Source organism: Kribbella sp. NPDC003557, from assembly GCF_040610805.1.
In the GTDB taxonomy this organism is placed as follows: domain Bacteria; phylum Actinomycetota; class Actinomycetes; order Propionibacteriales; family Kribbellaceae; genus Kribbella.
This window is the reverse complement of record NZ_JBEXMY010000006.1, coordinates 351,994-407,578: the sequence shown is the minus strand read 5'-3', so window position 1 is coordinate 407,578 and position 55,585 is coordinate 351,994. Positions and strand designations below refer to the sequence as shown.

Here is a 55,585-nt window from a genome sequence, read left to right as displayed (position 1 = left end):
GCTGGTGCTGCCGGATCCACGGCTGCAGCCGATCTCGGTCGCCCTGCCACGGGTGGCCAAGACCACAGAGATCTCCCTGCAGATGAGCGCCCTGTTCCTCGCGGTGCTGATACCTGTGGTGCTGTTCTTGTTGTTCCAGAAACAGTTCCTGCGTGGGGTGGGAATGGCCGGAGGTATCAAGGAGTGAGTGAACTGAACGGCCGGCGCGTGCTGGTCACGGGGGCCGCCGGGCGGATCGGGATGACGACGGTCGAGCACCTGAACGCGTTGGGTGCGAAGGTGACCGCGTTGAGCAACGTCGAGCACCCGGACCTGAAGGCGGACCGGGTGCTGATCGGCGACACCCGGTCCGAGACCGACGTCGCGCACGCGCTGGAGGGCGCGGAGTACGTCGTCCACCTGGCGGCGCTCCCGCACCCGTCGGCCGGTACGCCGTACGAGGTGTACACGATCAACGTGGTGTCGACGTTCAACGTGCTGGCCCAGGCCGGTGCCCTCGGCATCGACCGGGCCGTGATCGCGAGCAGCATCAACGCGACCGGCGTACCGTTCAATCCGCACGAGATCCGGCCGCCGTACTTCCCGTGGGACGAGCAGGCGGCCAGTGACGTCGGCGACGCGTACTCGCTGTCGAAGCAGAACGACGAGAACACCGCGCGGATGGCGTGGCGGCGGTGGGGGATCGACGTGGTCGCGTTCCGGTTCCCGCACGTGAACTCGCCGGACGTGCTGCAGGAGATGTCCGGCCACGCCCGCAAGCATCCCGCCGCCGGATTGCGGGAGGCGTGGAGCTACCTGGACACCCGGGACGCGGCGTACGCCGTCGAGCTCGGGCTGACCGCGCCGCTGTCGGGCGCGCACACCTTCTTCGTGACCGCGAGCACCACGGTCGCGCCGTACCTGACCGAGGACCTGCTGGACGCGTACGCGCCGGACGTGCCGAGGTCGCGCTCGTTCGCCGGGCGCGAGGTGCCGATCGACCTGACCGCCGTACGGACCGTGCTGGGCTTCGAGGCCCGGCACGAACTGGACCTGCCAACCCTGACTCTGGAGCCCTGAATGCCCTCGAACTTCGACCAGCCGTGGATTCCGCGGGACGACATCCGGATCCGTGAGGTGAAGGCGATCGTCACCGCCCCGCAAGGGATCCCGCTGGTGGTCGTGAAGATCGACACCACCGAGCCGGGCCTGTACGGGCTCGGCTGCGCGACGTTCACGCAGCGCTGGAAGGCGGTGCAGACGTTCGTCGACGAGCACCTGGCGCGGCTGCTCGTCGGCCGCTACCCGGGTGACATCGGCGACCTCACGCGGCTCGCGTCGTACTCGGGCTACTGGCGCGGCGGACCGGTCACGAACAACGCGGTCTCCGGTATCGACCAGGCGCTCTGGGACATCGCCGGCAAGCGGGCCGGGATGCCGGTGTACGAGCTGCTCGGCGGCAAGGTCCGCGCCGCGGCCGACACCTACATCCACGCCAGCGGCAAGACCATCGAGGACACGATCGACCACGCGCAGAAGCTGATCGCGCAGGGCTGGCGGCACATCCGGCTGCAGGTCTCCACGCCGGGCGGCGGCGGGTACGGCGCTCCGCAGGTGCCGACGCTCTACCCGGACGCGCCGTACCGCAACGGCTGGTCCGCGCGCGACTACCTCCGGACGACGCCGGAGCTGTTCGCCGAAGCCCGGCAGGCGCTGCCGGACAACATCGAGCTGCTCCACGACGTGCACTCGCGGCTGACGCCCAAGGAAGCCGTCATGCTGGCGCGGGCGCTCGAGCCGTACGGGCTGTTCTTCCTCGAGGACGTGCTGCCCCCGGAGCACTGGGACCGGCTGCCCGAGGTGCGGGCGGCGTCGCCGGTGCCGCTGGCGGTCGGCGAACTGACCACGTCGATGACGGATGCCGTCCGGCTGATCCGCGACCACGGCGTCGACTTCATCCGGTCGCACGTGTCCGACATCGGCGGCCTCACCCCGGCACGGAAGCTGGCCGACCTCGCCGAGCTGTCCGGCGTCCGGACGGCCTGGCACGGGCCGGGCGACACGTCGCCGATCGGTGCGGCGGCGAACGTGGCGCTGGACGTCACTTCTGTTGCCTTCGGCATCCAGGAGGGGCACATCTACAACGAGGCGACCTACGAGGTGTTCCCCGGCACGCTGCGGATCGAGGACGGCTGGCTGCGGCCGAACGAGGCGCCCGGCTGGGGTATCGACGTCGACCTGGAGGCGGCGGCCCGTTATCCGGCGGAGTTGTCCGGTCACGACGAGTGGGCGGCCGGCGTCCGGCGGATCGACGGGGCGCTCGAAGCGCCATGATCCGACGGTGATCGGGCAGTACCATCACGGCCAGTAGGGACGAGACGGGGAGGTGGAGATGAGCGATTCGGTCGAGGGACTCGCGGAGCTGCGGCGCGCGGGCGCGAACCAGTACGACCTGGGCTCGTTCAACGAGGCCGTGATCATCGAGACGATCCGGCTGGCCGGCATCATCAGCCGGACCGAGATCTCCCGCCGCACCGGTCTCACCCAGCAGTCGGTGTCGCGGATCCTGCGCATCCTCCTCCAGCAGGGCCTGCTGGTCGAGGAGGCGCAGGAGCGCGCCGAGCGGCTCGGCAAACCGCGGACCCCGGTCCGGCTGCGGTCGAACGCGGCGCACGCGGTCGGCATCCACATCGATCCCGAGCTGCTCACCGTCGCCGTGGTCGACCTGGACGGCACCATCGTGCGCCGCGAGACGGTCGACCTCGCCGACGGTCTCGCGGCGGACAAGCTGATCGACCTGACCGCGGCCACGGTCACCGCGGCGCTGAGCATCAGCCAGATCGACCTCGCCTCGATGCTCGGCGTCGGCGTCGCCGTCCCGGGCCCGATCGACGCGGCCGGAACGCTGCTGGCGCTGCCGTTGCAGCCGGCCTGGCGCGGGCTGAAGATCCGTGAGTTGCTGCAGCAGAAGCTGAACCACCCGGTCCTGGTGGAGAAGGACGGTACGGCGGCCGCGATCGGCGAACGCTGGATCGGGCGGTCGGCGCGGGCCCGCGACTTCGCCTACCTCTACCTCGGGACGGGCGTCGGCAGCGGCCTGATCCTGAACGGCTCGATCTATCGCGGCGGCACGGCGAACGCGGGCGAGTTCGGGCAGATCGCGGCGCTGCGGATGGGGGAGTGGGACCCTTCCGACGGCCCGCGGATGGTCCCCGAGTGCAACCCGACGGCGTCGCTGCCGGTGATCGCGGGCGAGTTCGGGTACGTCGAGACCGATCCGCACGCCACCGACGAAGCCAAGCGGTACCGCGCCGTGTGCAAGGCCTCGGCCGACGGCAACGAGGCCGCGGTGAACGCGGTCACGCAGGTCGCCCGGGTGATCGGGCAGGGCGCGGTCGGGCTCGTGGACCTGCTCGACATCGACCTCGTCGTGCTCGGCGGACCGGCGTTCGGCAAGGAGATCTCGGAGATCTTCCTGACCGAGATCGGGCGCGCCGTGAACGCGCACCCGGTGGCGCGGGAGACCCGGCCGGTCGCGGTCGAGGAGTCCATGCTGCAGACCGACGCGGCCGCGGTCGGCGCCGCGTCGACGATCTTCCACGACGCGTTCACGCCGCGGGTGTCGGGCTCGAGTCAGGCGCGGCGACTGCCGAAATAGGATGCGCGGGTGGATCCGACCCTCACCGATGCCCTGACCGCTCCGCTCACCGATTCGGTCACCCTGCGCCCGGTCCGCTCCGAGGACGCGGCCTCGTACTGCGAGGCGATCTGGCGCAGCCGCGAGCAGGTCGCGCCGTACGAGCCGCGACGGCCGGACGAGTGGTACACCCCGGAGTTCCAGGCGACGCGTTTCGCCGAGCAGCTGAAGCTGAACAACGCGGTCCCGTGGGTGCTGGCCGAGGGCGACCGCGTGATCGGGACGGCGACGCTGACCAACATCGTGCACGGCGCTTGGCGCAACGGCGACATCGGCTACTGGGTCGATGTCGCGGAGGCCGGCAAGGGTCTGGCAACAGCGGCGCTCACCGAGGTGTGCCGGCTGGCCGACGAGGTCCTGCTGCTGCACCGGATCGCGGCCAGCACCAACCACGACAACACGCGGTCACAGCGGGTGCTGCAGAAATGCGGGTTCGAGCAGTACGGATTCGCGCCGGAGTACCTGCACATCAACGGGCAGTGGCGCGACAGCAAGCTGTACCACCGGATCCTCAACAAGCGCGGGCCGGGCGAGCCGCCGGCCTGAGACGGCTCGCCCTTCGCGTCAGCTGGGCGGGAGACCGATACCCCGGGAGACGTCGACGTCGTCGTACCTGCCTTCGAGGACGTCGATGAACTTGACCGGGCGCTGGAGCGTGGACGCGATGTAGACGGCTCGCACCGTGGCCAGCGCGTCGATCGCGTCCTGGACCGTGATCGCGGGCTGGGAGCCGTCCGTGATGGCCTTGAGGATGTCGTCGTACTGCGCGCGGTGGCCGCCTGGGTCGCCTGCGTCGGTGGGGACGTCGGTCTTGTCCCCGTCCACGTTCAGGCGGCGGAGGCGGTCGTCCTCGACCTCGGCGCCGCCTTCGGTGCCGTGGACGGAGACTCTCGTGCGGCCGCCGGGGAAGGCAGCCGTCGTGGCGTGCAGGGTGCCGACGGCGCCGTTCTCGAAGGTCAGCGTCGCGACGACGGTGTCCTCGACCTCGATCGCGTGGTGGGCGGCCCGCAGCGCCTGGGCCTGGATGGTCACCGGGCGGCCCATGAACCACAGCATCAGGTCGACGGTGTGGACGCCCTGGTTCATCAGCGCCCCACCGCCGTCCTGCTCCCAGGTCCCGCGCCAGCCGGCCGACGCGTAGTACTCGTCGCTGCGCCACCAGGCCACCGTCGCCACCGACGACGTCAGCTGCCCGAACCGCCCGGCGTCGATCGCCTGCTTGACCACCGCGCTGCCGGCGTCGAAGCGGTGCTGGCTGATCACCGACGACACCACGCCGTGGTTCGCGGCCCGGGTGGCCGCCGCGCCGAGGCGGCGGGCCCGGACCAGGTCGACGTCGAGCGGCTTCTCGATCACGACGTGCTTCTTCTCGTTCAGCGCCTGCTCGGCCAGCGCTGCGTGCGTGCCGCTGGGCGTGCAGATCGCCACCAGGGAGACGTCCGACCCACTCAGCGCCGCGGTCAGGTCGTCGTACACCTTCGGCTCGGGCCGGCCGAGCTCGACCAGGTGGGCCCGGAGCGCCTCCCGGGCCGCGGCGTCACCGTCCACCAGGGCGGTGACGATCGCGTCCGGCCGTTCCGCGACGGTCTGGGCGTGGGTGCGGCCGATGATGCCGCACCCGACGATCGCGACCTGCTGTTGTGTGTCAGCCATCTCGCTCCTACGTGAAGTTCGCGGTCAGTGCCTGGTCCGCCGTGACGGTGAAGGTGTAGGACGGCTGGGTCGACACCACCGTCCCGTCGACGGTCCAGTTCTGGAAAACGCTATCCGATCCTGGCGCCGCCGTCACGGTGACCTGCGCGCCGACCTCGTACGTTCCCGGTTCGGACTCGTTCCCGGCGATCGCCACGGTGCCGTCGCCGGTGGCCTGCACGGAGACGCGGCGTTGCACGACGTTGATCACCATCACGTTGCGTACCGTGGCCGGTCCGCTCAGCGTGGCGCCGTTGTAGCGGGCGAGGTTCGTCGCCTCGACGTCGCCGCTCGCCACCCGGACCGTGTACCCGTCGGCGCCGAGGTTGTCGGTGCCCAGGTTGAACGCGTCGACCTGGCCCGAGTTCACCACCAGACCGTCGTGGAACCCGTAGGCGAACACGTTCAGCAGCGTCAGCCCGCGGGCCCCGTCGACCGTGACGATCTTCGCGGTCTTGCGCATGTACTTGTCGATGACGAGCTCGAAGATGCGGCCCTCGTTCATCCAGTACGGCTGCTGGTACCCGACCCGGGTGACCGCGTTGCCGTTCGACAGCACGCCCTCGACACGGCCGTTGCGGCCCGGGCCGATCGCGATCGCGTGGTCGAAGAACGCGCCCGCGACCTTGCGGACCAGCACGTCGTCACCGCTCAGGTCGATACCGTTCCAGGCGTTCGGGAAGCCGGCGTTGACGACGTAGTTCCCGCCGGCGTGCCCGCGGATCGCGTACGGATAGGGCAGCACGCCCTCGGCGCGGCCCGGATTGTTCTCCGGGTAGAAGACCCGCAGCCCACGCACACCGGCGCGGTTCTGCAGGGTGATCAACGCCGTGTCGGTGTTCCGCTCGAACGCCTGGAGCACCGTCCCGCCGCTGGCTCCGCCCTGGTCCCGGTTCGGTACGGCGGACGCGCCGCGCAGCTCGACCTTCGCCGGGACGCTCAGGTGCGTGCTGATCCGGTACCACCCAGCGGGCAGGTAGACGATCCCGCCGCCTTCACGTCCGGCCCGGTCGAGGACCTTCTGCACCGCCCGAGTTGCGTCCGCGGCCGGCAGGTAGCCGACTCCGTGCGGCGCGTCCACGACGTACAGCTTCTGCACCGGCTTGGGCAGGGGCTTCTGTGTGTATGTCGGGGCGGTGCCGGACATGTGGTGGATGATCCCGGTCTGCGCGCCGACGACCTCGGTGCCGGTGATCTTGACGTAGCCACGAGAGTTGTTGGCGATGCCGCCGTCGACGTGGCCGCCGGCCAGGGTCAGGCCCCACCGGTCGTCCATCACGTCGACGAGCAGCCCGGTCCCGGTCCGGCGTAGGTCGGGCTCGAGGAAGCTGCCCGTGAACTGCGCCCGCTGGCCCGCGACGACGTGGATGCCGACGGCGTAGTCGGACAGCGCGATCCGGTAGAACTGGTCCCACTCGAGATCGCCGAGCACCAGACCGGTGCCGTGCGCCCGGGTCCACGCGTCAAGCACCGCACGCGCCGGCGGGTGGAACGCGGCCGGGGCGGCCGACCAGTACGAGTTGCTGAAGGTGACGTTCTCCCAGGTGCCGACGTCGGCGCCGTTGTAGGCACGCGCGCCCTCGAACAGCGCCGTACCGCGGACGTTGCGGATCGTCGTGGACTCGTGCACCTGACCCGAGCTCGGGGCGTTGCCGTGGTCGTTCGGCATCGTGCTGACGCCGATCCCGCGGTAGGAGTTCAGCATGGTGACGTCGGAGACCGTCGCCATCATGTAGTTCTCGTTGCCGATCCAGGCGCCGCCGGGGATCTCGAACGTGTAGTTGTACGGGATCGGCGAGGCCGCGTTCTGGTTCGGGTAGTACGTCGTGACGCCGAGGACGCCCGCGCTGCCGCCGATCCGGAACAGGCTCGGCCCGTCGTCACCGGAGCGCAGGTCGGCGACGATCACCGTGCCCGTGCCGAGCTTCTGGCCGTGGTCGCCGCGCAGGCTGCAGAACGCGTGGACCTCGATCGTGTCGGTGACCTCGTACCGCCCGGCCGGCAACCAGACCGTTCCGCCGCCCGCGTCCTGGCAGGCGTAGATCGCCTGCTGGATCGCCTTCGTGGAGTCGCGGCGGCCGCTGGGGTCGGCGCCGTACTGTGTGGCGTCGAAGTCCGCGACCACGCCGTCCTCGGTCGGGTTGCTGGTCGTCACGAGCCGTGGCGTCGGAGTCACGACGGGCACGAGCCGCAGCTGCAGCTCCTTGACGCTGAACGAGTCGGCGCCGGTCATCGCGACCCGCACGTACCTTGCGCTCACGGTCGCGAACCGCGTGCGGCTGAACTGGTTGCCGCCCGGGGATCCGGTCCGCCCGACGTCGACGAACTTCTTCCCGTCGTTCGAGATCTGGACGGTGTAGTCGGGGGAGTACGCCTCGGCCCACTCGACCCGCACGTCGTTGACCGGCCGCGGGGTGCCGAGGTCCACCTGCAACCACGCGTTCGCCCCGCCGGACCAGGCCGTCTGATGATTGTTGTCGTTGATGTTCGAGGCACCGGTCCCGCCGCTCGCGGTCGCCGTACCGTCGTCGGCGAAGTTGGTGTCGATGACGGACGCGGTGAAGGCGTCGAGGGCGGCCTGCAAGGTCTTGAGTGCGTCCTTGACCTGTACGTCGGTGACGCCCGGGGTGGACGCGATCGCCTGAGCGTTGTCGAGCGCGTCCTGCAACGTGGCGCGGCTGCCGACCGGGTACTGGCCGTCACGGGCCCCCTCGCGGGCCGCCTTCTCGGTGCGGGTGGCCTGGCCGATCAGGTCGACGAGGCCCTCGGTGACGTCGAGCGTGGTGGCGACCTTGGCGACCCGGACCGCTGCGACCTTGAGATCGACCGTGCCGTCGCCGTTGTGGATCCGGAAGTCGCCGCCGTTCGAGCGGTTCGTCATCACCGCGTCGGGCAGCGCGAACGTGTAGGTCTTCCAGGTCTTGGTGTCGCCGTACCGGACGACCTCGGAGTTCTTGAACTTCTCCGGGATCGTCTCGCCGGGGGAGTCGTAGTGCAGCCCGAACTGGCCGTTGCCCTCGTCGAAGTAGTCCATGCTGACCAGGACGAGACCGCGGTTGTCGTACAGGTAGGTGTCGGCGACGTTCATGTAGAAGAAGCTCGTGCCGGGCGCGGGCGCCGTACGGTCGGTCTGCCAGTACGCGCGGCCGTCCTGGACGCCGGTGACCAGGTGCGCGGCGTCGTCGCCGGCGCGCGGGCTGATCCCGTTCTGCACCGGGGCGGCGCCGAGTTGCACGGCGGCGCCCGCCGTACTGATCCGCAGGCCGGCGACCGTGATGTCGGTGCTGCCTCCGAACAGCCGGACGTCGGCGTCGCCGAGCCGGTTGGTGAAGGCGATGCCGCTGAGCGCGAAGACGCCGGTCCTCCACTGACCGGAGTTGGTGAGCTGGACGTCGGTCGCGTCCTGCTGCGGATTCGCTGTCGCGTCGTACTGCAGCTCGAGCGTTCCGGAGCCGGTGTCGAGATACGTCACCGTCACCAGGACGTCGTCGGTGCCGATCTCGTCCACGTAGTCGTGGTCGACGTCGAACTCCAGGTAGCCGGTGCCGGCCGCCTGGTTCGTCTGCCAGTAGGTGCGGCCCTGTTCGGTGCCGGTGCGCAGACCGGCCGGATCGTCACCGGCGGCAGGTTTCACGCCGAGAGTGGTCGGCGCCGGCCCGAGATCGGCACCGACGCCGCTGGGATACATCGTGGCCGCGTGCGCCGTCGGTACGGCGAGCAGCCCGCTCAGCAGGACAGCGGGAAGCACCCGCGCGAGCAAGCGTCTGGACATGCTGGAACCTCCAGGTGGCGGGACTGGAAGACAGGCGAGAGCAGCTGCGCGGATAAGTTAAACCAAGCGTGTTACTTATTCAAGAGGCCGTCACCAGGCCGTCGTCGGCGTGGGTCAACTCGGGGATTTCAGGTGACGGGGGACGGCGGTCATGACGCGGCCGAGGTCGTCGGTGAGGGCTGCGACCCGCTCGGCGCGGCCGTCGTCGTCGATGTAGACCATCACGGTGCGGACGTCGGCGTGACCGGACAGCTCCTGCAATTCCTCGGCGCCGTGGCCGCGGCGCTTCTGGTCGGTGATCGCCGTCGCGCGCAGCGCGTGCGGACCGACGGTTTCGGGGCGGGGGATGCCGGCCGCCTTGGCCAGGCGGCGGAGCAGCCGGGTGACGTCGTGACGGTCGAGCCGGCCACCGGAGGCATCGGCGATGAGCGGGGCCGGTCCCACACCGGTCCACGCCGGACGCATCGCGCGATACAGGTCGAGTAGCTCGGCCACCGTGGTCTCGAGCGGCACCCGGACCGACTTACCGCCCTTGCGGGTGACGACCAGCCACGTCCTCCGGCCCTCGTCGTGGCGGTCGGAGTCGTCGGCCCCGCACAGCTCGGAGACTCGCAGGGCGCCGGTGTAGAGCAGGCCGACGATCAGCGCGTCACGGACATCTACCGCTGCTGCGAGCAAGGCTGCGACCTGGTCAGCGTCCAGCACCCGCGCCGAGGTGGCGCGCCGGCCGCGGTGGAACTTCGGCCGGTGGTCGTCGTCGGAGATCGGGCAGACCGCCGGCAGACCCCAGCCCGCGGCGTATCGGTACAGGCTGGATAGCGCCGACAGCCTGCGCGAGATCGACGACGAGGCCGCACCAGCATCCTGCTGACAGGTCAGCCACATCGTCACCTCGCCGCGATGCAGGTCCAGACCGAACCGCTGCCGGCCGAGCTCGCGACGAGCCCAGTCGGCCCACAGCAGTAGGTCGTCGGCATACCCGATGCGGGTGTCGTGGCTCGCCCGCCGGGAGCCGCCCAGCCATAGCACTACCAGGGCGGTCAGCTCCGGGGTGAGTGCTTCGGCGAGCAGGTCGAGACGGTCGACCGGATCCGCGCCCGGATCGTGCAGCGGACGTCGTCGCCCGAGGGAGCGCCGTACGGCGGCTTCGGTGACCGGATCGGGTGCCGGCAGCTCGACCGCGGTCTCGACAGGGCGAAAGACGAGCGGTTCCGGGAGATCGTCCACAGAGAGAAACTAGCGCATAACGGGGATTATGCGCTACTTCAGTTCAGTTTCGTTCAGTCAAAAGTAGTAGGCGAAAACCAAACGTAAAGCCGAACTTTATCGACGTAATCCGGTAGGGTGGCGTCATGACGGAAACGGATCTCACCGCGCAGCGTCGGCAAGGGCTGTGCGAGTTCCCGGGCGTGAGCTGCAGGAACCCGAAGCAGGCCGATGCCGGGACGCCGGGGCGCCCGCCGAAGTACTGCGGGCGGGAAGGAGTGGGCGTCGACGGGAAGCCCGTCGTGCACAACAAGGCGAACGCGTGGGCAGCGAAGAACCGTCTGGCCCGACAGCCGGTGCGTCGTGACCTCACTGCGCCCGCCGGCTCCGAACCGGAGACAGGGCCGGTGACCGCGGCACGGATGACGCTCGAGCAGTTGATGAAGGGCAACCTGCCGCGTCTGGTGGAGGAGCTGGAGGGATACCTCGCGCAGATCGCGGAGGCAGTGCGGACGTACGGCGACGCGGAAGCGGTCGCGGCCGAGGTGGAGCAGTTGCAGGCAGCGTCGCGGGCGCAGTTGGCCGACGTGGAGAAGCAGCGTGGCCAGGAAGAGCACCGCCGGCGCAAGGCGGAGCAGCAGGCGGCCGAAGCCGAGGATGCTCGGGAGGAAGCCGACGAGGCGGCCCGGGAAGCTGTGGCGGCGCTGGACGAGGCTCGTGCCGATCTAGCGGTTGCCGAGGAAGCGGCGCAGCAGGCCCGGCTGGACGCGGCGGCGGTCCGTGAGAGCTCTGCCGCGGAGCTGGAGAAGACCCGGCAGGAGAGCGCGGCTGCTCGTGACGCCGCGGCCGCAGAGGTGGAGCGAGTGCGCGCCGAGGCAGAGCAGCGGATTCGCGACCTTCAGGCCGCGACTGACGAGCAGCTCCGCCAGGCCCGTGGTGAGGCCGAGGCGGCGCGGATCGCTCAGGCCGCGGCCGAGGCCGAGCGGCAGACCGCGCAGCAGTCCGCTGACCAGTTGCGCGCCGAAGTGAGCCAGGAGCGCGAGCGACACCGCGCCGAGCTCGACGCGGTGCGCAGCGACTTCCGCGCCGACCGCGACCAGCTCCGTGCCGATCACCAGTCCCAGCTGGCCGACGTGAAGGAGGCGGCTGAGGATCGGTTCGCCGCGCTCAACGCCGCCCAGCGCGCGGCGGAACAGGTCGCGGAGACCCTCCGCCTCCAATTGGAGACCCGCCCCGCTCCAACCAACTCAGACAAGGAAGAAGCGGGGGAGGTTGTGGCAGGCAACTGAACCGCAGCTCCGGATCAGCTCCTGCCCGTCGTTCAGCGGAATGCGTGGAGGTTGCGGTCGACCCAGTCGGCGAAGGTGTGCGGTGCGCGGCCGAGGACGGCCTCGATGTCCGGACTCACCTGTTGTTCGGCGGGAGTCGGGGTGCCGAGGACGTCGAGGGTGGCTTCGACGACGGGCTCCGGCATGAAGCTGAGCATGCCGGCGCGGGCCAGGTCGCGGGTCAGTTCCGTGAAGCTGATCGGCGTACCGATCGCGGCCTGGATCACCTCGGACTGCTGTCGCGGCGAGATGGCGACCGGGCCGGTCAGGGTGTAGACGGCGTTCGCGTGGCCGGATTCGCGAAGGGCCGCCGCGGCGACCTCGGCGATGTCCTGCGGGTCGACGGCGGGCAGTGCGACGTCCGCGAACGGCGCGGCCATCGCACGCTGGGTACGGATCGACTCGGCCCACGCGAACGCGTTGCTGGCGAAGTTCCCGGGCCGCAGGATCGTCCACTCCAGTCCCGAACCTGTGACCGCGTCCTCATGGATCGCGGGATGGCGCTCGGTCCCGACGCCTTGTGACGACAGCAGTACGACGCGCGGGACGCCCGCGTCGCGGATCACGTCGAGGACGGGCTGGAGGTTGCCGCCGGCAATGAAGTCGGCGGAGGTGAGGAGGAAGACGGCCTTCGCGCCGTCGAGGGCAGGGGTCAGGGTCTCGGGACGGGTCAGGTCGGCCCGGTGGCCGTCGCCGTGCCGCGAGACGGCGACGACATCCTCGCCGGCGGCGGTCAGGGTCTGGACGAGTGGGCGGCCTACGTTGCCGGTTGCTCCGGTGATCACGATCATGGCGATGACGCTACTGGCCGCGGGATAGTAGGTACCTAGAGGATAGTATTGGGTTTGTGAGCGAGAGCACAGCAACCGAGGCAGCAGCCGATCCCGTGCAGGCGTGCCCGATCGCGCCCGTCGTGGACCTGGTCTTCAGCCGGTGGACGACGCCGATCCTGTGGACGCTGAACGAGTACGGGCGGCAGCGGTTCGTCGAGCTGCAGCGGCGGATCGGCGTGATCACACCCAAGGTGCTCACCCAGCGCCTACGCCAGCTGGAACGCGACGGCCTGATCACCCGCACGTATCACGCCGAGGTCCCGCCCCGCGTCGAGTACGACATCAGCCCGCTCGGCCGCAGCCTCGCTCCGCTCTTCCACTCCCTGGCCCAGTGGTCACCCAACCTGGCGAAAGTCGAAGCCGCCCGCCAGCACTTCGACACCCACGAACCAGCCCACCGCCGCCCCTGACCCCACCCACTTCCCCACGAGCGGATACCCCCGCGTGTGGGGGGTTCTTCGCGCGTCTACCAACGGAGAACCCCCAACAGGCGGGGTTATCCGCTCGAGTTGGACTGGGCGCGAGTTGGACTGGGCGCGGGGTGGACCGGGCGCGGGTGACGATGCGGTTGGGCGGGGCGGTTGGGCGGGGTGGTCAGGCGACGCCCGCCAGTTCGCGGGTGGGAACGGTGGCCAGCAGCGTGAGGAAGTGCGTGGTCGCGTCGGCCAGGCGGAGCAGGCCCGCCTCGTGCCGGCGCCAGCCGAACTCGAGCTCGCCGTCGAGTGTGCGTTCGGCAAGCGGCACGGCGTACCGGCTGAGCGTCACGCGGGACGGGCCGGACTGCGGGTGGTGGTCACCGCAGCCGCACTCGGCGGGGATCGTGATCGCGGTCAGTGCGTCGGGTGCGTAGGTCCGCAGGCGCAGCGTCGTACCGCGGGCGGTGAAGTGGGCGATGGTGGCGTCGGGCAGCTGGACGAGCAGCTCGACCGGTACGGCGTACGAACCGGGGAGGAGCTGGAGACCACGAGACGCGAGCAGATCGGCGAGAGCCGGGAGATTCATGCGATGTTCCTGTGTGTGCTGTGTCGGCGGGCGGGCCACGGAAAAGGTCAGGGCCTCGTGCGCCGGGAGCCGGCGCTCGTCAGCGACAACAGCAACAACACAGCATCTGCATGCCGAAGATCATGACAGCAGCGAGGGGCGAGCGCCAAACACCGTCCGCGATCTGGGACGACTGTCCGTGATGTGTCAGGTATGCGTCAGGGCTCCGTCAGGGGGAGGAGTGGACCCTCCCGTTACCGGAGGGGCCATGATGCGGTGATGCAGATCGAGATCGAGGTCCGGGACTGGCAGCACTGCGAGACGACGGCGCTCGGTGTGCTGTTGCGGCACCAGGGGCTCGACCTGTCCGAGCCGATGCTCTTCGGCCTCGGATCCGGTCTGTCGTTCATCTATTGGGACAGCAAGAACCTGGGCTTTCCGTTCCTCGGCGGCCGGGTGAAGCCCTTCGAGCTGACCCGCAACCTCACCGGCCGGCTGGGGCTGGATCTCGTGGTCCAGGAGACGGCGTCGCCGCGGAAGGCCTGGGAGAACGTCGTCGCGGCGATCGACGGCGGCCATCCGGTGGGGTTGCAGCTCGACAGCTACTACCTGGAGTACTTCAGCTCGAAGGTGCACTTCGGCGGTCATGTGGTGGCCATGTATGGGTACGACGACCACACCGCGCAGCTCGTGGACACAGGGCAGCAGGGCGGAGCGGTGTCCACCAGCTTGACCAGCCTCGCCGAGGCGAGGGCCGCACGAGGCCCGATGACCGCCAGGCATCGGTCGTTCACCGTCACTGCTCCACGCGAAGTGCCTGCGCTGCCGGACCGGATCGTGCCGGCGATCGTCGCGTGTGCGGACGCGTTCCTGCACCCGCCGATCGCGAATGTCGGCCACCGCGGCATCGAGAAGGCCGGCAAGCTGGTCCGCACCTGGCTCCAGCGGACCGACGCCCCCGAGCGGGACCTGCCACAGGCCGCGCTCCTGATGGAGAAGGCCGGCACCGGCGGCGCCCTGTTCCGCAACCTCTACCGCGACTTCCTCGGTGAATGTGCCCAGGTGGTCGACAGCGCCGATCTGCGCACCGGTTATCGGCTGTACGGCGAGGCGGCCGCGCTGTGGACCGAGGTCGCCGCGCTCATCGCCCGAGCAGGCGAGTCCGGGGATCCGCAGTATCTCTTGCAGGCCGGCGCCGTCCTGCACGACCTTGCCCGGATCGAGCGCGATGCGATGCAGGCGCTCGTCCGGCTGGGCGGCTGAGTCAGTCGGCCTTCTTGCCGAACATGATTTCGTCCCAGCTCGGGACGCTGGCGCGCTTGCCCCGGCGGGCGGGCTTCTTCTTGGGCTCGGCCGGGGTGTCGTCGGCAGGCTGAGTGGTGTCGGCGGCGTCGGGCAGGGTTCCCTGTGCCTTCGCGGCGGGAGTTGCCTGACGGTCGGGTCCCGGTGTGGGCTCGGGGGAGGCGGGCTCGCGCACAGGCTCCGGGCGGCGCGCCTCCGCCGAACGGGTCTCCGCGCGGTTTGCCCCCGCACGGCTCGCCCCTGCAGGGCTTGTCTCCGGACTGCTGGTCTCGGGACGGCTCGGCTCCGGGCGGCTTGTCTCCGGGCGGCTTGTCTCCGGGCGGCTCGGCTCCGGGCGGCGGCGCTGGTCGGCGCGGGCGACCGGCGTCGGGCGCGGCTCCGCCGGACGCTCCGGCGAACGGTCGGCCGAGGGCTCCGGCGCGTGTTCCCTCGCGCGGGTCTCGGTCCAGGTCTCGGCGTGAGTGCCGGTGTGGTCGTCCGGGGTGGCGGGGGAGGCGAAGGCCGGGGGGTCGGCGGGGCGTTCTACGGCGCGGACGGCCGGGCGCGGGGCCGGGGGCTGGTCGACGGGGACGTCGATCAGGGTCGGCTCCTCGTCCGGGTTCGGTACGGAGTGCACGCGGCGCGGACCACGCTCGGCGTCCCGGGAACCGTCACGCGCGACCTCCCGGGGGAAGTCGCGCGGGTGCTCACGGCCACTGTCGCGACCGTTGTCACGGCCTGCCTCGCGGCCCGCGTCACGACCACCATCACGGCTGCCGTCGCGTCCTTCGTCGCGACCACTGTCACGGGCTGCGTCGCGGCCGCCGTCGCGGATGACGTCGCGGGTCTGCAGGCCGAACTCGCGGCCGTCGCGGGAAACCGGGTGGTTTCGGCGGCGTAGTGCGACCGTGTCCTCGAAGCCTGCCTCGTAGCTGTCGGCGCCGTGGTCCGGAGCGATCAGCGGGTCGATGTCCGCGACCGCGGCCAGCCGCCGCTCACCAGGCTGCGGCTGGACCGGCGTCGGCATCACCTGCGCCTGCTCGCCGACCAGCCAGCGCGCCTCGTCGTCGTCCGGCACGGCGTACCGCCCGGGGGCGTCGTAGGCGAACATGGCGATCTTCTCGTCCTTCTGCTCCTCGCCGGAGTCCACACTGTCCTCGGACTCCACGAAGTACGACACGCGCACGGCCCAGCGGCCGTCCTCGCGGCGCCACGCGTCCCACTCCGCCGACGCCGGGTCGACCTGCCGGGTGCGCAGCCGATCGGTGACCCACGCGCCGAGGTTGCGGGTCGGGGCGTCGCCGCCGCCGCGGCGACGGACGGAGGCACGCTGCGCGAGGCTGGCGATGTGGTCGCGCTCGGCGAGGACCGGGCCGGCGAACGCCATCACGCGTTCCATCGGCATCTGGGCGACGGCTGCGACCGCCTCGGGACTTTCGCCGGCGCGGATACGAGCCTGGATGTCTCGTGGGCGCAGCGCGCTCTCCATTTGAATCTCCAGCTGGCCGAGTCGGGCACGGTCGCCGCGGAGGGCCGCACGCAACCGGTCGTCGACCGGAACGGCGAACTCCTCACCCGTCTCTGCCATCGCCAGGACGAGTTGGGTTCCGTCCTGGCTCAGACCGACGAGCCTCGCCTCGCGCATTGACCTTGTTCTCCTGTGCGGTTCTAGACAGTCTCTCCCGGACGCTGGGCCTGACCAAGACCGGCGCGCCGTGCCGCGCGGTCATTGTGGAGGTTACGTCACGAAAACACATCTTGCCTGGTCACCAGGGTCCTCCTGATCACACCAGTCACACTAGTCACAACACGGTGTGACAGCTAACCGACTTGTCAGTTCGTGAAGGCCGAACGCACCGCAAGCGCACGCTTCAGGTCGTCCGCGCCGTCCCCGACGGAGCGCCGGATGCCGGCCGCCACGGAGTCGTCGGCGATCAGGTCGGCGGCGCGGTCGACGACGCGCTGCTCGACCGTGTACCGGGGGAAGGCGAGCTTCGCGCTGGTCGCGACGACCCAGCCGGAGCGGAGCTTCTCGGTCCCGGCGATCTCGGCGAAGTACCGGTCGACGTACGGCGCCGTGACCGCGGCCTGCGTCGGGTGCCAGAACCCTTCACACGCGGCGTACAGCTCGTAGTTCGCCAGGTCGGCGTCGGTGGTGATCTGCGTCCAGGCCCGCTCCTTGGCCTCGGGCGTCGGCAGCGCGGACCGGCACCGGGTGGCGTGCACGACGCCCTCCGACGACGAGTCCCGCTCGAGCTCGGCGTCGATGTCGGCCTCGCCGATCGCGCCGAGCCGGGCCAGTTGCAGCGTCACGATCCACCGCAGGTCCGCGTCCATCGTCACGCCCTCGGGGACGCCGTCACCCGCGAGCCAGCCCTTCAGCAGCTCGGCGTCGTCGGTGAAGCGCGCGAACCCGCGAGCCACCGAGAGCTGCACGCTGCTCCCGGCTTCGACGGTCTCCAGCCGCGCACGCAGTACGTCGGCCAGCTGCCCGCGGTACGGCTCGTACGGCAGGTAGACACCGAGCAGGTGGGTGCTCGACCAGTTCAGCAGTGTGCCGACCGCGATGTCGCTGGTCTCCGTCGGCAGCATGCCGAGCACCACGTCGAAGCCGACCTTCGGGTCGAGCTCCGCGTCGGCGACCGCGTCCCGCACGCTGTTCAGGATGACGGCGCGGGTGACGCCGTCGTCGATCTTCGGCAGCAGCGCCGCCAGGTTCTCCAGGCTGACCGCGTCGAGCCGGATCTTCGCCCAGCTGTCGTCACCGGCGTCCGGGATCACGACCGCGAGCGACGGGTCGAGGTCGACCTCCACCTCGTCGGCGTCGATCAGGACGTCGACCGTCGTCCGGCGGCCCTCGGCGTCGTACCCGCCGACGGCGAGCTTGTGCGGCCGTGCCGCCGGGTACGCCTCGGGCGCCTTGCGGTGCAGCTTGATACCGGTCGCGGTCCGGGACACGCTGATCGTGTCGAGGCCCGCGGTCCGCAGCCAGGCCTGCGCCCAGTCGTCGAGACCGGCCGCGCCGGCCTCGGTCCACTTCGCGACCAGGTCCGCGAACGTCGCGTTGCCGAACTCGTTCGCGGCGATGTGCGCGTTGACGCCGGCCAGGAAGACGTCGTCACCGAGGTACGCCGCGAGCTGCTTCAGGACCGCGGCGCCCTTGGCGTAGGAGATGCCGTCGAAGTCGTCGAGCGACGCGAGCGCGTCCTTGACCGCGTCGGCGGCCACCGGGTGGGTCGAGGACCGCTGGTCGGCCTGCAGGCCCCACCACTTGCGGATGTAGGCGAAGTCGATCCAGTTGTCGGTGTAGCGGGTCGCCTCGGTGGAGACCCGGTGCGCCATGTACTCGGCGAACGACTCGTTCAGCCAGAGGTCGTTCCACCACTTCATCGTCACGGTGTCGCCGAACCATTGGTGCGCCATCTCGTGCACGATCGTCCGCGCCCGGCTGCTGCGCTCGCCGTCGGTGACCGCCGAGCGGAACACCATCGGGTCCCGGAACGTGACGCAGCCCGGGTTCTCCATCGCGCCGGCGTTGAACTCCGGCACGAACGCCTGGTGGTAGTCACCGAACGGGTACCGGTAGCCGAACATCCGGTGGTAGGCGTCGAAGGACTGCTTGGTGACCTCGAAGATGTCCGCGGCCTCGCGCTCCAGGGCGTCCTTCAGCGACTGCCGCGACACGACGCTGAGGTTGATGCCGTCGTGCGCGTCGGTGATCTGGAAGTACGGGCCGGCGACCACGGTGACGAAGTACGTCGACAGCGGCTTGGTCTCGGCGAGCTCCCAGCGGCCGGGGGAGACCTGGGTCGAGGCGCCGTTGCCGAGCACCAGCCAGTCCTGGGGCGCGGTCACCGTCATCCGGTACGGCGCCTTGAGGTCGGGCTGGTCGAAGCAGGCGAAGATCCGCGGGGCGGCGTCGAGGAACGACATCGCGTAGGTGTAGGTGAGTCCGTCGGCGGCGTCGACCGCGCGGTGCAGTCCCTCGCCGTCGTGCGAGTACAGCATCGAGGCGACCACGACGAGTTCGTTGTCCGGCCGCAGGCCGGTCAGCTCGAGCCGTCCGTCGTTCAGCCCGGCCACGTCGACCGCCGTGCCGTTGAGGGTCACCGAGATCAGCTCGTCGGGTTTGACGTCCACCCAGCTCGACGCGTCGGACGCGCTGAACCTGATCGTGGTGGTGGACCCGAACGTCCGATCGCCCTGGGTGAGGTCGAGATCGACGTCGTACGACTGGACGGAGAGCGCGGCGGCCCGAGTGCGGGCGCCGTCGACGGTGAGACTCGGCATGAGGGTCACTGTATGCCGTGACTAGGCTGAGCACATGAGCGATATGGAGTACCGGCAGCTGGGCGACTCCGGTCTCACGGTGAGCGTCGTGGGACTGGGCTGCAACAACTTCGGCCGGCGGCTCGACGCGGGCCGGACCGAGGTCGTGGTGAACGCCGCGGTCGACGCGGGGATCACGTTGTTCGACACCGCGGACATCTACCGCGGCGAGCACGGGTTCAGCGAGGAACTGCTCGGCAAGGCGCTCGGGTCGCGCCGCGACGAGGTCGTGATCGCGACCAAGTTCGGCGGTGACATGGGCGGGGTGAACGGGCCCGACTGGGGCGTGCGTGGCTCCCGCCGGTACATCCGCAAGGCGGTCGAGTCGAGCCTGCAGCGGCTCGGCACCGACTGGATCGACCTCTACCAGCTGCACTTCCCCGACCCGGTGACGCCGATCGAGGAAACCCTGGCGGCCCTGTCCGAACTGGTTGCCGAGGGCAAGGTCAGGTACATCGGCAGCTCGCAGTTCGCGGCCTGGCAGGTGGTCGACGCCGACTGGACCGCCCGCTCGGGAGGTCTGGAGCACTTCGTCAGCGCCCAGAACCAGTACTCGCTGCTCGAGCGCGACGTCGAGGACGAGCTGGTGCCGGCCTGTGAGCACCTCGGCCTCGGCATCCTGCCGTTCTTCCCGCTCGCGTCCGGGCTGCTCACCGGTAAGTACAAGCGCGGCACGACGGCGCCGGAGGGCTCCCGGCTGGCGACGCAGCCCGAGCGGCTGGCCCGCGCGGACTTCGACAAGCTCGAGGCCCTCGAGACGTTCGCGGCCGAGCGCGACCTGTCGATGATCGACGTCGCGATCGGCGGTCTCGCGGCCCAGCCCGCGGTGGCCTCGGTGATCGCGGGCGCCACCAGCCCCGAGCAGATCGCGCAGAACGTCCGGGCCGGCCTGTGGGAGCCGACCGCCGCCGACCTCGCCGCGCTGGACGACCTGACGTGACACTGATCCTCCTGCCGCCGTCCGAGGGCAAGACCGGACGGTCGCGCGGTCGTGCGGTCGACTTCGCGACGCTGTCGTTCCCGGAGCTGAACCCGGTCCGCGAGCAGGTGCTGGAGACCTTGGCGAAGGTGTCCGCCTCGGCCGACGCGCACGACGTCCTCGAGGTCGGCGCCTCGCTGCGCGACGAGGTCGAGCGCAACACCCGCTGGCGCACCGAGCCGTCGGTGCCGGTGTCGGAGCTGTACTCCGGTGTGCTGTACGACGCCCTCGGCTACTCGACGCTGTCGGCCGGCTCGAAGCGGCGGGCCGCGAACCGGCTGCTCGTCATCTCGGCCGCCTGGGGTGCGCTCCGGCCCGCCGACCGCGTCCCGCCGTACCGGCTCTCGATGGGGACGACGCTGCCGGGCCACGGACCGCTGGCGTCGGTCTGGCGTGATCCGCTGAACGCCGCGCTGGCAGACGTGGACGGCGTGATCGTCGACTGCCGCTCCTCGACGTACGTCGCGGCGTGGCGCCCGGCCGGCGCGCAGGCGGACAAGTGGGTGTCGGTGAACGTCGTCCGCGAACGCGACGGCGTGCGCTCGGTCGTCTCGCACAACGCCAAGCACACCCGCGGGCTGGTCGCCCGGCACCTGCTCGAGTCCGGCAAGGATCCGGGGACACCGAAGTCGCTGCAGAAGCTGATCGGTGAGCGGTGGAACGCGGAGCTCGACAGGTCCGGGGCCGGGTGGACCCTGACCGTCGTCGAACACGACTGACGTTCACTGGACTGTAACTGGTGAGTGGTTTCCTACAGCGTGTGATCGGGGAAGGCTGAGGGCAGCAACGTTCAGGGGGGATTCCGCCCTACCTCGGAGGCCTGACCGATGCGACGTATCACCGCTGTACTGACTACCGCGGCGGCAGCCGTGACCGCCTGGACACTGAGCACCGGCCAGGCGATGGCGTATCCGCCGACCCCGCCGTCCGCGAGCACGGCCGCGACCCAGCTGGCGAGCCTGACCGTGAAGGCCGAGGGCTCGTCGACCGGCTACAGCCGGGACAAGTTCCCGCACTGGATCATCCAGTCCGGGACCTGCGACACCCGCGAGCAGGTGCTGAAGCGCGACGGCAGCGGCGTGACCGTGGACAGCAGCTGCCAACCGACCGCCGGCCGCTGGTACAGCGTGTACGACTCGACCTGGGTGAACGACTCCTCGGACGTCGACATCGACCACATCGTGCCGCTGTCGGAAGCGTGGAAGTCGGGCGCCAGCACCTGGACCACGGCCAAGCGCCAGGAGTTCGCGAACAACCTGACGATCTCGCAGCTGATCGCGGTGACGGCGTCGAGCAACCGCTCGAAGGGCGACAAGGACCCGTCGGAGTGGAAGCCGACCAACACGTCGGTGCACTGCATCTACGCGCGCGAGTGGATCTGGGTGAAGTACACCTACAAGCTGTCACTCCAGTCCGCGGAGAAGACAGCCCTCACGCAGATGCTGGCGACCTGCTGATCCTCGGGCTAGTCCTCGAGGAGATGGCGGCGCTGGGCGTGGATACCGGCCTGGAAACGAGTCCGCGCACCCAGCGTCTCCATCAGCTCGGCCACGCGCCGGCCGACGGTCCGGCTGCTCAGTGCGAGCTGCCGCGCGATGGCGTCGTCCTTGAACCCGGCCGCGAGCAGTGTCATCAGCCGGGCATCCGTCGGGTCAGCCTTGGCGGCCGGAACCACCGGCACGGCCTGGTCCCACAAGAGCCAGAACATCTCGATCAGCGCATCCAGCAACGCACACGGGTGCACTACCAGCGCGCTGTCGACCAGCTGGTCCACGGACAGCGGCAGGAGTGCGATCTTGCGGTCGAACACGGCCAGCTTCATCGGCACCTGCGGATGCACCCGTGAGGTCTCACCGGCATCGGCCGCGCTGTACGCCTCATCGACACCACCGGGGATGTCCAGCGAGTCGGGCGAGTAGATGCCGTGCACGACGACACCCTCGCCGAGCAGTCCACGCACGGTGCTGTCCGACTCATCGGCCTGAGCGGCGTACGGCGGGCGGTCGAGGACGAGGAGCTGGTGACTCGTGCCGTTGAGCAGCTGCGCGAACCGGGCGGCGATCGCTTCCTGACCGACGATCACCTCGACCAGGTTCTCCGGCCGGTACTGCTCCTGGGTGCTCAGCTCGGACAGCAGCACCCGCGCCTCGGCACGGACCCGGTCGAGCTCGGCCCGCCGTACGGCGACCAGTGCGTCGACCGCGACGTCCGGGCGGGTCGGGAGCAGCCGCACCGGGTCGTCGGAGGTGCTCGTCAGCAGACCGAGCTTCTCGAGCCGGCCGACCGTCGCGACCACCTCGTGCTCGTCCCGGCCGAGCCGGCCGGCAAGCTCGCGGATGTCGCAGCCCGGGGCCGACAGCAGCGCCCGGTAGGCCTCCTCATCGGGTTCGTCCACCCCAACCGACTCCAGCATTCGAACAGGCTATCTCGTCGGTTGGACGGTCTCGACCGGTTTGGCGACTTCGCGCCATGTCTGGGATACGTCAGCATGCTGCCGGGTGCTCCCAGGTGCACGGACCCCTCAGGTGGGGTATGTCTGACGGTGCCGGGCGCGCGCGGACCGGGCAGGGGACGCCTGGTCAAGCCTCAACGCGCGCGCCCGTCCTTCGCTTCAGCCGCAGGTAGCTGCGCCAGATCATCCGCTGCAGCATCAGGGTGAGCACTCCGGCGACCGTCATCCCGGCCAGGTTGATGCCGAGCTGCGCCGCCGACCCGCCGATCTGGTGCGGCGCCCACAGCGCGATCGACAGCGCCAGGTCGCCGGCGGCCGGGACGGTGGTCACCGAGATGAAGACGCCGACCAGCGCGTTGCCCCGGCCCGCTGTCTGCGACAGGACGCCGGCACATCCGGCGAGCACCGCGACGACGGCCGACCACCGGTCCGGTCGCCAGATGAAGCCGGTCAGCGGCCGGTCCGCCGTCACGTCGGCGGTGTCGACCCAGCCGACCGCGCGCGCCAGCAGAGCCGCGACCACGGTCACGGCGATCGCGATCACGAAGCCCGTGACCAGCAGTGACAGGGACCGCCTGGTCAGACCGCCCTTGCGCAGGTACAGGCCGACCGCGAGCGCGGCGACGACTCCGAACTCGGGGCCGACGACCATCGCGCCGACCACCAGGATCGAGGAGTCGGTGACCACCGCGACCGACGCGATCATGGTCGCGAGCGTGAGGAACACGTAGTAGACCCAGGAACCGCTGGCCTCGTTGTAGGCCTGGTCGACGACGGCGTCCCAGATCACCGCGTCGTCGGGTGCGCCGGGCGCCGCCTTCTCCGCGGCCTGCGCGTTCCGCGAGGGTGCCGAGTCGACGGCGCTGACCGCGACCGCGCCGTCGTCGTACAGCCCCTCGGACTTGAGGAAGGCGAGCACGTCCGAGGTGGCCTCGCGGGTCACGTCGCACTCGATCATGTCGCCCGCGGGCCGGAGCGCGGCGCCGGGGAGCCGGACGACGCTGGTCACCCGCGGGTCGGCGACGAGCGTGTCCAGGACGCGCTCTCCACGGTCCGATGGGACGATGAGACGAAGGTGCATCACGGGCGACATGCTGTCAGGCCGCCGGTCACCTTCCGGTGATGGCCTCGCCCCTGCACCCCCGGATATGGTCCACTGACGCACCGGATCCAGGGAGGCACAATGAGTGAGCGAAGCGAGCTCATCAAAACAACACAGTGTGCTCGTGCGTCATCCGCGCCCGCAGCGAAGCGAGGACGTGGATGAGTGACAGTGCGGCTGCCGCCGAGCCGAAGGCCGGCGAGCGACCTGAGCTGAAGCGGGTGATGGGGCCCGGGCTCCTGCTGCTGTTCGTGGTCGGGGACATCCTCGGCACCGGCGTCTACGCGCTGACCGGCAAGGTGGCCGGAGAGGTCGGGGGCGCGGTGTGGCTGCCGTTCCTGTGCGCGTTCGTGGTCGCGCTGCTGACCGCGACCAGCTACCTGGAGCTCGTCACGAAGTACCCCAAGGCCGGTGGCGCCGCGGTCTACACGCACAAGGCGTTCGGCATCCACTTCCTGACCTTCCTGCTGACGTTCGCGGTGATGTGCTCCGGGCTGACGTCGGCGTCCAGCGCGTCCAAGGCGTTCGCGGCGAACTTCTTCTCCGCCGCGCACATCGACGCCGACCGCGGCGCGCTGCTGATGATCACCGCGCTCGCGTTCATGACCCTGATCGCGCTGGTGAACCTGCGCGGTGTCGGCGAGAGCGTGAAGGCGAACGTCGTGCTGACCTGCGTCGAGCTCAGCGGTCTGCTGATCGTGATCGCGATCGGCGCCTGGGCGCTGATCGGCGGCGACGGCGACACCTCGCGGCTGACCGACTTCAAGGTCCCCGAGGGCGAGTCGCCGTTCAGCGCGGTGACGGCCGCGACCGCGCTGGCGTTCTTCGCGATGGTCGGGTTCGAGGACTCGGTGAACATGGCGGAGGAGACCAAGGACCCGGTCCGGATCTTCCCGCGGATGATGCTGATCGGCCTGTGCATCACCGGCGTGATCTACGTGCTGGTCGCGATCTCCGCGGTCGCGCTGGTCTCGCCGGACGAGCTGAACAAGGGCGCCACGCCGCTGCTGAAGGTCGTCCAGGCCGGCGCGCCCGGGTTCCCGCTCGAGCTGTTCGCGTGGATCACGATGTTCGCGGTCGCGAACTCGGCGCTGATCAACATGCTGATGGCCAGCCGCCTGCTGTACGGGATGTCGCACGAGCAGGTGCTGCCCGGTCCGCTCGGCCGCGTGCTGCGCCGGCGCCGGACGCCGTACATCGCGATCTTGTTCACCACGCTGCTCGCGTTCGTCCTGATCGGGTACGCCGACCTGGCGGCGCTCGGCGGGACGACGGCGTTCCTGCTGCTGTGCGTCTTCGCGATCGTGAACGTCGCCGTGCTGGTGCTGCGCCGGGACCCCGTCGAGCACAAGCACTTCCACGCGCCGACCGCGCTGCCGGTGCTGGGCGTCGTGTTGTGCGTCTACCTGGCGAGCCCGCTGTCCGGGCGGGCGTCGGCCGACTACAAGATCGCCGGCTGGCTGATGCTGGTCGGCGTCGGGCTGTGGGCGCTCACCTGGCTGCTGAACAAGTACGTGTTCAACCGGCACGCCGACTTCGACCCGTCGCACCTCGATCCGCAGGGGCCGGTGAACTGACCGGCAGGTACGCCGCGACCAGTACGGTCACCAGGGCCAGGGCTCCGGTGGCGACCGCGATCCAGCCGAGTGCGGGGTAGCCCGCACCGGCGTCGATCGCCAGGCCGCCGAGCCACGGTCCGGCCGTGATACCGACGTTGAACGCCGAGAAGTTCGTCGCGGTCGCGAGCGTCGGCGCGTCACCGGCCAGCCCGAACACGCGGGCGTTCAGGGCCGGGTTCGCGGCGAAGCCGAAGCCGCCGAGCAGCGCGACGACGGCGATCGCCGCCACCGGAACGGTTGCCGTCAGCGCCAGTACGGCGGACAGCACCGTCAGCCCGGTGATACTGATGAACAACGTATGGAATGGCAGCGCGTCGGCGAACCTGCCGCCGATCGTGATCCCGATGAAGGACCCGAGACCGTACAGGGCGAGGACTGTCGGGACGGCTCCCGCCGGCAGGCCGGTGGCTCGGGTCAGGAGCGGCGCCAGGTAGCTGAAGACGACCAGGATCGTTGCCGTGACCAGGGCTGTGGTGCCGAAAGCGAGCCAGAGTCGTGCGTTGCGCAGGACCTGGATCTCGTCGGCGAGCCGGGGCGTGCTCGCGGCGTCGGGCCGGTCGGACGGCACGGTTGCGAGGACTCCGGACATCGCCAGCACGCACAATCCGGCGACGGTCCAGAACGCGGACTGCCACCCGAGATGCTGGCCCAGCACGGTTCCCAGCGGCAGCCCGACGATGGTCGCGATCGTGAGGCCACCGGTGACGATGCTCATCGCCCGGGCCCGGCTGGTCGCCGGCACCAGGGACACCACGGTCACCGCGGCGACCGACCAGAAGCCGGCGTACACGAACGCGCCGACGATGCGGGTGGCGAGCAGGACGGCGTAGCTGGAGGTCAGCGCGCCCGCGACGTGGGTGAGCGCGAAGATCGCGAGGAAGGCGAGCAGCGCGGTCCGGCGGGACCAGGTGAGCGTCGCGACGGCGAGGACCGGTGCGCCGACGAGCATGCCGAGGGCGAAGGCCGAGATCAGCAGCCCGGCCCGCGGGATCGAGACGTGCAGATCGGTCGCGAGTTCGGGGAGCAGTCCGGCGAGCATCAGCTCGGACGTGCCCTGCGCGAAGATGCTCAGCCCAAGAACGTAGACAGCGATCGGCATCGTTCCCCCTCACTCGACGAGTGCCACTCGCAGTATCACAGACATCACTGTCCGCTGTCGCCGCGCCTGTCACGGGCTGAGACTTGGGGGAGTACGGCATCGTAGAGGCATGAGCTTTCAGACGCCGGCGAAGCGATCTGGGCGGAGTGTGGACACCGCCAAGATCGGCAGCGGGCTGAAGCTGCTCGTCGCCCTGCTGGGGCTGATGTGGCTGTCCGAGGTCGTCGACACGGCGATGAACGGCGCCCTGGACCAGTACGGGATCATCTCCCGCGAGCCCCGCGGCCTGGTCGGCATCCTCACCGCGCCGTTCCTGCACCTCGGGTTCGGGCACCTGATCTCGAACACGCTGCCGCTCGTCACGCTCGGCGCGCTGATCGCGGTCAGCGGCGCGGCCCGGCTGTTCGCGGTGACCGCGATCGTGACGGTGATCGGCGGGTTCGGGACCTGGCTGATCTCACCGCCGAACACGATCACGATCGGCGCCAGCGGCCTGGTGTTCGGGTACGCGTCGTACCTGATCCTCCGCGGGCTGTTCAACCGCCGGCTCGGTCAGGTGCTGCTGGGCATCGTCGTCGTGATGGTGTGGGGCAGCGCGCTGCTCGGCGGGCTGCTGCCGCAGGACGGGATCTCCTGGCAGGGTCACCTGTTCGGCGGTATCGCCGGCGTGCTCGCGGCCTGGGTGCTGGCCGACGACAAGCAGCAACGCGTCAAATAAGCGTGCTCGGGTCGGTGTTGGCGCCGCAGACGACCACGACGACGCGCTCATCCGGTGCCGGCTCGTAGGCGCCTGAGGTCAGAGCCGCGTACGCCGTGGCGCCGCCGTGCTCGGTCGCCAGGTGGTGGGTGTGCCACAGTTGTTTGCGGGCGGCAACGATCGCGTCGTCGTCCACCAGGACGGACCGCACGTGATGGCCCTGGACCGCTGCGAAGGCGAGATCGCCCAGGCGGCGGGCTCCCAGGGAGTCGGCCGCCACCCCGCCCACCGGGCCGTCGGTCGGCGCGCCGGCTTCCAGCGCGCGGTGCATCGTGGGCGCCGGCGCCGGTTCGATACCGATGACCCGGGCGTGGTCGGCGATCGCGGTGGCGATGCCGCCGATCAGGCCGCCGCCTCCGACCGCGACCAGGACCGTGTCGAAACTGCCGATCTGCTCGAGGAGCTCAAGGCCGATGGTGCCCTGGCCCGCGACGACCTCGGGCTGGTCGTAGGCGTGGACCAGCAGTGCGCCGGTCACGTCGCGCTCCGCGAGCGCCGCCTGGTACGCCTCGGCGTACTCGGACCCGACCTGCACGATGTCCGCGTCGAGCGTGCGCAGCTTGCCGAGCTTCGCGGCCGGTGTCGTCTCCGGCACGAAGATCCGCGCGGGGACGCCGAGTTCGCGGGCCGCGTACGCCGCGGCCAGCCCGTGGTTGCCGCCGGACGCCGCGACGATGCCCTGGCCGGTCAGCTCGCCGCTGTCCTTCGCGGTCAGCAGCCGGTTGAACGCGCCGCGTGGCTTGAACGAGCCGGTGTGCTGGAGCAGTTCGAGCTTGAACGTGAGCCCCGGCGCCACCTGGATCACCGGGGTACGCCGGACCCGTCCGGCGATCCGCTCCGCCGCCTGCCGCACGTCGTCGAGACTTACCGTCATGGCTCAACCCTGCCACGATGGTGAACAGCCGACGGAACGGGAGGCCGTGCAATGGCAGGCATGGGCGCGTACGACGAGAGCTACCGCAGGAGTCTGGACGACCCGCACGGGTTCTGGCTCGGGGCCGCCGAGGCGATCACCTGGACGCGGCCGCCGACCCGCGCGATCGACGCCACGCACGCCCCGATCTTCCGCTGGTTCCCCGACGGCGAGCTGAACACGTCGTACAACGCCCTCGACCGGCACGTCGAAGCCGGCGACGGCCGGCGGACCGCCTTGATCTACGACTCACCGGTCACCGGGACGGGCCGCAGCTACACCTACGCGCAACTGCGGGACGAGGTGGCGCAGTTCGCCGGTGCCCTGGCGTCGCTCGGGGTCGGCAAGGGGGACCGGGTGATCGTCTACATGCCGATGATCCCCGAGGCCGTCGTGGCGATGCTCGCCTGCGCCCGGCTCGGAGCCATCCACTCGGTCGTCTTCGGCGGCTTCGCCCCGCGCGAGCTGGCGGCCCGGATCGAGGACGCCGGGCCGCGCGTGATCGTGGCGGCGTCGTGCGGTATCGAGCCGACCCGGGTGGTCGAGTACAAGCCGATCATCGACGAGGCGCTGACGATCTCCTCGCACCAGCCGGAGCACACGATCGTGTTCCAGCGCGAGCAGGCCCGGGCCGAGCTGGGCGAGCGCGACGTCGACTGGACCACGCTCGTCGCGAAGGCCCAGCCGGCCGGTCCGGTGCAGGTCGCCGCGACCGATCCGCTGTACATCCTCTACACCTCGGGCACGACCGGACGGCCGAAAGGCGTGGTCCGTGACAACGGCGGCCACGCCGTGGCGCTGGCCTGGACGATGCGCAACGTGTACGACATCGGCCCGGGCGACGTGTGGTGGACCGCCTCCGACGTCGGCTGGGTCGTCGGCCACTCGTACATCGTCTACGCGCCGCTGCTGGTCGGCGCGACCACGATCCTGTACGAGGGCAAGCCCGTCGGTACGCCGGACGCGGGCGCGTTCTGGCGGGTGATCTCCGAGCACGGCGCGAAGGCGCTGTTCACCGCGCCGACCGCGATCCGGGCGATCAAGAAGGTCGACCCGGAGGCCACCGAGCTGGCGAAGCACCCGATCGACACGTTCCGGACGCTGTTCCTGGCGGGGGAGAGGCTCGACCCGGAGACGTACCACTGGTCGCACGAGCACCTCGGCGTGCCGGTGGTCGACCACTGGTGGCAGACCGAGACCGGCTGGCCGATCGCCGCCAACCCGCGCGGGCTGGAACCGCTGCCGACCAAGCCGGGATCGGCGACCGTGCCGATGCCGGGCTGGAACGTGCAGATCCTCGACACCTACGGCAAGGAGCTGCTGCCGCACGAGGAGGGCGCGATCGCGATCAAGCTCCCGCTGCCGCCCGGGGCACTGCCGACACTGTGGGGCGACGACCAGCGCTACATCGACAGCTACCTGAAGGAGTACGACGGCTACTACCTGACCGGTGACGGCGGGTTCATCGACGACGACGGCTACATCTTCGTGATGGGCCGCACCGACGACGTCATCAACGTGGCCGGGCACCGGCTGTCGACCGGCTCGATCGAGGCGGTCGTGGCGGCGAACCCGGCGGTGGCCGAGTGCGCGGTGATCGGCGTGCACGACCCGCTGAAGGGACAGCTGCCGCGGGCGTTCGTCGTCCTCAAGGCCGGGGCGACCGTGACCGACGACGTGCTGCGCGACGAACTGGTGGCCGCCGTACGCCGGGAGATCGGGCCGGTCGCCGCGTTCCGGGACGTGTCGGTCGTCGACGCGCTGCCGAAGACCCGCTCGGGCAAGATCCTGCGCCGCACGATGCGCGGGATCGCGGACGGCCGCGACGAGCCGGTCCCGTCGACGATCGAGGACGCGGCCGTGCTCGACGCGCTACGCCCGGTCCTGCGCGGCGAGAAAGGCTAGAACGGCGGGACTCGCGACCGACCGGAACTCGTGGAAGTACGCGTGCCGCGCACCCTGGATCAGCTCGGCGCGCGCTCCCGGGATCCGGTCGGCGAGCAGCTGCGCGTTCGCGACCGGGCTGAAGACGTCGTCGGTGCCGTGCAGGATCAGCGTCGGCGCGATGATGTCCGGCAGCCCGTCCCACGCGTCGTGCCGGTTGCTGGCCACCAGATGCCGCCCCTTCGCGTACGACGGCATGCTGGTGTCACCGAGGACGTAGTACGGCCCGTCGTTCCGCGCGAGCCACCCGGGCGTGTACATCAACTCGAGCAGCACCCGCTCGCTCCGCGACGGATCCGCCAGTGCCTTCCGGATCTCCTGACTGCGCTCGTGCCCGTGCGCCGCGCCGGGTGAGGTGCACCCCAGAACCAGCGCCTCGACCCGCTCCGGGGCGTCGATGGCGAGCCATTGCGCGACCCGCCCGCCCATCGAGGTCCCGTAGATCTGTGCGCTCGCCAGACCGGCCGCGTCGAGCACCGCCACGACGTCCTGCGCGAACCCGCGCGTGCTGTACACCTCGTCCGGCTTGTCGCTGTCACCCGTGCCTCTCCAGTCCAGGGTGATCAGCCGGCGTCCCGCGAAGTCGGACAGGATCGGGTCCCACCAGGTGTGGTTGTTCGACTGCCCGGCGAGCAGGACGAGTGGTTGCCCTTCGCCCCGTACCTGATACGCGATCCTCGTCCCGTCGGTGGTTGCTGCGAATGGCACAGAGATAGTGTGCAGGTATGCGAGTCGTGATAGCTGGTGGACACGGTCAGATCGCGCTGCGCCTGACGAAGCTGCTGAGCGCCGACGGGCATCAGGTGGTCGGCGTGGTGCGGAACCCGGATCACGAGGCCGACATCGCGGCCGCCGGCGGGCAGGCCGCCGTACTGGATCTCGAGCAGGCCGACGCGGACGCGGTCGCCGAGGTGCTGTCCGGTGCGGACGTGGCGATCTTCGCGGCCGGTGCCGGGCCGGGCAGCGGCAACGCGCGCAAGGACACGGTCGACCGCGGCGCGGCCGCGCTGTTCGCCGACGCGGCCGGGCAGGCCGGCGTGCGGCGGCACATCCAGGTCGGCTCGATGGGCGCGGACCGGGCCGACTCGCTCACCGACGACTCGACGTTCACGGTCTACCTGAAGGCCAAGTGGGCCGCCGAGGAGGATCTCCGGGCGCGCGACCTGGACTGGACGGTGCTGCGGCCGGGCGGTCTGACCGACGACCCGGGCACCGGCACGGTGTATCTCGCCGACAAGACCGGCAACGGCCGGATCACCCGCGACGATGTCGCGCTGGTGCTGGCCGGCCTCTGTGACACTCCGGCCGCGATCGGCCGGACGCTCGAGCTCGTCGCCGGGGACACCCCGGTGCGCGAGGCCCTCGAGAACCTCTGAAGTTGCCACAAGCAACAGAATGTGACGGGACAGCGACCTATGGCAGACACACTCCGGCAGGTGACCTTCGAGCGGGTGGCGAACAGCAGCTACGAGGTGCGCAACGCCCGCGGCGGGAGCATCCGGGTCGGCTCGGGCGGCGCCGACACCGATTTCACGCCGGTGGAGCTGCTGCTGGCCGCGATCGGGACCTGCTCGGCGATCGACGTCGACATCGTGGTGAGCCGCCGGGCCGAGCCGACCGAGTTCAGCGCGGTGGTCCGCGGGGACAAGATCCGGGACGCCGAGGAAGGTAACCGGATGGAGAACCTCGCGGTCGAGCTGACCGTGCACTTCCCCGAGGGGGAGGACGGTGACAAGGCCCGCGAGGCCCTGCCGCGCGCGGTGAAGATGTCCCACGACCGGCTGTGCACGGTCAGCCGTACGGTCGAGCTCGGCACGCCGGTGACCACGACCGTCAACGACTGAGCCGCGGTCGCCCCAGCAGGAACTCGGTGGCCGGCCGGAGGCGTGTCGTCAGCAGTTCCTGCGTCCGCCGGCTGTCGAGCCTGATGTCCGACGGCTCGCCCGGCACCGACGGCAGGGTCTCCGGATCGAGTCCGTCGCGGATCGCGATCCGGCGACCCAGCTCCAGCCGGCTCAGCGCTTCGGGCCCGGCGACGTGCGCAATACCGGCGACGTCCGACGTCAGCAGCTCGAGCAGCGCCGCCGCGAGATCGGCGACGTGGACCGGGCAGCGGATGTTGCCGGTGTAGAACGCACCGGGCTCGCCGGCCGCCAGCCGGTGGGCCCGCTGTTCCTCCTCCGACCGGCCGTCGGATCCGATGATCAGCGAGGTGCGGGCGATCACGGCCTTCGGCAGGATCGCCTGGATCGCCGTCTCGGCCGCCGCCTTGGCCGCGCCGTACGGCGTCGTCGGGCACGGCAGATCGTGCTCCTGGTAGGCGATGTCACGGGGTCCGAACACGGCATCGCTCGACACGAACACCAGCCGCGCACCGCCCGCGGCGAGCGCGACGTTGACCGCGCCCTCGGCCGTCGTCGCCCAGTCGTCCTGCTTGTAGGCGGTGTGGATGATCCCGTCCGGGCGGACGGTGTGGATCACGGCACGCACCTCGTCGCGGTGCCGGACGTCGAGCTTCACCCCGCCCGGCACGGCCTCTGAGTGATACGCCGGTACCACTTCGTGGCCGGCGGCGCGCAGAAGCTGTCGCCCCAGGAGTCCGGCGGCCCCAGTGACGAGCAACCTCACCCGACCACTCTATGACGCTGGAGCCGCCACCCGGCAGTCCGCGTGGCACGCTTCACCACGCTCTTACCTCACGACGGATCGGTCACCGGCTTTTGCGGCCCGCGGTAGCGCTGTGTCTGCGAGTAGACCAGGTTGGTCGTCGTACTGCCGAAGTCCGTCAGCTCGTTGACGAGCTCCTCCAGGTGCGGCATCGACGCGGCCGCGACCTTCAGCGTGTAGCAGTCGTCGCCGGTGGTCCGCAGGCACTCGAGGATCTCGCGCCGCTCGGCCAGCAGCCGGTGCAGCGGCTCGTGCTTGTTGCCCGGGTACTTCAGCCGGACGACGGCCAGCACCGGGTAGCCCACCTTGGTCAGGTCGACCTCGGCGCGGTACCCGGTGATCACGCCGATCGACTCGAGCCGGCGGACCCGCTCGGTGGTGGCCGAGGCGCTCAGGTTGACCCGCCGGCCGAGCTCGGTCAGCGACAGCCGGGCGTCGTCCTGCAACTCGGTCAGGATCGCCCAGTCGATCGCATCGAGAATCTCGGTCATATCGCCAATCTACCGTCGATTCCCCGGCCCGGGACGGCGTACGCCGGGGAGAATCTCTTCAACCACGGACCCTCGCCTGGATAGCCTGAGGGCGTGGAAATCGGAGTGAACGTGCCGAACTTCGGCCCGGGGACGAACCCGGCGCGGCTGCGGGACTGGGCCGGCGTCGTGGAAGGCCTCGGGTACGACCTGCTGATGGTGTCGGACCACGTGGTGATCACACCGGACGTCGCGGAGCAGTACCCGGCGCCGTTCTACGAGCCGTTCACCACGCTCAGCTGGCTGGCCGGGATCACGTCCCGGGTCCGGCTCGGGACCACGGTGCTGATCGCGCCGTACCGGCATCCGTTGCTGGTGGCAAGGATGGCGGCGAACCTCGACGCGCTCAGCGGCGGCCGGCTGGTGCTCGGTGTCGGCGTGGGCTGGGCGCGGGCGGAGTTCGAGGCCCTCGGCGCGGAGCACGCGCAGCGCGGCCGGCGGACCGACGAGGTGCTCGCCGAGGTCCGTCGCGCGTGGGCCGACACCGCCGATTACGGCGGCGGGACCATTCCGATCTGGGTCGGCGGCTCGAGCCCGGCGGCGCTGCGGCGGACCGTGCGGTACGGCGACGCCTGGCATCCGTTGCGGCAGACGATCGATCAGCTGCGGGACGGGCTCGACCGCTTGCGGGCGACCGCGGCATCCCTGGACCGGCCGGTGCCGGGGTTCGCGCCGCGGATCCTGCTCCGGATCACGGACAAGCCGCTGGGCGACGACGAGCGCGCAGCGGGCGAAGGCTCGATCGAGCAGGTCGTGCAGGACCTCGCCGTACTGCGGGAGCTCGGCGCGCAGAGCGTCGTCCTGGACCCGTTCGTCGGCGACCCGGCCGAGACCGAGCGGCCCGAAGCGGCCTGGCAGGCGCTGGCGACGGTCGCCGCGCATCGGTGACCATCCATCATGACGGGAGAAGCTGTGACACCTGAGGACGAGAAGTTCCTGCGCCGGGCGATCGCACTGGCCGCGGCGGCGCGTGAGGGCGGCGACCCGCCGTTCGGCTCGCTGCTGGTCGGGCCGGACGGTTCGGTCCTGGCCGAGGAGCGCAACACCACGATCAGCGAGGGCAACATCAGCTTCCATCCGGAGCTGAAGCTCGCGGTCTGGGCGGCCCAGCACCTGCCGCCCGAGACCGCGGCCGCCACGACGATGTACACCAGCTGCCAGCCCTGCCCGATGTGCTCCGGCGCGCTCGCCCGCTCCGGCCTCGGCAAGGTCAAGTTCGCGCTCTCGGGCGAACAGCTCGACGGCCTGAAGTCCACCGGCGGATTCCCCGCCGTACCGCTGGAGGGCCCGGCACTGTACGACGAGGCGCGCGTGCCGGTCGACGGCTACTACAGCTGAGCCGGGGTCCCGTTGCCGGGACCCCGCACCGTCACTTGACCGGCGTCAGGCAGAGCGTGTACTTCGTGGAGCCCTTGCGGTAGACGTACGACGCCTCGGCGTCCTCGCCGCACTGGCTGTCGTCGGTCGAGTCGTCGATCTTGTCGACGATCTTGTACTCGGCCTCGGAGGACGTGCAGTCGACGACCTTGACGTCCGGGTTCACCGACGTGCCCTTGTTCACCACGCAGGCGCCGATCTTGGCCTTCGACTCGGTCGAGTTCAGGTTCGCGACCACGATCACCGCGATCAGCGCGACCGGCAGCAGCAGGCCGAGGATCGCCGGGCGCTGGAACAGCGGCTTGCCCGGGTTCATCGGCCGGCCCGGACCCGGCGTGGGCTCGGGGAGGCTCTTGAACTTCTGCATCGGGCCGATGTTCATCAGCATCGTGAACGGGTTGATGATCGCCGAACCGATGCCCCACCAGCCCTGCCAGAGGCTCTTCGCGGTCATGTCGCGCACCGACGCGATCCCGCACGTCCGGCAGAACGGGCCCTGCAGCTTCAGGAACCGCATCAGGATGATCATGCCCTGGTGGCCGCGGACGGTCGCGTCGGCCGCCGGGTAACCGCCGCAGAAGCGGCAGGCCATCTGGCCCTGCGGCGCGTAGCCCTGCTGCGGGAACGACTGGCCCTGCTGGTACTGCTGGCCCGGGTACTGGCCCTGCTGCGGCGGGTACTGCTGACCGGCGTCCTGCTGGTAGTGCTGACCCGCGTCCTGCTGGTACGGCTGGCCGGCGTGCTGCTCACCGCCGTACGGCTGCTGGTACTGCTGACCGCCGTACTGCTCCTGGCCGGGCTGCTGGGGCTGCTGGCCCGGCTGGGTGTACTGCGGGAACTGCTGCTGCTGCGGTGGCGGACCGTAGCCGGCCGGCTGACCTGCGTAAGGACCCTGCGGCGGCTGGGGAGGGGATGTGGTCACGGATATTTCCTGAGGCTTGATCGGGACACTTTGAACCATCGCACCTTACTCATGCTCCTGGTCCACCGCGGCATAGCGCTGCGTCAATTCCCGGCCAAGTCGCGCCAGCTCCGCCTGCACCGACGGCGGGTCCAGCACTTCGATCGAACCGCCCCAGCCGGCCAGGTGCTGCGCGATCATCAGCGGCGTCGGCGCGGTGACCCGGACCCGCACGCGGCCGGTGGGGTCGGTCCCGTCGACCTCGCAGTTGCGCCCGAGCCGGTCCTGCATCACCCAGACGAACCGCTCGTCCATCAGAACCGTTGCCGTCAGCCCCGACCGGCGCTCCTCCATCCGCTCGACGATCTCCGCCCACGCCGCGGACAGGTCGAAGCCGTCCGGCCGCTCGAAGGACGCACCCGTCGGCTCGGCCTCGACCACGCGATCGATGCGGAACGTCCGCCGGCCCTTGTCCGTCCACGCGATCAGATACCAGACGTCGTCCTTGTCCACGAGCCCCAGCGGGTCCACCACCCGCTCCGACGTCTCGCGGCCGCGGCCGGAGTAGCTCAGCCGGACACGTTCTCGGCGTACGACGGCGTCCTGCAGACGGCGTACCAGCTCGGGTCGCTCCTTCACGTGCTCGCCCCAGCGCGCCGGGTCGATGACGACCGCCTCGGCCGCGGCCTGTGCGTGCTCGCGGAAGGTGTCCGGCAGTGCCCGGACGAGCTTGCGCAGCGCCGCCTTCGCGTCCGGCGCGATCGAGGCCGCCGGGCCGACCAGCAGGAACAGTGCTTGCGCCTCGGTCGCCGTCAGTCCGCTCAGGTCGGTGCGGGCACCGCCGATCAGCTGCCAGCCGCCGTTGCGCCCGGGTTGCGGATAGACCGGGATGCCGGCCGTCGACAGCGCCTCCAGGTCCCGGCGGGCGGTCGCCACCGAGATCTCCAGCTCCGCCGCGACGTCGGCCGCGGTCACCCGGCCGCGGGCCTGCATCAGCAACAGCACCGCCACCAACCGATCCGCCCGCATGCCCCGATCGTCGCAGACAAACCGCTCACCGTCTGAGCAGTTAAAACGGGCTACCCTCAGATCCGGACGGCCTTCTTCCGGAATGGTGACTGATGGCGTACGACGTGAGCCCGACGGCGCGGACCCTGATGGTCCTCGAGCTGATCCAGAACAGTCCCGGCATCACCGCCGAGCAGCTCGGCGACAAGCTCGGGGTCTCGGAGCGGGCCGCCCGCCGGTACGTCGCGATCCTGCGGGAGGCCGACATGCCGATCGAGTCGGTCCGCGGACCGTACGGCGGCTACCGGGTCGGGCGCGGGCTGCGGCTGCCGCCGCTGATGTTCACGCCGACCGAAGCGCTCGGGCTGGTGATGGCGGTGCTCGAAGGGCCGCGCGGCGCCGCGGACCCGGTCGAGGACGCGCTCGGGAAGATCGTCCGGGTGCTGCCCGAGGCCGTCGCACGGTCGACCGACGCGATCCGGCGGGTCAGCGCCCGCGGGCCGGATCCCGGCGCGCGCACGCCCGATCCGGAGATCACCGCCGCGCTCGTCTCGCACAGCGCCGACTCCCGGCGGGTGACGATCCGCTACCGCCGCCACGAGGACGAATGGCCGATGGACCTCGATCCCTGGGCCGTCGTCGTCCGTCGCGGCCGGTGGTACCTGCTGTGCTGGTCGCACGGCAAGCAGGCGCAGCGCGTGCTCCGGATCGACAAGATCACCAAGGTCGAGCCGCAGCCGGACGGGTTCACGGCACCCGCCGACCTCGATCCACTCGCCGCCGTCGAGGAACACCTCGCGATGGGCTGGCGCTACCCGATCGAGGTGGAGATCGACGCACCCCTGGACCAGGCAGCCGCATGGATCCGCCGCAGCATGGGCCGCCTGGAACCCATCGACGAGCACCGCACCCGCCTACTCGCCAGCACCGACGAACCCGACTGGTACGCCGCCCAACTCACCGCGATCCACGCCCCCTTCCACATCATCGGCGGCCCCGAACTCCGCACCGCCTGCCACGACCTCGCCAACCGCCTCCACACCGCGAGCGAACAGGAAGCCGGATGAACGACGTCGAGTTCTCGGGGGAGATCTGGTACTGGCGGGGGCCGGCGCCGTGGTACTTCATCACGGTGCCGGACGAGGAGAGTGCGTACTTCGAGGCGGAGTCGAACTTCGTGACGTACGGGTGGGGGATGATCCCGGTGCGGGCGGAGATCGGTGCGAGTGTGTGGGACACGTCGATGTTTCCGAAGGACGGGCGGTACATCCTGCCGGTGAAGGCGTCGGTCCGGCGGGCGGAGGATCTCGACGACGGTGACGTGCCGACCGTGCGGCTGCGGTTGCGGGGCTGGAAGTGACGCGAACTGTCGGCGGGTGGGTCTAGCGTTCGCCGTACACAGTCCGCAGGGGAGGAGCCGAGATGTCCACGCTGTCCGACCGGCCGCACACGGCCTTGCTGGTGGTCGACGTCCAGAACGGCGTCGTCGCGGGGGCGCACGAGCGCGACCGCGTCGTCGCCAACATCAGCACCCTCGTCGGCAAGGCCCGCGCCGGGGGAGTCCCGATCGTCTGGGTCCAGCACTCCAGCGAGAACCTGACCATGGACAGCGACGACTGGCAGCTCGTGCCCGAGCTGTCCCGCGACGGCTCGGAGTCGCTCGTCCACAAGACCTACGCCGACAGCTTCGAGGCCACCGATCTGGAGGACGTCCTGGCCCGCGCCGGCATCGGTCACCTGGTCGTCAGCGGCGCACAGACCGACGAATGCATCCGCTCCACGATCCACGGCGCCATGGTCCGGGGGTACGACGTGACCCTGGTCGGCGACGCCCACACCACCGAGGACCTGAGCGAGTACGGCGCCCCCACCCCCGACAAGGTGATCGCCCACACCAACCTCTACTGGGGCGAACACCGAGCCCCGGGCCGCACCGCAGCGGTCAGGACAACCGACGAGCTGACCTTCTGAGCACGTCCAGCAGCTGAGTCAGCTCCTGCACTCGCGGTACGTCGGCGTCCGGCTGTGCGTCGTCGCGGTCGACGAGCACGGCGTCGATGCCGACCGCCTGCGCGCCCCGGATATCGTTCTCGAGCGAGTTGCCGACCATCACCACGTCATGCTTGTCCGCTCCGAGCCGCTCCAGTGCGTGCGCGAACGCGCGCGGGTCCGGTTTGCCCACCGGCAGCGTGTCACCCGCGATCAGTTCGTCGATCTCGTCCGTCAGGGCCAGCCGGTCAAGCTTGGAGCGCTGGTGATCGCCGTTGCCGTTCGTCAGCACCACCGCGCGGAGCCCGGCCTCCCGGACCGCGCGCAGCCCCGGGACCGCGTCGGCGTACACCGTCCAGCCGGCCTCGTACCGCCAGACGTAGCCCTCGAACATGGCATCCGCCTCGGCGTCGCTCACGTCTACCGCGAGGAACTCCCGCACGCGGCGCCGCCGCTGCTCGGGGAACGTGAGCTCCCTGCGCTGGAAGCGCCGGTAGTGCTTCTCCGACACCGCGGCCCACCGCGTCGCGACGTCCGGACCGGTCACGCCGTACTCCGCGGCCCACTCGACGACGGCCGCCGCGGCCGCCGACCGTTCCTCGACCAACGTCCCGTCCAGGTCGAACAGCACGATCTTCAGCACCGCGCGATCGTACGTCACCGGGCGGCCGACGCCTGGAGCGCGCTGACGAGCGCGGCGACCGGCGGCGGATCGGGCGGTTCGCCGTACGTCGCGGCGTACACACGACGACGGGATCCCAGCAGCTCGGTGGCCGTGATGCCGGTGGCCTGATGGGTACGTAATGCGAGTCCCGGCATCGTCGTCACACCGAGGCCCGCCTCGACGAGCGCCTGCATCACGACCATGTCGTCCGAGGTGTACCCGATCCGCGGCTCGTAGCCTTCCGCGGCGCACAGCGCGATCAGGTGGCTGCGGCACCGGTCGCAGCCGGCGATCCAGGTGCTGTCGCGCTGGTCGGCGATCGTGGCCGGTCCGTTCGCGAGCAGGTACAGCGGATCGTCGACCAGATGATGCAGCCGTACGCCGCGTGGCTCGGGCCCGGTCTCGTCGTAGCGGAACACGATCGCGACGTCGACCTTCCCGGTCCGGAGCAGCTCGAACGCCTCCGGCGGATGCGTGTCGACGAGGTTGACCTCGAGCCCGGGGTGCTTCGCGGCCAGCTCGGCGACGGCCGCCGGGACGAGCGCACCGATCGCCGACGAGAATCCAGCGAGCCGGATCCGGCCGGCGCTCAGGCCGACATGCGCGGACAGCTCGGCGTCGACGGCGTCGATCCGGCCGATGATCTCCGCCGCCCGGTCGGCGAGCAGCCGGCCGGCCTCGGTCAGCCGGATCCCGCGACCGACGCGTTGCAGGAGCTGCGCGCCGGTCTCGGCCTCCAGCCGCGCCAGATGGTGCGTGACGGACGGCTGGGAGTAGTGCAGCTCGCGCGCGGCGGCGGTGACCGAGCCGTGGCGTGCGACCGCGTCGATCACCCGCAGCCTCGTGACATCGAGCATGTATCAATTCCATCTATGAGTGAGCATGAAGGTTGGCATTAGACGCTATGGGTTGACCCGGCGCAGGCTCAAGACATGACGACGACAACCACCTCAGAACGCACAGAACTCACAGACCTCATCAGCGGCGTCCGGGACGCTATCGGCCGGCACGCCGACTGGAGCCGAACGGCCCAGGTCGTCGGCGACGCGCTGCGCCGGCACTTTCCGGGACCGGAGGTCCTGACCGCCGAACAGCGCCTGGGATCGCCCGACGGCCTCCAGAGCCACACACTCCACGTCGAGCCGGACGGCTCGTTCTCCGTGATCGCCGTGGTGTGGCGACCCGGGCAGCTGACGCGGATCCACGACCACGTCACCTGGTGCGTGGTCGGTGTGCTCCAGGGCATCGAGCACGAGGAGCTGTTCGACGCCGATCTCCGGCTGGTCGGCGAGAGTGACAACCGGGTCGGCGAGGTCAGCGCGTTCGCGCCGCCCGGCGACATCCACCGGGTCCACAACACGTACGCCGAGACCGCGATCTCGCTGCACATCTACGGCACCGACGTGACCCGGATCGGCTCGAGCGTCCGCCGCTACTACGACTGACGCCCGAGCCGGTGACATCAGTCGACGACCGAGTCCAGGACCGCGAGGTCCTCGGGGGAGAGCGTCAGGTCGGCGGCCCGCAGGTTCTCCTCCAGGTGACGCGGGCTCGAGGTGCCCGGGATCGCGAGCACGTGGTCACCGCGGCTCAACGTCCATGCCAGGCGGACCTGCGCGACCGTCGCGCCGTGGCGGTCCGCGATCTCCTGCACCGCATCGGATCCGGCGACGCCGCCGGCCTCCCGGGACTCCGCGGTGACCGCGAAGAACGGGACGAACGCGATCCCCAGGTCACCGCAGACCTCGAGGATCTCGTCGTTCACCCGCCCGAACCCCACGCTGTACCTGTTCTGCACCGAGACCACCGGCGCGATCTCCCGCGCCTCGTGCAGGTGGGCCGGCCGCACGTTCGACACACCGAGGTGCCGGATCATGCCTTTGTCCTGAAGCTCGGCCAGGGCACCGAAATGCTCGGCGATCGACTCCAGCCCCATCTGCCGCAGGTAGACCAGGTCCAGTGTGTCGACACCGAGCGCTCGCAGATCATCCTCGACGAGCCCGCGCAGCTCCTCGGGTCGCGCCAGCCCGTGGTCCGTCGGGCCGACCTTGGTGGCGATCAGCAGGTCCTCCGGGTACGGCGCGAGCGCACGCCGGATCACCTCGTTCGCCCAGCCGAGGTTCTCGAACCGCGTCTCGCCGGCCTGCCCGCGGCTGGGGTAGAACGCCGCGGTGTCGAGGTGGTTGACGCCGAGCTCGACGACCCGCCGCAGCAGCGCGACCGCCCGGTCCTGCGCGTCGGCGCCACCGCCGTCGGCCCCCGCGAGCCGCTTCGCGCCGAACCCGACGCGCCGGACCGCCACCTCCCCGAACGACCAGAATTCGCCGGACTTGCTTTCCGCAATTCGTGATGATAAGTTAATTGGTGAAGGTGCATTTTCCTGTGAATTCTGCATTCGGTCAGGATAAATCCATCCAGGAAATTCGTCCACCCTTTCCCGGCTTTTTCTGCGCTAGTCTCTGCGCGTGGGCCTGACTGAGCGACAGCACCAGCTTCTCGACACCTGGCTGCCGGCGGCGACGATCGTGCGCGACCACAGCTGGGGTGTCATCGGGACACTCGTTCTGGAGCTCGAGCACGGCGGGGAGCGCTTTATCGCGAAGGCCGGCGACGACGCCGACCACCACCTCGTCCGCGAACTCCGTGCCCACCGCAACTGGTTGCGGCCGTGGACCACGCAGGGGCGGGCCGCCGACCTGGTGCACGCGGACGAGTCCGCAAAACTTCTCGTCACCCGATTCCTGCCCGGCGAACTCGTCGAAGGCACACCGCACGAATGGTCGCCGGCTGTCTATCGGCAGGCCGGTGAATTGCTCGCCGCATTTCACCGGCAGTACGGCGTACCGGACCCCGCCTACGAGGCCCGTGAGAACGGGCGGACGCTGCGGGATCTCGACAAGCCGCACCGCATCGCACCGGAACTCGCTGACCGCATCCGGGCAACGATCGAGGCCTGGCCGACGCCGCCGGCGACGCTGGTCCCGACCCACGGCGACTGGCAGCCGCGCAACTGGCTCGCCGACGACGGCACCGTCCGCATCATCGACTTCGGCCGCGCGGACCTGCGCCCGGCGTACACCGACCTCGCCCGGCTGGCCGCACAGCAGTTCCGCTCCGACCCGTCGCTGGAGCCCGCGTTCCTCGCCGGCTACGGATCCGATCCGCGCGAACCGGCGGCTTGGCAGCGGACACGGCTGCGCGAGGCGGTCAGTACGGCGGTCTGGGCCCACGAGGTCGGCGACGAAGCCTTCGAGGCGCAGGGGCATCGGATGATCGCCGAAATCCCGTTGTGAGCCCGCGGAGCGCGCTGGCATCGTCGCGGCATGGCCGGCGAACTCCTGCGCGAAGCGCTCACACTTGACCGTTATCCGCGATCGAACACCTACGACCAGCAGTGGGTCGTCGACAACCTGATGGGCCCGCACCCGCTGTGGTGCACCGAGAGCCTGCTGCAGGTGATGCCGCTGCGGCCGGGGACGCGGGTGCTCGACCTCGGCTGCGGTACGGCGTTGTCGTCGATCTTCCTGGCCCGCGAGTACGACGTCGACGTGTGGGCCGCGGACCTCTGGGTCGATCCGACCGAGAACTGGCAACGCATCGAGGACGCCGGTGTCGCCGGTCGCGTGCACCCGATCCGGTCCGACGCGCGCCGGCTGCCCTTCGCGCGCGGGTTCTTCGACGCGGTCGTCAGCGTCGGCTCGTACCACTACTTCGGCACCGGCGTGGACTATCTCCCGTACCTCGCCGAGCTCGTCCGGCCGGGCGGAACCATCGGCTTCATCAGCCCCGGGATCCGCACCGCCCCCGACTTCACGCCACCGCCGTACCTGGCGAACCGCTGGGCACCGGATCTGGGCACGTGGCTCCCGCCCGACTGGTGGCAGGACCTGTGGGAACGCACCAACCTCGTGACCGTCGTCACCGCCGACTTCGCCCCGAACGGCTGGGACGACTGGCTGCACTGGCTCCAGACCTGCGCCCAGGTAGGCCGAGGCTACGAACCCGACGAGCAGATGCTCCAAGCCGACCAGGGCAACCTCCTAGGCCTAACCCGCGTCGTGGCCCACCTGAAGTAGCTCCGTCAGTCGTGGAGCACCTTGCCGGCTTGGAGGACGACCGCGGCTCCACGGGGCACCTTCGTACTCATGGGATGTGAGTGTGGTGGACGGCGCCGACAAAATCGGTCGCCTGGGGCGGGGGTTCGTGGTGGGGTCTGGGGAGTCGAACCGTCTGGAAGGATGCCTGCCCATGCCGAGTGCGCAGATCGAAGTCCGTCGTGAGTACTCCGAGACCGAGGAAGCCGGTCTGATCGAGGCGGTGCACGCTGCGCTCGTCACCGCGTTCCGGATCCCGCCGCAGGACAAGGACGTCCGGCTGGTCGTCCACGCGCCGCACCGGTTCGCGTGCTCGCCGCGGCTGACCGAGCCCGAGCTCTTCACGCTCGTCACGGTCGACTGCTTCGCCGGCCGCTCGCTCGACGCGAAGCGCACGCTCTACACCGAGATCGTCGGCAACCTGAAGCCCTTCGGCATCCCGGCGGATCACGTCACGATCCTCGTCCGCGACCACCCCACCTCCAACTGGGGCATCCGCGGCGGCCAGGCCGCGTCCGACGTGGACCTGGGCTTCGACGTCAACGTCTGACCGTGGCGCTCCGATCGGCCCGGCACCTCACGTCGGTGTACCTCGTGCGGCAGGGGAGCGTGCTGCTCCTCTACCGCCGCGGCTCCCGCGCGATCGCGGACTCCTGGGTCGGCATTGGCGGCCACGTCGAACCCGGCGAACTCACCGACCCGACCGCGGCCGCGCTCCGGGAGCTGGACGAGGAGATCGGCGTCACGGCCGACCACCTCACCGACCTCGCGCTGCGGTACGTCGCCGTACGCGACACCGGAGCCGAGATACGCACGACGTACTACTTCACCGCCAACCTCCGCCCCACAGCGCCGCTGCCGACGGAATGCACCGAGGGCGACCTGCGGTGGTTCGAGCTGACCACGGACCCGACACAGCTCGACATGCCACCCACGGCCCGACTCGCGTTCGCCCACTGGCTGTCCACCGGCCGTCACGACGACGCCCTGCGCCTCATCACCGTCGACGCCGACGGCCGCGCGACAGGTCCGCTCTGATGCTGACCGTGCAGTTCCATCCGAACTGGCCGCACGGCTCGCGGACCGTGATCGAGTCGATCGCAGCGGACGGCTTCTACCGGTCACAGTTCACGACCGGAATCTCCAACGGCGGCCTGACGGCGTTCCAGGGCGGCGACCGCTGGCGCTGGGAGAGCCGCCTGTTCTCTGGCCGGTATGACGGCGGGCCGGAAACGGACCGCCCGATCTACGGCGTCTGGAACCGCCACGCCGACCCGTACGGCGGAGCGATCCGTTTCGGGTCGTCGTACCTGCGCCTGAAACCCGAGGCGATCGACCGCGCGACATTCTGCTTCCCGGACTCGGCCCGCGAACCGTCCGACTTCGGCGACCGCCACTCCGTGCCGCACCTGTGCGATCTCGCCGACCCGGCGTACCGCGGACCTGGGATCGTCGCGCTCGCCCGCTCGCTCGGCCCGGAGCTGACGCCCGACTTGCTCGGCGTGGCGGCGCGGTCGGGCCTTCATCCCGCACAGCCGATCAAGTACGTCTGGCACTGCCTTGCGCGTTTCGGGCGTCAGCCGGCCAGCTGGTCGCGGCGGCGTGTGAGGTAGGCGAGTTCTGCGGTGTTCGCCGCCAGCGCGATCGCCTCGTCGTAGGCCGCCCGGGACTCCTTGCTGCGGCCCATCCGGCGCAGCAGCTCGGCGCGGGTCGCGTGGTACAGGTGGTACGCGGGCAGCTTGTCGCCGAGCCGGTCGACCATCGCGATCGCGACCTCCGGACCGTCGAGCTCGGCCACCGCGATCGCGCGGTTCAGCGCCACGATCGGCGAGCGGTCGATCCGGACGAGCTGGTCGTACAGCGCGACGATCTGCGACCAGTCGGTGTCGCGCGTGTCGCGGGCCGAGGTGTGCACGGCGTTCACCGCCGCGAGGATCTGGTAGCGGCCCGGCGGGCGTCCGGTGGCGAGCCGTTCGCGGACCAGGTGGTGGCCCTCGGCAACCAGCGCCGGGTCCCAGGCGCCGCGGTCCTGCTCGTCCAGCGGGATCAGTTCACCCGAGCCCGACACCCGGGCCGTACGACGGGCCTCCGTGAGCAGCATCAGCGCGAGCAGACCGGCCACCTCACCGTCGTCCGGCAGCAGCGCCCGGATCAGACGGGTCAGGCGGATCGCCTCGGCGGTCAGCTCGTGGCGGACCGGGTCGGTGTCGGCACCGGTCGCCAGGTAGCCCTCGTTGAAGACCAGGAACAGCACCGCGAGTACGCCGGACACGCGGCCCGGCAGGTCTTCCGCCGACGGGACCCGGTACGGGATCCCCGCCGCCTTGATCTTCGCCTTCGCGCGGGTGATCCGCTGGCCCATCGCGGTCTCCTGCACCAGGAACGCGCGGGCGATCTCCGGCACGGTCAGCCCGCCCACCATCCGCAGCGTCAGCGCCACCCGCGTCTCCATCGCCAGCGCCGGGTGGCAGCAGGTGAAGATCAGCCGGAGCCGTTCGTCGTCGATCGCGCCGAGAGGCTCGGGCTGGTCGTCGTACGACATCTGAGCCTCCTTCTGCTTGTCGTCGCGTTTGCTCTCGCGGCGGATCCGGTCGATCGCCTTGCGGTTCGCGGTCGTGGTCAGCCAGGCGCCGGGGTTGGGCGGTACGCCGTCCGCGGGCCACCGCTCGACGGCGGTCGCGAACGCCTCGGCCGCGGACTCCTCGGCGATGTCGAGGTCCCCGAACCGCTTCGTCAGCGACGCGACCACCCGCGCCCACTCCTCGTGGTGCGCCCGGGTGATCGCCGCCTCGATGTCGCTCACTGGAATGGCCGCACCTCGATCTTCCGGTCGCACACCTTCGACGCCTCGGCGGCGAGCTTGAGCGCCACGTCGAGATCAGGGGCCTCCCAGACCCAGACGCCGGCCAGGTACTCCTTCGACTCGACGAACGGCCCGTCGGTGAACACCGGCTGGTCGCCCCGGTTGTCGATCACCGTGGCCGCGGTGGTGTCCGCGAGCCCGCCCGCGAAGACCCAGTAGCCCTCGGCGATCAGCCGGTCGTTGAACTCGCTGATGGCCGGCATCCGGTCAGTGCTGCCGGGGTTGTCCTTGTCGTCGATCACCGAAACCAGGTACTGCATCACGATCTCCCGTTCACTCTGCGGAGGTGCTTCACACCCACCCAACGAACCGCATCAGGCCATTTCGACACAAGCCGTGGACTTTCCTTACACCGACTCGCCGGGCCCGTCCGCGCGCCAGGTCCGCCAGAGCCGGCCGTAGACGCCGCCGGCACGGACCAGGTCGTCGTGGGTGCCGAGCTCGGCGAGCTCACCGGCTTCCATGACAGCGATCCGGTCGGCGTCGTGTGCGGTCTGCAGGCGGTGGGCGATCGCGATGACGGTACGGCCCCGCAGGACGGCGGCCAGCGACTGCTCGGTTCGCCGTGCGGTCCTGGGGTCGAGGAGCGCGGTGGCCTCGTCGAGGATCACGGTGTGCGGATCGGCCAGGACGACGCGCGCGAGAGACAGCTGCTGGGCGCCCGCGTCGTCGAGGGTGAAGTCCTGGCCGATCTCGGTGTCCAACCCGTCCGGCAGGTCCTTCCACCATGTGGCTCCGACGGCGTCCAGAGCGGCGTACAGCTCGTCGTCGGTCGCTTTCGGCCGCGCGATCAGCAGGTTGTCGCGCACGGTGTCGTGGAAGACGTGGTGATCCTGGGTGATCAGTACGACGTGTTCGCGGAGCTGGTCCGGCGGCAGGTCGGCCACCGGTACGCCGCCGATCGTGACCGACCCGGTGCCCGGGCGATCGAGACCGGCGAGAAGACGGGCGAGCGTGGACTTTCCGGCTCCGGAAGTGCCGACGACGGCCAGCCGTTCGCCGGGCTCCACCGACAGGTCGATGCCGTGCAGTACGTCGCGGGCCCCGGTGTAGCTGTAGTGCACGTCCCGCACGTGGATCCGGTCGCCGTCGGCCTTCGTGGTCGATCGGGGCTCCACCGCGGGTACGTCCGCGAGGCCCTCGACACGGGCGTAGGAGGCCGCGGCGCCCTGGAGCTGCTCGATCCACAGCATGAGGGTGTCGAGCGGGCCGACGAGTTGGCGCAGATACACCGTGGCGGTGACGACGATGCCGAGGCTGACCAGATCGTTCATGTAGAGGGCGCCGCCCACGAGGAGCACGCCGACGACCGGCAGCGCGAGCGAGATCTCGGCCCACGGGAAGAGGACGGTCCTCAGCCAGAGCGCGTTCAGGCGTGCTGTGCGAGCTTCGGCGATGACGCCCTCCGTCGCCTCGCTCCGGCGTTGCTCCAGCCCGAGAAGCTCGACCGTCCGCGCGCCCTTCGCGGTACTGGCGATGACGTCGGCCATTTCCGCTCCGGTGTTCGCAACCGCCAGATAGGCCGGCCTGGCGCGACGCAGGTACCAGCGCACGGCTGCGCCGACGCCGACCAGGCACACCAGCCCGCAGAGACCGAGCCGCACGTCCAGGACGAGTACGGCGACGACGAGGAACAGCGCGTGGACGATCGCCACGAGCACTTCGGGGACGGCCGAGCGCAGCGTCATCGCCACGAGCGACGCGTCGGTGCTGCCGCGGGCGATCAGGTCGCCGGCCGGGAGGTGGTCCGCCGTACGGGGTGGCAGGGCCAGGGTCCGCCGCAGGAACCGTTCCCGGACGCGCGCCGCGGTGCGTTCGCCGTACCGATAGCCGAGCTTGAGTGCCCACGATCCGAGCATGGTCTGTACGACGGTGAACAGCAGCGCTCCCAGCGCGAGCCGGTCCACCGTGCCGAGCACGTTGCCGGATCCGGTCTGGATCGTGTCGATGATCCGGCCGAGCAGCCACGGCCCCACGAGTCCCGCGGCCGAGGCGAGCGCGTTCACGACGACCACGCCGACCACGGCCGTGCGGTCCGCGCTCAGGTCGCGAACGGCGGCCGCGCGTACTTCGCCCGTGCTCGCGATCGGCATCTGCCTACTCATCGACAGCTCCGTTCTGGGCGCGGGACACCAGGTCGCGGTAGCGGGAGTCGGTGCGCAGCAGGTCCGCATGCGTGCCGACCGACGACGCCTGGCCGTCGACCAGGACGACCACCTCGTCGGCGCGGTCGAGCACGAGCGGCGAGGTCGTCGTGATCACCGTCGTCGTGTCGCGCCGGGCCTCGCGGATCCGGTCGATCATGGCGGCCTCGGTGTTGGCGTCGACCGCGGAGGTCGGATCGACGGCGAGCAGCACGTCGGGCCCGGCATAGACGGCGCGGGCGAGCCGGAGCCGCTGCCGTTGCCCGCCGGAGAGATCGCTGCCACCCGCGGCGAGCTCCGCGTCCAGACCGCCGGGCAACGCCTCCACGACATCCTCGGCCACCGCTACCCGGAGCGCGGTGTGGATGGCCTGGTCGTCGGGTTCGAGGCGCCCCGCGATGACAGTGCGGACAGTGCCGGCGAAGATCTCGGCGTCGTTGTCGGCGACAACCAATCGGCGCCTGAGTTCCTCGCGACCGACGTCCGCCAGGGGCGCGCCTGCCCAGGTCGTACACGGCGGGTGCTCGCCGATCTGTCCGAGTCGCTCGAGCACCGAGCGGGCCTCAGCGGGTCTGGCCGCTACCAGCGCCGTCAGGAGTCCGGGACGGATTTTCGTCCCGGACTCGGGGTCTACCAGCGGGCCTGGTTCGGCCGGGATCGTCTCCGGGGAGTTCTCGTTGTCGTGAGCCACCGGCAGGTTGAGCAGGTTGATGATGCGCTGACCGGCCACCCGGGCCCGCGCGATATCGCCGCCGCCTTCGATGAAGAACGACACCGGGACGACCAGCACGGCGACGTACCCGTAGACGGCGACCACATCGCCGATCGTGATCGTGCCGGTGGCTGCCAGTCGCGCCGACAACCACACCACGATCGCCAGGAACAGAGCCGGCAAGCCTGTCGACAGGGCTCCGACCCAGCTGGCTGGTCCGGCGACTCGGTAGCCGCGCCGGACCAGCCGCTGCGACTGTTCTTCGTACCGCTCGGCGACGACCGTCTTGCCGCCGAGGCCGTTGAGGACGCGGAGTCCGGCCAGCGCGTCGACGAGCCGGGTCGTCAGCCGCCCTTGGTGGACGCGGTACTCGCCGCCTGTGCGTTCGATGCGGTGCAGCAGCGGGCCGACGGCGATCGCCAGGAGCGGGACTCCGGCGAGAACGACCACGGCCAGGAGCGGGGAGATGGTGAACAGCACGACCGCGACGACGGCGTACGCCACGACCGCGCCGACGCCCGGGCCGGTGACTGTGAGCGCCTGCGCGACGACGTACACGTCGGCGATCCCGACCGTCACCACCTCGCCGGCGGTCACGTGCCGCGCGAGCGAGGCACCCAGCCTGGACGTGTGCCGCACCGTCGCCCGGACGGCGCGAAACGACGCGTCCATCCGGACCTTGGTCATGGTGCGATGCCTCGCGATGCCCAGCAGCGCGTTCAGGACGCCGACGGCGAGCAACACCGCGGTCCAGCCGATCAGCGCGGAGGTGTCGCGGGCGACAAGGCCTTGGTCGACCACACGCGACAGCACCCACGGCGGGACGGCCAGGCCGACGGTCCAGAGGGTGCCGAGCGCCGCGCCCGCAGCGATGCGCCGGGCTTGAGATCGAGTCAGCCAGTAGAGGAAGCGGTACGGGCTCGCCAGATCAGCGGCCGCTGGTGGGGTCCAGGTCTCGGTCGTCCTGTCCAACCAGTCACGAAGGGCCGCCATGCGGTGATCCTTGCAGCATCACCGCGCCTCCGGATACCTATTTGCGATTTGATTCACAAAGTCGTTGCGGAGGAGTCAGCGGAAGCGGTCGGGGCGGCAGCCGGCGAGTTCAGCGGCCGGGCTGCCGGTGAGGATTTCTGCGGCCGCCAGGCGACCGACGGCGGCGGCGAGCGTGATCGCGGAGTGCATGACCGCGACGTACAGCCCCTGGGTGCCGGCCGGGCGGCCGATGATCGGTTCTCCGTCGACAGGCATCGGGCGCCAGCCGATCTCGACCGAGACGATCTCGGTGTCGCCGGCACCGGCGAAGGAGGCGGCGAACCGGTCGCGGACCAGTCGGGCGGTCGCCTGCAGCGCGGCCTGATCCGTCTCGCCGCTGTACGCCGTGGGCGCGAGGATCGTCCCGTCGTCGAGCTGGCGGGCCTCGAGCGACGGTGTCGCGACGATCGCCCGGACCAGGCCCGGGGTGGCGCGCAAGCGGACGAGGATGGCCGGCGCTGGTTCGACGGGCAGGGCGACGCCGATGCCTGAGCAGAGGGCGACCGCGCCGGTGCCGGCGGCCAGGACGACGGTCTCGGCCGGGATTGTCTCAGTGATTGTCTGTACGCCGGTCACGGTGCCGGCTTGGTGGATGAGCGCGGTGACCGGCGTACCGGTCAGGAGTCGGGCGCCGCGATCGCGTGCGGCGGCGACGAGGAGGTCGATCGCCGCGACCGGGTCGAACGCGCCGTCCTCCGGGCGGTGGAAGGCCAGCGCCGGGGGAGTGACGAGGCTGGGCTCGAGCGCGGCGGCGTCGTCCGTACTCGGTCCTGGCGTCTCGTCGAAGCCGTCCCAGCTGAGCGAACCCGTCCAGCGGATCGCCAGCCCGGGAACCTCTGCTTCGAGCCGTCGGTAGTCGTCCAGCGCGAGGTAGCGCAGCGGTGCCGAGGGCAGGTCGCTGCTGACCGGTCGCCCGATCCACGCGAACGACGCCCGGGTGGCGCCCGATCCGGGCAGGCCCGCGTCGATCACGGTGACTGGCCGACCTTGGCCGGCCAGGTGATACGCCAGCGACGCCCCGACGATGCCGGCCCCAACCACCACAATTCCGCGATCCGTCATGCCTGAGTTTCTAGCAGGGTCGGGTTGCGTCACGACACCGAGTTATTTGGCGGGCTTCAGTTCGTGGAGGCGGATGTTGGCGTACGTCGGGGGCGTCGTCGTGAGGTCGAGGACCTCGCCGGTGGTGGAGATGTAAAGGCCTGGCCGGTGCTGCTGCAGGCGGACGGTCTCGCCGCCCCAGTGATCGAAGAAGAGCGCTCCGTTCTCCTTGCGCAATCTGGCGGTCCCGTCGCGGACGCTGCCGACATGAATCGCATATTCCCGATTCCAGGGGCCGTCGACTTCGCCGGAAATCTCAGGTGCCACCGGTTTTGCGGGTGCGGGCTCTGGGGGAGGGCTGCTTCCTCCGAGAATCCGGCTGAAGATCTCGGTGGTCAATTGCCATTGCAGCGGATGATCGGTTGAATTCGTGAGCACAACTACGCCTAGGTTTTCAGTTGGCGCCCAGTACATGTCGGAGAGGAACCCGAATCCGCCGCCGCCGTGACCGCGCACCGGAACGCCGTTCGCGTCTGCGATGGCGATTCCCAGGCCGTATTGCTGGCCGGCATACATTTCTTGGAGGAGTTCGGGGGAGAGGAGCGACTCACCACCGCGGAGATGGAACTGGATGTAGCGGCAGGCGTCTTCTGCTGTGGTGTACAGACCGCCTGCCGCGATCACCGGGATCCGTACCGGGAGGCGCGTATACCCTCGCGAATGTCCGGTCGCGCGGCTCGTGTCACGCCTGATCATCTTCGCGTCGAAGGTCGTCCGCTGCAGCCCGAGCGGGGCGAGCAGTTCCCGCCGTACATACTCGTGAAAAGGCATGCCGCTGCGTCGCTGGAGAATATATCCGGCCAGATCTATACCAAGATTCGAATATTCATAGCGTTCGCCGACGGGAAACCTCAGCCAGGTGTCACAAATGCTGCGGCAATGCGTTTCAAAGGACGCTCTGCCGATCCGATAATTGGATCCGACCGGCGCTTCATGAGTAAAGCCTGCCGTATGACTCAGTAGATGCCGTAGCGTGATCAAGCGCTCAGGACGTTTCTCGAAGGAACTGTTGACCCGAAATTCGGGCAAATACCGGGGGACAGGCGCATCCAGCTCCACCAGGCCGTCCTGGACCGCCAGCATGACCGCCGTCGCAGTGTACATCTTCGAACACGACTGGACGCTGAACATCGTCTCGGCACTGATCGCCACATCACCGTCGGCCCGCGTGCACCCGAAGCCGGCGCACCACAGAACCGAGTCCGCGTCACAGATCCCGACCGCAAGCCCAGGCACCTTGTGCTCGTCGACCAACCCGGCAACATATCGCTGCAGTTCAGCGACCATCCGCTTGCTCACCACTGGATATCCTCCAACGATGCGATCAGTCCCGCGGTACGACGGCGACGACTTCTACTGCGACGTAGCCATCCCGGACCCCAGCCGCCTCGACGTCGTGCACGAGGACGAACTGGTGCTGGCGTTCCACCACACCCGGCCATTCTGGACGACACACATCGTCGCCGTACCGAAGAAGCACATCGCGTCGCTGACAACCCTGACATCAGACGACGAACCATCCGCCCGCCGGCTCCTCGAGGTAGTCCGATCCATCGCCGCCCACACCGAACAAACCACCGGCGCAGCCGCCGTACTGACCAACCTCGGCACCTACCAGGACTCCAAACACTTGCACATCCACATCCACAGCGGCCCCCAACGCTGACCGAGCACGGCGAACGACCGAGCGGAGCCATCCGCGGTCATGGGCGACGGGTTGTCCTTGCGAAAATCATTGGTGCCCGGTTTGCTTCGCTGATGGACTGACGTCCGACCGTGAGGCTGCCGCGTGATGGAGGTAGTGGTTGTGACGGATTACGACGTGCTTGCCGAGGTGTACGAATGGCTGATCTCGGATGCAAAGTTGCCGCCGGCCGATTTCGCTGCGTCGTTCGATGACGTCCTCGGCCTTCTGCCGTCGAACGCTCACGTCCTCGACTGTTCGTGCGGAACCGGACAGTTGGCGGTTGGCCTCGCCGGTCGTGGCATGCAGGTCGTCGCAACTGACGCCAGCGAGGCGATGGTTCGTCGGACTGCAGAGTTGTCCGAGGAGTTCGGGGCATCCGTCCTGGCCGTGCGGGCGAACTGGGAAGAGTTGCCCGACCATTTCGAGGACGACACGTTCGACATGGTGTTCTGTGTTGGCAACTCGCTTCACCATGCCGCGGGCGCGACAGGCAGGGGAGCCGCTCTGGAGTCGATGTCGCGACTTCTGCGCCCAGGCGGGCGCTTGGTACTCACATCCCGCACTTGGGAACTCGTGAGGGCCAGAGGCTCCCGGCTCGACATCAGTGACCGACTCGTCCGCCGGAACGGTCGCGATGCCGTCGTGGTCTACCGCTGGGAGATCGCGCCGCATTGGGAGGAGGAGCACCACATCGAGATCGCGATCGCGCAAGTTGATGCGACTGGGCTGGTCCTTGTCCGCTCGGAACTGCTGTCGTGCTGGCCCTACCGCTACGAGGAACTCGAAGTCGAGCTGCAGCGGGCCGGACTCCGGACGGAACTGAGCACGTTCGATCTTGAGGCCGAGAACTACATGGTGGTCGCGAGCAGGGCATAGACAACGGGCCAGCAGGAGGCGGCTTCCGCAGATTCAGCTAATGCGATAGCAGACTACTAGTTGACATAATGTCCGTTATCGGCGCTTAGGTTGGACGACTTGGAACGGGTGAGAGAACCCCGCCCAACGCGATGTCCAGGCTCGCAGCGGAACAAGCCCCCTGCAATTCGCACGGTCTTGGCGCCGTCCTCGTCGGGCAGCCGGACACGGGCGATTACAGTTGCGCCGGGAGGATCGAAACATGGTGATGGGAAGTCAGGACATCGATGCCTGGGACGCTGAGTTGCACCGTTCCGGTCGGGTGATTTTCGCGGTCCGGCGTGCGGTGGCGTTCGGCGGGTTGATCATCGTACTGACGATGGCCGGCATCCCGATCATCTCGGTGGTCCGGGACCTCGACACTCGCGGCACCTGGTTCACGATCCGGGTGGGTCTGCTTGCCGTAATCCTCGCCGGCTGTATCGCGCTCGCTGTCCTGTTCCTCCTCGGCCATCCGCGGGCGACAGTCAACGCTGCTGGCATCCGCTTCGCTTGGTGGCGGCCGATCCCATGGTCCGAGTTCGAGGGCGCCGCCCTCGTCACACCCACCAGCAGCCTCGCCGCCCCGTACCTGACCATCACCTCCAGCCGCGGCAGGAAACTCCACATCCCCCAAACCAACGTCGAAGACCTCCGCGCCTTCGCCGCCTGGCTCACCAAACTGCACACCCAACACCACTTGAACGCCACCAGCTAAGCGGCTCCGCCGTCGACGCGGAGACGACTCTCGAGCTCGGCGCGTACTTGGTGCACGGAGACCTCCGCAGCGACAACGTGTGCATCCTCAGCAACGCCGGCGAGCTTCGCCTCGTCGACTGTTCGCACGCCGGCGCCGGCCACGAGCTGCACGATGTCGGGCAGCTGCTCTCACGCTTCACCTGGAGGGTGGTCTCGCGCCGTGGAGGGTGATCCCCGCCGTGACAGGTGTGTACCGAGCCCGCACCTCTCAGCGCCAGGCTTGCAGGGCCGTCGCTACAGCGCACCAGCGTGAGCGACTAGCCGGACTGGCTCCGCGGCGTGTCCATCACCCGCGCCTCGATCAAGACGCGTTCATCAGCCGCGCCGCCTCGATCAACCTGCAATGTCTGGCAGCGGGCTCGAACTGCCGCCACCCGTGCCGGATCAGCACACGCCCAGCTGACCGCCCTGGTTCTCACGACGATCCCGCGGGGAGAGCCCAGCACATCCAGCACGTCGCCCTTGGCCGACTCCCCCGCACCCTCGTCAGTATCCGCGGGTGCCGTCCAGTTGCTCGCGCACGATGTCCAAGTGGCCGAGATGGCGGGCCGTCTCCTCGATCATGTGAGTCAAGATCCATCGGACCGACACCGGAGCGAACTGTGGTGGCGTGTAGTGCTGCATCGTGTCGAGCGTCAGACGAGCAACGATGCGCCTTGACTGCGCACACTCAGCCTCGTAGCTGCTCACGAGATCGCCGATGGCGCGACCATGGGTTGGCCAGCCGCCGTCATGGTCCCGCTCGAAGGGTTCGTCTGCGAGCGACGGAAAGCTGCCGGCGAACCAGTCGTACTCGGTCTGCCGCAGATGCGAAACGACCCCAGCAATCGTCATGAGCGGGGACGTGTCCAGCAAGGCGCGATCTGCCAGTTCCATCGGCAAACCGTCCACCTTCCGACGCACTGTTGCTCGCTGCCAGTCGAGGAACCCGGTCAGTACACCACGCTCGTCAGCGCCGCCGTCAGGAAACACACGCTCCATGAACGTCAGCCTCGCACAGTCACGTCAGGCCGACCGCGATCGAGCCCCAACCCCCCCCCCCCGGGTCTGCCCGTCGGGCACCGCCGCGGACCCACCGGTCCCCCGGCAGACACGAGCCCACCGGTACGGGACGCGCGGTACGGGACGCGCGGTACGGGACGCGCGGTACGGGACGCGCGGTACGGGACGCGCGGTACGGGACGCGCGGTACGGGACGCG

Annotated in this window: 57 protein-coding genes (1 of these 57 cut by a window edge); 31 read left to right on the top strand and 26 right to left on the bottom strand. The window is 70.0% G+C overall.

The annotated features are described in order from the left end of the window. The 5 genes in view from ABZW60_RS26645 to ABZW60_RS26625 are tightly spaced (at most 58 nt apart) and all read left to right on the top strand, a layout consistent with a single transcriptional unit that may run on beyond the window. Window positions 1-187, top strand: the 3' end of a protein-coding gene (locus tag ABZW60_RS26645; RefSeq protein WP_355481209.1) for a carbohydrate ABC transporter permease. Its footprint begins 707 nt before the window's first position; the window shows 187 of its 894 coding nt (coding positions 708-894); its start codon lies off the left edge, out of view; the stop codon is at window positions 185-187. After that, entirely contained in the window at window positions 184-1,059 is an 876-nt protein-coding gene (locus ABZW60_RS26640; RefSeq protein ID WP_355481207.1) for an NAD(P)-dependent oxidoreductase, read from the top strand. Before ABZW60_RS26645 ends, ABZW60_RS26640 begins: the two co-directional genes overlap by 4 nt. Next, entirely contained in the window at window positions 1,060-2,313 is a 1,254-nt protein-coding gene (locus ABZW60_RS26635; protein WP_355481205.1) for an enolase C-terminal domain-like protein, read from the top strand. A 58-nt stretch (window positions 2,314-2,371) separates the two neighbouring features. Then, complete coding sequence (locus ABZW60_RS26630) at window positions 2,372-3,637, top strand: ROK family transcriptional regulator (RefSeq protein WP_355481203.1); 1,266 nt, start codon at window positions 2,372-2,374, stop codon at window positions 3,635-3,637. A 9-nt stretch (window positions 3,638-3,646) separates the two neighbouring features. Beyond that, a complete protein-coding gene (locus ABZW60_RS26625) occupies window positions 3,647-4,222 on the top strand; it encodes a GNAT family protein (RefSeq protein ID WP_355481201.1) in 576 nt (191 codons plus the stop codon). Between the two features lie 18 nt (window positions 4,223-4,240). Here the strand turns inward: ABZW60_RS26625 and ABZW60_RS26620 are convergent, their stop codons facing one another. From ABZW60_RS26620 to ABZW60_RS26610, 3 genes are all read right to left on the bottom strand, one after another. After that, complete coding sequence (locus ABZW60_RS26620; protein ID WP_355481199.1) at window positions 4,241-5,329, bottom strand: Gfo/Idh/MocA family oxidoreductase; 1,089 nt, start codon at window positions 5,327-5,329, stop codon at window positions 4,241-4,243. A 7-nt stretch (window positions 5,330-5,336) separates the two neighbouring features. Continuing rightward, window positions 5,337-9,140, bottom strand: a complete 3,804-nt coding sequence (locus ABZW60_RS26615; protein ID WP_355481197.1) for a glycosyl hydrolase family 28-related protein — start codon at window positions 9,138-9,140, stop codon at window positions 5,337-5,339. Between the two features lie 114 nt (window positions 9,141-9,254). Then, complete coding sequence (locus ABZW60_RS26610) at window positions 9,255-10,367, bottom strand: tyrosine-type recombinase/integrase (protein ID WP_355481195.1); 1,113 nt, start codon at window positions 10,365-10,367, stop codon at window positions 9,255-9,257. A gap of 125 nt (window positions 10,368-10,492) precedes the next feature. Between ABZW60_RS26610 and ABZW60_RS26605 the strand changes: the two genes are divergently transcribed. After that, window positions 10,493-11,635 carry a hypothetical protein gene (locus ABZW60_RS26605; protein WP_355481193.1) on the top strand — a complete coding sequence of 381 codons (1,143 nt, stop codon included), beginning with the start codon at window positions 10,493-10,495 and terminating at the stop codon, window positions 11,633-11,635. A 32-nt stretch (window positions 11,636-11,667) separates the two neighbouring features. On the opposite strand, the gene ABZW60_RS26600 is transcribed toward ABZW60_RS26605, so the two are convergent. Further along, the gene (locus ABZW60_RS26600) at window positions 11,668-12,465 is read right to left on the bottom strand and encodes an NAD(P)H-binding protein (RefSeq protein WP_355481191.1); all 798 of its coding nucleotides are present in this window, start codon (window positions 12,463-12,465) and stop codon (window positions 11,668-11,670) included. A gap of 56 nt (window positions 12,466-12,521) precedes the next feature. Between ABZW60_RS26600 and ABZW60_RS26595 the strand changes: the two genes are divergently transcribed. Further along, a complete protein-coding gene (locus tag ABZW60_RS26595) occupies window positions 12,522-12,917 on the top strand; it encodes a helix-turn-helix domain-containing protein (RefSeq protein WP_355481189.1) in 396 nt (131 codons plus the stop codon). Between the two features lie 184 nt (window positions 12,918-13,101). Here the strand turns inward: ABZW60_RS26595 and ABZW60_RS26590 are convergent, their stop codons facing one another. Then, window positions 13,102-13,509, bottom strand: coding sequence for a hypothetical protein (locus ABZW60_RS26590; RefSeq protein WP_355481187.1), 408 nt, complete (start codon window positions 13,507-13,509; stop codon window positions 13,102-13,104). A gap of 258 nt (window positions 13,510-13,767) precedes the next feature. Between ABZW60_RS26590 and ABZW60_RS26585 the strand changes: the two genes are divergently transcribed. After that, window positions 13,768-14,751, top strand: a complete 984-nt coding sequence (locus ABZW60_RS26585; protein WP_355481186.1) for a BtrH N-terminal domain-containing protein — start codon at window positions 13,768-13,770, stop codon at window positions 14,749-14,751. Between the two features lies 1 nt (window position 14,752). Here the strand turns inward: ABZW60_RS26585 and sepH are convergent, their stop codons facing one another. After that, window positions 14,753-16,414, bottom strand: coding sequence for a septation protein SepH (gene sepH, locus ABZW60_RS26580; RefSeq protein WP_355481184.1), 1,662 nt, complete (start codon window positions 16,412-16,414; stop codon window positions 14,753-14,755). 188 nt (window positions 16,415-16,602) lie between these two features. Beyond that, window positions 16,603-19,059 (bottom strand): aminopeptidase N, encoded by a 2,457-nt coding sequence (pepN, locus tag ABZW60_RS26575; protein ID WP_355481182.1) that lies wholly within the window; start codon window positions 19,057-19,059, stop codon window positions 16,603-16,605. 34 nt (window positions 19,060-19,093) lie between these two features. Here pepN and ABZW60_RS26570 point away from each other — a divergent pair, with 34 nt between their 5' ends. From ABZW60_RS26570 to ABZW60_RS26560, 3 genes are all read left to right on the top strand, one after another. Next, on the top strand, window positions 19,094-20,038 hold the full coding sequence (locus ABZW60_RS26570; RefSeq protein WP_355481181.1) for an aldo/keto reductase: 945 nt from the start codon (window positions 19,094-19,096) through the stop codon (window positions 20,036-20,038). Then, entirely contained in the window at window positions 20,035-20,796 is a 762-nt protein-coding gene (locus tag ABZW60_RS26565) for a peroxide stress protein YaaA (RefSeq protein ID WP_355481179.1), read from the top strand. The genes ABZW60_RS26570 and ABZW60_RS26565 overlap by 4 nt, the downstream gene beginning before the upstream one ends. Window positions 20,797-20,904: 108 nt before the next feature. Next, entirely contained in the window at window positions 20,905-21,534 is a 630-nt protein-coding gene (locus ABZW60_RS26560) for an HNH endonuclease family protein (protein ID WP_355481177.1), read from the top strand. A gap of 8 nt (window positions 21,535-21,542) precedes the next feature. Here the strand turns inward: ABZW60_RS26560 and ABZW60_RS26555 are convergent, their stop codons facing one another. Both ABZW60_RS26555 and ABZW60_RS26550 read right to left on the bottom strand, forming a co-directional pair. Beyond that, window positions 21,543-22,490 (bottom strand): LuxR C-terminal-related transcriptional regulator, encoded by a 948-nt coding sequence (locus ABZW60_RS26555; protein ID WP_355481175.1) that lies wholly within the window; start codon window positions 22,488-22,490, stop codon window positions 21,543-21,545. Between the two features lie 166 nt (window positions 22,491-22,656). Continuing rightward, complete coding sequence (locus ABZW60_RS26550; protein ID WP_355481807.1) at window positions 22,657-23,610, bottom strand: DUF389 domain-containing protein; 954 nt, start codon at window positions 23,608-23,610, stop codon at window positions 22,657-22,659. 182 nt (window positions 23,611-23,792) lie between these two features. Here ABZW60_RS26550 and ABZW60_RS26545 point away from each other — a divergent pair, with 182 nt between their 5' ends. After that, on the top strand, window positions 23,793-25,208 hold the full coding sequence (locus ABZW60_RS26545; RefSeq protein WP_355481173.1) for an APC family permease: 1,416 nt from the start codon (window positions 23,793-23,795) through the stop codon (window positions 25,206-25,208). Here the strand turns inward: ABZW60_RS26545 and ABZW60_RS26540 are convergent. After that, window positions 25,150-26,349, bottom strand: coding sequence for a Cmx/CmrA family chloramphenicol efflux MFS transporter (locus ABZW60_RS26540; RefSeq protein ID WP_355481171.1), 1,200 nt, complete (start codon window positions 26,347-26,349; stop codon window positions 25,150-25,152). The two genes, ABZW60_RS26545 and ABZW60_RS26540, sit on opposite strands and share 59 nt — an antisense overlap. Window positions 26,350-26,458: 109 nt before the next feature. On the opposite strand from ABZW60_RS26540, the gene ABZW60_RS26535 reads away from it, so the two are divergent. Next, the gene (locus ABZW60_RS26535) at window positions 26,459-27,067 is read left to right on the top strand and encodes a rhomboid family intramembrane serine protease (protein WP_355481169.1); all 609 of its coding nucleotides are present in this window, start codon (window positions 26,459-26,461) and stop codon (window positions 27,065-27,067) included. Here the strand turns inward: ABZW60_RS26535 and ABZW60_RS26530 are convergent. After that, entirely contained in the window at window positions 27,060-27,980 is a 921-nt protein-coding gene (locus tag ABZW60_RS26530) for a threonine/serine dehydratase (RefSeq protein WP_355481167.1), read from the bottom strand. The genes ABZW60_RS26535 and ABZW60_RS26530 overlap by 8 nt on opposite strands. A 60-nt stretch (window positions 27,981-28,040) precedes the next feature. On the opposite strand from ABZW60_RS26530, the gene ABZW60_RS26525 reads away from it, so the two are divergent. Continuing rightward, entirely contained in the window at window positions 28,041-29,924 is a 1,884-nt protein-coding gene (locus ABZW60_RS26525; RefSeq protein WP_355481165.1) for a propionyl-CoA synthetase, read from the top strand. On the opposite strand, the gene ABZW60_RS26520 is transcribed toward ABZW60_RS26525, so the two are convergent. Continuing rightward, entirely contained in the window at window positions 29,892-30,671 is a 780-nt protein-coding gene (locus ABZW60_RS26520) for an alpha/beta fold hydrolase (RefSeq protein WP_355481163.1), read from the bottom strand. The two genes, ABZW60_RS26525 and ABZW60_RS26520, sit on opposite strands and share 33 nt — an antisense overlap. Before the next feature lie 17 nt (window positions 30,672-30,688). On the opposite strand from ABZW60_RS26520, the gene ABZW60_RS26515 reads away from it, so the two are divergent. Then, a complete protein-coding gene (locus tag ABZW60_RS26515; protein WP_355481161.1) occupies window positions 30,689-31,339 on the top strand; it encodes an SDR family oxidoreductase in 651 nt (216 codons plus the stop codon). A 60-nt stretch (window positions 31,340-31,399) separates the two neighbouring features. Further along, the gene (locus ABZW60_RS26510; RefSeq protein WP_355481159.1) at window positions 31,400-31,807 is read left to right on the top strand and encodes an OsmC family protein; all 408 of its coding nucleotides are present in this window, start codon (window positions 31,400-31,402) and stop codon (window positions 31,805-31,807) included. On the opposite strand, the gene ABZW60_RS26505 is transcribed toward ABZW60_RS26510, so the two are convergent. Both ABZW60_RS26505 and ABZW60_RS26500 read right to left on the bottom strand, forming a co-directional pair. Next, window positions 31,797-32,591, bottom strand: a complete 795-nt coding sequence (locus tag ABZW60_RS26505; RefSeq protein ID WP_355481157.1) for a sugar nucleotide-binding protein — start codon at window positions 32,589-32,591, stop codon at window positions 31,797-31,799. The genes ABZW60_RS26510 and ABZW60_RS26505 overlap by 11 nt on opposite strands. Window positions 32,592-32,659: 68 nt before the next feature. Further along, a complete protein-coding gene (locus ABZW60_RS26500; protein WP_355481155.1) occupies window positions 32,660-33,121 on the bottom strand; it encodes an Lrp/AsnC family transcriptional regulator in 462 nt (153 codons plus the stop codon). A 93-nt stretch (window positions 33,122-33,214) separates the two neighbouring features. Between ABZW60_RS26500 and ABZW60_RS26495 the strand changes: the two genes are divergently transcribed. Together ABZW60_RS26495 and ABZW60_RS26490 are read left to right on the top strand one after the other, a co-directional pair. Further along, entirely contained in the window at window positions 33,215-34,048 is an 834-nt protein-coding gene (locus ABZW60_RS26495) for an LLM class flavin-dependent oxidoreductase (protein WP_355481153.1), read from the top strand. A 24-nt stretch (window positions 34,049-34,072) separates the two neighbouring features. Then, window positions 34,073-34,498 (top strand): nucleoside deaminase, encoded by a 426-nt coding sequence (locus tag ABZW60_RS26490; RefSeq protein ID WP_355481151.1) that lies wholly within the window; start codon window positions 34,073-34,075, stop codon window positions 34,496-34,498. Between the two features lie 31 nt (window positions 34,499-34,529). Here the strand turns inward: ABZW60_RS26490 and ABZW60_RS26485 are convergent, their stop codons facing one another. Both ABZW60_RS26485 and ABZW60_RS26480 read right to left on the bottom strand, forming a co-directional pair. Next, window positions 34,530-35,459 (bottom strand): toxin-antitoxin system, toxin component, encoded by a 930-nt coding sequence (locus tag ABZW60_RS26485; protein WP_355481149.1) that lies wholly within the window; start codon window positions 35,457-35,459, stop codon window positions 34,530-34,532. A gap of 45 nt (window positions 35,460-35,504) precedes the next feature. Next, complete coding sequence (locus ABZW60_RS26480) at window positions 35,505-36,467, bottom strand: YafY family protein (protein WP_355481147.1); 963 nt, start codon at window positions 36,465-36,467, stop codon at window positions 35,505-35,507. 92 nt (window positions 36,468-36,559) lie between these two features. Here ABZW60_RS26480 and ABZW60_RS26475 point away from each other — a divergent pair, with 92 nt between their 5' ends. The 3 genes from ABZW60_RS26475 (at window position 36,560) to ABZW60_RS26465 (ending at window position 38,417) form a co-directional block, all read left to right on the top strand. Further along, window positions 36,560-37,513 (top strand): WYL domain-containing protein, encoded by a 954-nt coding sequence (locus tag ABZW60_RS26475; protein ID WP_355481145.1) that lies wholly within the window; start codon window positions 36,560-36,562, stop codon window positions 37,511-37,513. Beyond that, window positions 37,510-37,806, top strand: a complete 297-nt coding sequence (locus tag ABZW60_RS26470; RefSeq protein ID WP_355481143.1) for a DUF1905 domain-containing protein — start codon at window positions 37,510-37,512, stop codon at window positions 37,804-37,806. Before ABZW60_RS26475 ends, ABZW60_RS26470 begins: the two co-directional genes overlap by 4 nt. A gap of 62 nt (window positions 37,807-37,868) precedes the next feature. After that, window positions 37,869-38,417 (top strand): isochorismatase family protein, encoded by a 549-nt coding sequence (locus tag ABZW60_RS26465; protein ID WP_355481141.1) that lies wholly within the window; start codon window positions 37,869-37,871, stop codon window positions 38,415-38,417. On the opposite strand, the gene ABZW60_RS26460 is transcribed toward ABZW60_RS26465, so the two are convergent. Further along, entirely contained in the window at window positions 38,389-39,078 is a 690-nt protein-coding gene (locus ABZW60_RS26460) for an HAD family hydrolase (protein ID WP_355481139.1), read from the bottom strand. The two genes, ABZW60_RS26465 and ABZW60_RS26460, sit on opposite strands and share 29 nt — an antisense overlap. A 14-nt stretch (window positions 39,079-39,092) precedes the next feature. Next, window positions 39,093-39,956 (bottom strand): LysR family transcriptional regulator, encoded by an 864-nt coding sequence (locus tag ABZW60_RS26455; protein WP_355481137.1) that lies wholly within the window; start codon window positions 39,954-39,956, stop codon window positions 39,093-39,095. 75 nt (window positions 39,957-40,031) lie between these two features. On the opposite strand from ABZW60_RS26455, the gene ABZW60_RS26450 reads away from it, so the two are divergent. Continuing rightward, window positions 40,032-40,544 (top strand): cysteine dioxygenase family protein, encoded by a 513-nt coding sequence (locus tag ABZW60_RS26450; protein ID WP_355481135.1) that lies wholly within the window; start codon window positions 40,032-40,034, stop codon window positions 40,542-40,544. A 17-nt stretch (window positions 40,545-40,561) separates the two neighbouring features. Here the strand turns inward: ABZW60_RS26450 and ABZW60_RS26445 are convergent, their stop codons facing one another. Further along, window positions 40,562-41,401, bottom strand: a complete 840-nt coding sequence (locus ABZW60_RS26445) for an aldo/keto reductase (protein ID WP_355481133.1) — start codon at window positions 41,399-41,401, stop codon at window positions 40,562-40,564. A gap of 163 nt (window positions 41,402-41,564) precedes the next feature. Between ABZW60_RS26445 and ABZW60_RS26440 the strand changes: the two genes are divergently transcribed. From ABZW60_RS26440 to ABZW60_RS26420, 5 genes are all read left to right on the top strand, one after another. Beyond that, complete coding sequence (locus ABZW60_RS26440) at window positions 41,565-42,392, top strand: phosphotransferase (RefSeq protein WP_355481131.1); 828 nt, start codon at window positions 41,565-41,567, stop codon at window positions 42,390-42,392. 30 nt (window positions 42,393-42,422) lie between these two features. Then, window positions 42,423-43,175 carry a methyltransferase domain-containing protein gene (locus ABZW60_RS26435; RefSeq protein WP_355481129.1) on the top strand — a complete coding sequence of 251 codons (753 nt, stop codon included), beginning with the start codon at window positions 42,423-42,425 and terminating at the stop codon, window positions 43,173-43,175. Between the two features lie 172 nt (window positions 43,176-43,347). Continuing rightward, window positions 43,348-43,743 carry a tautomerase family protein gene (locus ABZW60_RS26430; protein WP_355481127.1) on the top strand — a complete coding sequence of 132 codons (396 nt, stop codon included), beginning with the start codon at window positions 43,348-43,350 and terminating at the stop codon, window positions 43,741-43,743. A gap of 2 nt (window positions 43,744-43,745) precedes the next feature. Then, entirely contained in the window at window positions 43,746-44,231 is a 486-nt protein-coding gene (locus tag ABZW60_RS26425) for an NUDIX domain-containing protein (RefSeq protein ID WP_355481125.1), read from the top strand. Beyond that, window positions 44,231-44,806, top strand: a complete 576-nt coding sequence (locus tag ABZW60_RS26420; protein ID WP_355481123.1) for a DUF3626 domain-containing protein — start codon at window positions 44,231-44,233, stop codon at window positions 44,804-44,806. Before ABZW60_RS26425 ends, ABZW60_RS26420 begins: the two co-directional genes overlap by 1 nt. On the opposite strand, the gene ABZW60_RS26415 is transcribed toward ABZW60_RS26420, so the two are convergent. The 6 genes from ABZW60_RS26415 to ABZW60_RS26390 all read right to left on the bottom strand — a co-directional run bounded on the left by ABZW60_RS26415 (window position 44,770) and on the right by ABZW60_RS26390 (window position 52,344). Then, a complete protein-coding gene (locus ABZW60_RS26415; protein WP_355481122.1) occupies window positions 44,770-45,996 on the bottom strand; it encodes an RNA polymerase sigma factor in 1,227 nt (408 codons plus the stop codon). The two genes, ABZW60_RS26420 and ABZW60_RS26415, sit on opposite strands and share 37 nt — an antisense overlap. Then, window positions 45,993-46,316 carry a YciI family protein gene (locus tag ABZW60_RS26410; RefSeq protein ID WP_355481120.1) on the bottom strand — a complete coding sequence of 108 codons (324 nt, stop codon included), beginning with the start codon at window positions 46,314-46,316 and terminating at the stop codon, window positions 45,993-45,995. Before ABZW60_RS26410 ends, ABZW60_RS26415 begins: the two co-directional genes overlap by 4 nt. Before the next feature lie 87 nt (window positions 46,317-46,403). Beyond that, window positions 46,404-48,161 (bottom strand): ABC transporter ATP-binding protein, encoded by a 1,758-nt coding sequence (locus ABZW60_RS26405; RefSeq protein ID WP_355481119.1) that lies wholly within the window; start codon window positions 48,159-48,161, stop codon window positions 46,404-46,406. After that, window positions 48,154-49,905 carry an ABC transporter ATP-binding protein gene (locus ABZW60_RS26400; protein ID WP_355481117.1) on the bottom strand — a complete coding sequence of 584 codons (1,752 nt, stop codon included), beginning with the start codon at window positions 49,903-49,905 and terminating at the stop codon, window positions 48,154-48,156. Before ABZW60_RS26400 ends, ABZW60_RS26405 begins: the two co-directional genes overlap by 8 nt. Window positions 49,906-49,980: 75 nt before the next feature. Next, on the bottom strand, window positions 49,981-51,006 hold the full coding sequence (locus ABZW60_RS26395; protein ID WP_355481115.1) for an FAD-binding oxidoreductase: 1,026 nt from the start codon (window positions 51,004-51,006) through the stop codon (window positions 49,981-49,983). 42 nt (window positions 51,007-51,048) lie between these two features. Then, complete coding sequence (locus ABZW60_RS26390; RefSeq protein WP_355481113.1) at window positions 51,049-52,344, bottom strand: serine hydrolase domain-containing protein; 1,296 nt, start codon at window positions 52,342-52,344, stop codon at window positions 51,049-51,051. 19 nt (window positions 52,345-52,363) lie between these two features. Between ABZW60_RS26390 and ABZW60_RS26385 the strand changes: the two genes are divergently transcribed. The 4 genes from ABZW60_RS26385 (at window position 52,364) to ABZW60_RS26370 (ending at window position 54,556) form a co-directional block, all read left to right on the top strand. Beyond that, on the top strand, window positions 52,364-52,711 hold the full coding sequence (locus ABZW60_RS26385; RefSeq protein ID WP_355481111.1) for an HIT domain-containing protein: 348 nt from the start codon (window positions 52,364-52,366) through the stop codon (window positions 52,709-52,711). Between the two features lie 141 nt (window positions 52,712-52,852). Beyond that, window positions 52,853-53,608 carry a class I SAM-dependent methyltransferase gene (locus ABZW60_RS26380; protein WP_355481109.1) on the top strand — a complete coding sequence of 252 codons (756 nt, stop codon included), beginning with the start codon at window positions 52,853-52,855 and terminating at the stop codon, window positions 53,606-53,608. Window positions 53,609-53,828: 220 nt separating this feature from the next. Then, entirely contained in the window at window positions 53,829-54,344 is a 516-nt protein-coding gene (locus tag ABZW60_RS26375) for a hypothetical protein (protein ID WP_355481815.1), read from the top strand. Then, window positions 54,296-54,556: a phosphotransferase gene (locus tag ABZW60_RS26370; RefSeq protein WP_355481805.1), complete on the top strand. Its 261-nt coding sequence runs from the start codon at window positions 54,296-54,298 to the stop codon at window positions 54,554-54,556. Before ABZW60_RS26375 ends, ABZW60_RS26370 begins: the two co-directional genes overlap by 49 nt. A gap of 315 nt (window positions 54,557-54,871) precedes the next feature. Here ABZW60_RS26370 and ABZW60_RS26365 read toward each other — a convergent pair whose 3' ends face one another. After that, window positions 54,872-55,366 carry a DinB family protein gene (locus ABZW60_RS26365; RefSeq protein ID WP_355481108.1) on the bottom strand — a complete coding sequence of 165 codons (495 nt, stop codon included), beginning with the start codon at window positions 55,364-55,366 and terminating at the stop codon, window positions 54,872-54,874. Window positions 55,367-55,585: the final 219 nt, after the last annotated feature.

What these genes read in the sequence shown, in the direction of transcription:
- ABZW60_RS26635 (WP_355481205.1), top strand. Translation starts at nt 1,060, where the DNA reads ATGCCCTCGAACTTCGACCAGCCGTGGATTCCGCGGGACGACATCCGG.
- ABZW60_RS26630 (WP_355481203.1), top strand. Translation starts at nt 2,372, where the DNA reads ATGAGCGATTCGGTCGAGGGACTCGCGGAGCTGCGGCGCGCGGGCGCG.
- ABZW60_RS26620 (WP_355481199.1), bottom strand. Translation starts at nt 5,329, where the DNA reads ATGGCTGACACACAACAGCAGGTCGCGATCGTCGGGTGCGGCATCATC.
- ABZW60_RS26615 (WP_355481197.1), bottom strand. Translation starts at nt 9,140, where the DNA reads ATGTCCAGACGCTTGCTCGCGCGGGTGCTTCCCGCTGTCCTGCTGAGC.
- ABZW60_RS26605 (WP_355481193.1), top strand. Translation starts at nt 10,493, where the DNA reads ATGACGGAAACGGATCTCACCGCGCAGCGTCGGCAAGGGCTGTGCGAG.
- ABZW60_RS26600 (WP_355481191.1), bottom strand. Translation starts at nt 12,465, where the DNA reads ATGATCGTGATCACCGGAGCAACCGGCAACGTAGGCCGCCCACTCGTC.
- ABZW60_RS26590 (WP_355481187.1), bottom strand. Translation starts at nt 13,509, where the DNA reads ATGAATCTCCCGGCTCTCGCCGATCTGCTCGCGTCTCGTGGTCTCCAG.
- ABZW60_RS26585 (WP_355481186.1), top strand. Translation starts at nt 13,768, where the DNA reads ATGCAGATCGAGATCGAGGTCCGGGACTGGCAGCACTGCGAGACGACG.
- sepH (WP_355481184.1), bottom strand. Translation starts at nt 16,414, where the DNA reads ATGCGCGAGGCGAGGCTCGTCGGTCTGAGCCAGGACGGAACCCAACTC.
- pepN (WP_355481182.1), bottom strand. Translation starts at nt 19,059, where the DNA reads ATGCCGAGTCTCACCGTCGACGGCGCCCGCACTCGGGCCGCCGCGCTC.
- ABZW60_RS26570 (WP_355481181.1), top strand. Translation starts at nt 19,094, where the DNA reads ATGAGCGATATGGAGTACCGGCAGCTGGGCGACTCCGGTCTCACGGTG.
- ABZW60_RS26560 (WP_355481177.1), top strand. Translation starts at nt 20,905, where the DNA reads ATGCGACGTATCACCGCTGTACTGACTACCGCGGCGGCAGCCGTGACC.
- ABZW60_RS26555 (WP_355481175.1), bottom strand. Translation starts at nt 22,490, where the DNA reads ATGCTGGAGTCGGTTGGGGTGGACGAACCCGATGAGGAGGCCTACCGG.
- ABZW60_RS26550 (WP_355481807.1), bottom strand. Translation starts at nt 23,610, where the DNA reads ATGCACCTTCGTCTCATCGTCCCATCGGACCGTGGAGAGCGCGTCCTG.
- ABZW60_RS26545 (WP_355481173.1), top strand. Translation starts at nt 23,793, where the DNA reads ATGAGTGACAGTGCGGCTGCCGCCGAGCCGAAGGCCGGCGAGCGACCT.
- ABZW60_RS26540 (WP_355481171.1), bottom strand. Translation starts at nt 26,349, where the DNA reads ATGCCGATCGCTGTCTACGTTCTTGGGCTGAGCATCTTCGCGCAGGGC.
- ABZW60_RS26535 (WP_355481169.1), top strand. Translation starts at nt 26,459, where the DNA reads ATGAGCTTTCAGACGCCGGCGAAGCGATCTGGGCGGAGTGTGGACACC.
- ABZW60_RS26530 (WP_355481167.1), bottom strand. Translation starts at nt 27,980, where the DNA reads ATGACGGTAAGTCTCGACGACGTGCGGCAGGCGGCGGAGCGGATCGCC.
- ABZW60_RS26525 (WP_355481165.1), top strand. Translation starts at nt 28,041, where the DNA reads ATGGGCGCGTACGACGAGAGCTACCGCAGGAGTCTGGACGACCCGCAC.
- ABZW60_RS26515 (WP_355481161.1), top strand. Translation starts at nt 30,689, where the DNA reads ATGCGAGTCGTGATAGCTGGTGGACACGGTCAGATCGCGCTGCGCCTG.
- ABZW60_RS26500 (WP_355481155.1), bottom strand. Translation starts at nt 33,121, where the DNA reads ATGACCGAGATTCTCGATGCGATCGACTGGGCGATCCTGACCGAGTTG.
- ABZW60_RS26480 (WP_355481147.1), bottom strand. Translation starts at nt 36,467, where the DNA reads ATGCGGGCGGATCGGTTGGTGGCGGTGCTGTTGCTGATGCAGGCCCGC.
- ABZW60_RS26475 (WP_355481145.1), top strand. Translation starts at nt 36,560, where the DNA reads ATGGCGTACGACGTGAGCCCGACGGCGCGGACCCTGATGGTCCTCGAG.
- ABZW60_RS26470 (WP_355481143.1), top strand. Translation starts at nt 37,510, where the DNA reads ATGAACGACGTCGAGTTCTCGGGGGAGATCTGGTACTGGCGGGGGCCG.
- ABZW60_RS26465 (WP_355481141.1), top strand. Translation starts at nt 37,869, where the DNA reads ATGTCCACGCTGTCCGACCGGCCGCACACGGCCTTGCTGGTGGTCGAC.
- ABZW60_RS26455 (WP_355481137.1), bottom strand. Translation starts at nt 39,956, where the DNA reads ATGCTCGATGTCACGAGGCTGCGGGTGATCGACGCGGTCGCACGCCAC.
- ABZW60_RS26450 (WP_355481135.1), top strand. Translation starts at nt 40,032, where the DNA reads ATGACGACGACAACCACCTCAGAACGCACAGAACTCACAGACCTCATC.
- ABZW60_RS26435 (WP_355481129.1), top strand. Translation starts at nt 42,423, where the DNA reads ATGGCCGGCGAACTCCTGCGCGAAGCGCTCACACTTGACCGTTATCCG.
- ABZW60_RS26430 (WP_355481127.1), top strand. Translation starts at nt 43,348, where the DNA reads ATGCCGAGTGCGCAGATCGAAGTCCGTCGTGAGTACTCCGAGACCGAG.
- ABZW60_RS26420 (WP_355481123.1), top strand. Translation starts at nt 44,231, where the DNA reads ATGCTGACCGTGCAGTTCCATCCGAACTGGCCGCACGGCTCGCGGACC.
- ABZW60_RS26410 (WP_355481120.1), bottom strand. Translation starts at nt 46,316, where the DNA reads ATGCAGTACCTGGTTTCGGTGATCGACGACAAGGACAACCCCGGCAGC.
- ABZW60_RS26405 (WP_355481119.1), bottom strand. Translation starts at nt 48,161, where the DNA reads ATGAGTAGGCAGATGCCGATCGCGAGCACGGGCGAAGTACGCGCGGCC.
- ABZW60_RS26400 (WP_355481117.1), bottom strand. Translation starts at nt 49,905, where the DNA reads ATGGCGGCCCTTCGTGACTGGTTGGACAGGACGACCGAGACCTGGACC.
- ABZW60_RS26395 (WP_355481115.1), bottom strand. Translation starts at nt 51,006, where the DNA reads ATGACGGATCGCGGAATTGTGGTGGTTGGGGCCGGCATCGTCGGGGCG.
- ABZW60_RS26385 (WP_355481111.1), top strand. Translation starts at nt 52,364, where the DNA reads ATGCGATCAGTCCCGCGGTACGACGGCGACGACTTCTACTGCGACGTA.
- ABZW60_RS26365 (WP_355481108.1), bottom strand. Translation starts at nt 55,366, where the DNA reads ATGGAGCGTGTGTTTCCTGACGGCGGCGCTGACGAGCGTGGTGTACTG.